The 57,671-nt window shown below is 71.3% G+C and carries 50 protein-coding genes; 16 read left to right on the forward strand and 34 right to left on the reverse strand.

The features are described 5' to 3' along the window. Positions 1-49 precede the first annotated feature (49 nt). Positions 50-1,111: an alpha/beta hydrolase gene (locus B2363_RS12155; RefSeq protein WP_286930560.1), complete on the reverse strand. Its 1,062-nt coding sequence runs from the start codon at positions 1,109-1,111 to the stop codon at positions 50-52. A 72-nt stretch (positions 1,112-1,183) separates the two neighbouring features. Between B2363_RS12155 and B2363_RS12160 the strand changes: the two genes are divergently transcribed. The 4 genes from B2363_RS12160 to B2363_RS12175 all read left to right on the forward strand — a co-directional run bounded on the left by B2363_RS12160 (position 1,184) and on the right by B2363_RS12175 (position 5,206). Further along, the gene (locus B2363_RS12160; protein ID WP_286930561.1) at positions 1,184-2,506 is read left to right on the forward strand and encodes an ATP-dependent 6-phosphofructokinase; all 1,323 of its coding nucleotides are present in this window, start codon (positions 1,184-1,186) and stop codon (positions 2,504-2,506) included. Positions 2,507-2,598: 92 nt separating this feature from the next. Then, positions 2,599-3,888 carry a bifunctional o-acetylhomoserine/o-acetylserine sulfhydrylase gene (locus B2363_RS12165; RefSeq protein ID WP_286930562.1) on the forward strand — a complete coding sequence of 430 codons (1,290 nt, stop codon included), beginning with the start codon at positions 2,599-2,601 and terminating at the stop codon, positions 3,886-3,888. Between the two features lie 3 nt (positions 3,889-3,891). Next, complete coding sequence (gene metX / locus B2363_RS12170) at positions 3,892-4,875, forward strand: homoserine O-acetyltransferase MetX (protein ID WP_286930563.1); 984 nt, start codon at positions 3,892-3,894, stop codon at positions 4,873-4,875. A gap of 58 nt (positions 4,876-4,933) precedes the next feature. Beyond that, positions 4,934-5,206, forward strand: coding sequence for a DUF7218 family protein (locus tag B2363_RS12175; protein ID WP_286930565.1), 273 nt, complete (start codon positions 4,934-4,936; stop codon positions 5,204-5,206). 43 nt (positions 5,207-5,249) lie between these two features. On the opposite strand, the gene B2363_RS12180 is transcribed toward B2363_RS12175, so the two are convergent. Beyond that, a complete protein-coding gene (locus B2363_RS12180; protein ID WP_181753820.1) occupies positions 5,250-6,110 on the reverse strand; it encodes an alpha/beta hydrolase in 861 nt (286 codons plus the stop codon). Between the two features lie 225 nt (positions 6,111-6,335). On the opposite strand from B2363_RS12180, the gene B2363_RS12185 reads away from it, so the two are divergent. After that, entirely contained in the window at positions 6,336-7,142 is an 807-nt protein-coding gene (locus B2363_RS12185; RefSeq protein WP_286930566.1) for an alpha/beta fold hydrolase, read from the forward strand. Between the two features lie 64 nt (positions 7,143-7,206). Here B2363_RS12185 and B2363_RS12190 read toward each other — a convergent pair whose 3' ends face one another. Then, positions 7,207-8,631, reverse strand: coding sequence for a DEAD/DEAH box helicase (locus B2363_RS12190; protein ID WP_286930567.1), 1,425 nt, complete (start codon positions 8,629-8,631; stop codon positions 7,207-7,209). 211 nt (positions 8,632-8,842) lie between these two features. Then, the gene (locus tag B2363_RS12195; protein WP_286930568.1) at positions 8,843-9,802 is read right to left on the reverse strand and encodes a phosphotriesterase family protein; all 960 of its coding nucleotides are present in this window, start codon (positions 9,800-9,802) and stop codon (positions 8,843-8,845) included. Between the two features lie 197 nt (positions 9,803-9,999). On the opposite strand from B2363_RS12195, the gene B2363_RS12200 reads away from it, so the two are divergent. After that, positions 10,000-11,001, forward strand: coding sequence for an NADP-dependent oxidoreductase (locus tag B2363_RS12200; RefSeq protein WP_181753815.1), 1,002 nt, complete (start codon positions 10,000-10,002; stop codon positions 10,999-11,001). A gap of 53 nt (positions 11,002-11,054) precedes the next feature. Here the strand turns inward: B2363_RS12200 and B2363_RS12205 are convergent, their stop codons facing one another. Next, the gene (locus tag B2363_RS12205; protein WP_181753813.1) at positions 11,055-11,864 is read right to left on the reverse strand and encodes an alpha/beta fold hydrolase; all 810 of its coding nucleotides are present in this window, start codon (positions 11,862-11,864) and stop codon (positions 11,055-11,057) included. A gap of 75 nt (positions 11,865-11,939) precedes the next feature. Between B2363_RS12205 and B2363_RS12210 the strand changes: the two genes are divergently transcribed. Next, on the forward strand, positions 11,940-12,692 hold the full coding sequence (locus tag B2363_RS12210; RefSeq protein WP_286930569.1) for a nitroreductase: 753 nt from the start codon (positions 11,940-11,942) through the stop codon (positions 12,690-12,692). Between the two features lie 40 nt (positions 12,693-12,732). On the opposite strand, the gene B2363_RS12215 is transcribed toward B2363_RS12210, so the two are convergent. The 15 genes from B2363_RS12215 to B2363_RS12285 form a co-directional block, all read right to left on the reverse strand. Then, entirely contained in the window at positions 12,733-13,422 is a 690-nt protein-coding gene (locus B2363_RS12215; RefSeq protein ID WP_286930570.1) for a TetR/AcrR family transcriptional regulator, read from the reverse strand. 45 nt (positions 13,423-13,467) lie between these two features. Continuing rightward, the gene (locus B2363_RS12220; RefSeq protein WP_286930571.1) at positions 13,468-14,430 is read right to left on the reverse strand and encodes a cyclase family protein; all 963 of its coding nucleotides are present in this window, start codon (positions 14,428-14,430) and stop codon (positions 13,468-13,470) included. Beyond that, positions 14,427-15,482 carry a phosphotransferase family protein gene (locus tag B2363_RS12225; protein WP_206679964.1) on the reverse strand — a complete coding sequence of 352 codons (1,056 nt, stop codon included), beginning with the start codon at positions 15,480-15,482 and terminating at the stop codon, positions 14,427-14,429. Before B2363_RS12225 ends, B2363_RS12220 begins: the two co-directional genes overlap by 4 nt. Continuing rightward, positions 15,479-16,228, reverse strand: coding sequence for an SDR family oxidoreductase (locus B2363_RS12230; RefSeq protein WP_206679963.1), 750 nt, complete (start codon positions 16,226-16,228; stop codon positions 15,479-15,481). Before B2363_RS12230 ends, B2363_RS12225 begins: the two co-directional genes overlap by 4 nt. After that, positions 16,228-17,457: an acyl-CoA dehydrogenase family protein gene (locus tag B2363_RS12235; RefSeq protein WP_181753806.1), complete on the reverse strand. Its 1,230-nt coding sequence runs from the start codon at positions 17,455-17,457 to the stop codon at positions 16,228-16,230. Before B2363_RS12235 ends, B2363_RS12230 begins: the two co-directional genes overlap by 1 nt. 66 nt (positions 17,458-17,523) lie before the next feature. After that, positions 17,524-18,522 (reverse strand): ABC transporter permease, encoded by a 999-nt coding sequence (locus tag B2363_RS12240; RefSeq protein ID WP_206679962.1) that lies wholly within the window; start codon positions 18,520-18,522, stop codon positions 17,524-17,526. Next, the gene (locus B2363_RS12245) at positions 18,519-20,162 is read right to left on the reverse strand and encodes a sugar ABC transporter ATP-binding protein (protein ID WP_181753804.1); all 1,644 of its coding nucleotides are present in this window, start codon (positions 20,160-20,162) and stop codon (positions 18,519-18,521) included. The genes B2363_RS12240 and B2363_RS12245 overlap by 4 nt, the downstream gene beginning before the upstream one ends. Position 20,163: 1 nt before the next feature. Beyond that, on the reverse strand, positions 20,164-21,129 hold the full coding sequence (locus tag B2363_RS12250; RefSeq protein ID WP_181753802.1) for a sugar ABC transporter substrate-binding protein: 966 nt from the start codon (positions 21,127-21,129) through the stop codon (positions 20,164-20,166). After that, positions 21,126-21,314, reverse strand: a complete 189-nt coding sequence (locus B2363_RS12255; RefSeq protein ID WP_286930572.1) for a hypothetical protein — start codon at positions 21,312-21,314, stop codon at positions 21,126-21,128. The genes B2363_RS12250 and B2363_RS12255 overlap by 4 nt, the downstream gene beginning before the upstream one ends. Next, the gene (locus B2363_RS12260) at positions 21,311-22,120 is read right to left on the reverse strand and encodes an SDR family oxidoreductase (protein WP_286930573.1); all 810 of its coding nucleotides are present in this window, start codon (positions 22,118-22,120) and stop codon (positions 21,311-21,313) included. The genes B2363_RS12255 and B2363_RS12260 overlap by 4 nt, the downstream gene beginning before the upstream one ends. After that, positions 22,117-23,625, reverse strand: coding sequence for an AMP-binding protein (locus B2363_RS12265; protein ID WP_181753798.1), 1,509 nt, complete (start codon positions 23,623-23,625; stop codon positions 22,117-22,119). Before B2363_RS12265 ends, B2363_RS12260 begins: the two co-directional genes overlap by 4 nt. A 203-nt stretch (positions 23,626-23,828) precedes the next feature. After that, entirely contained in the window at positions 23,829-24,809 is a 981-nt protein-coding gene (locus B2363_RS12270) for a sugar ABC transporter substrate-binding protein (RefSeq protein WP_286930574.1), read from the reverse strand. 158 nt (positions 24,810-24,967) lie between these two features. Beyond that, positions 24,968-25,726 (reverse strand): SDR family oxidoreductase, encoded by a 759-nt coding sequence (locus tag B2363_RS12275; protein ID WP_286930575.1) that lies wholly within the window; start codon positions 25,724-25,726, stop codon positions 24,968-24,970. Positions 25,727-25,742: 16 nt separating this feature from the next. Further along, positions 25,743-26,411, reverse strand: a complete 669-nt coding sequence (locus tag B2363_RS12280; RefSeq protein WP_286930576.1) for a histidine phosphatase family protein — start codon at positions 26,409-26,411, stop codon at positions 25,743-25,745. Between the two features lie 4 nt (positions 26,412-26,415). Beyond that, positions 26,416-27,387 (reverse strand): NADPH:quinone oxidoreductase family protein, encoded by a 972-nt coding sequence (locus B2363_RS12285; protein WP_181753790.1) that lies wholly within the window; start codon positions 27,385-27,387, stop codon positions 26,416-26,418. A gap of 71 nt (positions 27,388-27,458) precedes the next feature. Between B2363_RS12285 and B2363_RS12290 the strand changes: the two genes are divergently transcribed. Then, on the forward strand, positions 27,459-28,859 hold the full coding sequence (locus B2363_RS12290) for a hypothetical protein (RefSeq protein ID WP_286930577.1): 1,401 nt from the start codon (positions 27,459-27,461) through the stop codon (positions 28,857-28,859). Positions 28,860-28,914: 55 nt separating this feature from the next. Then, complete coding sequence (locus B2363_RS12295) at positions 28,915-30,729, forward strand: endonuclease/exonuclease/phosphatase family protein (protein ID WP_286930578.1); 1,815 nt, start codon at positions 28,915-28,917, stop codon at positions 30,727-30,729. Here B2363_RS12295 and B2363_RS12300 read toward each other — a convergent pair. The 7 genes from B2363_RS12300 to B2363_RS12330 are packed head-to-tail and all read right to left on the reverse strand — an operon-like array spanning position 30,716 to position 36,790. Next, positions 30,716-31,465 carry an enoyl-CoA hydratase-related protein gene (locus B2363_RS12300; protein WP_286930580.1) on the reverse strand — a complete coding sequence of 250 codons (750 nt, stop codon included), beginning with the start codon at positions 31,463-31,465 and terminating at the stop codon, positions 30,716-30,718. The two genes, B2363_RS12295 and B2363_RS12300, sit on opposite strands and share 14 nt — an antisense overlap. Beyond that, a complete protein-coding gene (locus B2363_RS12305; protein ID WP_286930582.1) occupies positions 31,462-32,328 on the reverse strand; it encodes an alpha/beta fold hydrolase in 867 nt (288 codons plus the stop codon). The genes B2363_RS12300 and B2363_RS12305 overlap by 4 nt, the downstream gene beginning before the upstream one ends. Further along, positions 32,325-33,002 (reverse strand): nitroreductase, encoded by a 678-nt coding sequence (locus tag B2363_RS12310; protein WP_286930584.1) that lies wholly within the window; start codon positions 33,000-33,002, stop codon positions 32,325-32,327. The genes B2363_RS12305 and B2363_RS12310 overlap by 4 nt, the downstream gene beginning before the upstream one ends. 20 nt (positions 33,003-33,022) lie before the next feature. Continuing rightward, positions 33,023-33,466 (reverse strand): OsmC family protein, encoded by a 444-nt coding sequence (locus B2363_RS12315; RefSeq protein ID WP_286930585.1) that lies wholly within the window; start codon positions 33,464-33,466, stop codon positions 33,023-33,025. Positions 33,467-33,507: 41 nt separating this feature from the next. After that, positions 33,508-33,765 (reverse strand): HPr family phosphocarrier protein, encoded by a 258-nt coding sequence (locus B2363_RS12320; RefSeq protein ID WP_181753776.1) that lies wholly within the window; start codon positions 33,763-33,765, stop codon positions 33,508-33,510. An 11-nt stretch (positions 33,766-33,776) separates the two neighbouring features. Then, positions 33,777-35,837 carry a PTS fructose transporter subunit IIABC gene (locus B2363_RS12325; protein WP_286930586.1) on the reverse strand — a complete coding sequence of 687 codons (2,061 nt, stop codon included), beginning with the start codon at positions 35,835-35,837 and terminating at the stop codon, positions 33,777-33,779. Between the two features lie 11 nt (positions 35,838-35,848). Next, positions 35,849-36,790, reverse strand: coding sequence for a 1-phosphofructokinase family hexose kinase (locus tag B2363_RS12330; RefSeq protein WP_286930587.1), 942 nt, complete (start codon positions 36,788-36,790; stop codon positions 35,849-35,851). A 165-nt stretch (positions 36,791-36,955) separates the two neighbouring features. On the opposite strand from B2363_RS12330, the gene B2363_RS12335 reads away from it, so the two are divergent. The 4 genes from B2363_RS12335 (at position 36,956) to B2363_RS12350 (ending at position 43,647) form a co-directional block, all read left to right on the forward strand. Further along, on the forward strand, positions 36,956-38,605 hold the full coding sequence (locus B2363_RS12335; protein WP_286930588.1) for a phosphoenolpyruvate--protein phosphotransferase: 1,650 nt from the start codon (positions 36,956-36,958) through the stop codon (positions 38,603-38,605). 223 nt (positions 38,606-38,828) lie between these two features. Next, positions 38,829-39,785, forward strand: coding sequence for a hypothetical protein (locus B2363_RS12340; RefSeq protein ID WP_286930589.1), 957 nt, complete (start codon positions 38,829-38,831; stop codon positions 39,783-39,785). A 118-nt stretch (positions 39,786-39,903) separates the two neighbouring features. Then, positions 39,904-41,364 carry an SDR family oxidoreductase gene (locus B2363_RS12345; RefSeq protein ID WP_286930590.1) on the forward strand — a complete coding sequence of 487 codons (1,461 nt, stop codon included), beginning with the start codon at positions 39,904-39,906 and terminating at the stop codon, positions 41,362-41,364. Between the two features lie 183 nt (positions 41,365-41,547). Beyond that, entirely contained in the window at positions 41,548-43,647 is a 2,100-nt protein-coding gene (locus B2363_RS12350) for an MMPL family transporter (protein ID WP_286930591.1), read from the forward strand. Between the two features lie 36 nt (positions 43,648-43,683). Here B2363_RS12350 and B2363_RS12355 read toward each other — a convergent pair whose 3' ends face one another. Further along, positions 43,684-46,956: an AfsR/SARP family transcriptional regulator gene (locus tag B2363_RS12355; protein WP_286930592.1), complete on the reverse strand. Its 3,273-nt coding sequence runs from the start codon at positions 46,954-46,956 to the stop codon at positions 43,684-43,686. Between the two features lie 159 nt (positions 46,957-47,115). Here B2363_RS12355 and B2363_RS12360 point away from each other — a divergent pair, with 159 nt between their 5' ends. Both B2363_RS12360 and B2363_RS12365 read left to right on the forward strand, forming a co-directional pair. Continuing rightward, entirely contained in the window at positions 47,116-48,537 is a 1,422-nt protein-coding gene (locus B2363_RS12360; RefSeq protein ID WP_286930593.1) for an FAD-binding oxidoreductase, read from the forward strand. 94 nt (positions 48,538-48,631) lie between these two features. Beyond that, positions 48,632-50,089 carry an amino acid permease gene (locus tag B2363_RS12365; RefSeq protein WP_286930594.1) on the forward strand — a complete coding sequence of 486 codons (1,458 nt, stop codon included), beginning with the start codon at positions 48,632-48,634 and terminating at the stop codon, positions 50,087-50,089. Here the strand turns inward: B2363_RS12365 and B2363_RS12370 are convergent. The 4 genes from B2363_RS12370 to B2363_RS12385 form a co-directional block, all read right to left on the reverse strand. Then, positions 50,068-50,931 (reverse strand): aldose 1-epimerase family protein, encoded by an 864-nt coding sequence (locus B2363_RS12370; RefSeq protein WP_286930595.1) that lies wholly within the window; start codon positions 50,929-50,931, stop codon positions 50,068-50,070. The genes B2363_RS12365 and B2363_RS12370 overlap by 22 nt on opposite strands. 155 nt (positions 50,932-51,086) lie before the next feature. After that, on the reverse strand, positions 51,087-53,279 hold the full coding sequence (locus B2363_RS12375) for a 3-hydroxyacyl-CoA dehydrogenase NAD-binding domain-containing protein (protein ID WP_286930596.1): 2,193 nt from the start codon (positions 53,277-53,279) through the stop codon (positions 51,087-51,089). A 32-nt stretch (positions 53,280-53,311) separates the two neighbouring features. Then, positions 53,312-54,526: an acetyl-CoA C-acetyltransferase gene (locus B2363_RS12380; protein ID WP_286930597.1), complete on the reverse strand. Its 1,215-nt coding sequence runs from the start codon at positions 54,524-54,526 to the stop codon at positions 53,312-53,314. A 118-nt stretch (positions 54,527-54,644) separates the two neighbouring features. Next, a complete protein-coding gene (locus B2363_RS12385; protein ID WP_286930598.1) occupies positions 54,645-55,160 on the reverse strand; it encodes a VanZ family protein in 516 nt (171 codons plus the stop codon). A gap of 49 nt (positions 55,161-55,209) precedes the next feature. Between B2363_RS12385 and B2363_RS12390 the strand changes: the two genes are divergently transcribed. Continuing rightward, positions 55,210-55,923 carry a MerR family transcriptional regulator gene (locus B2363_RS12390; RefSeq protein WP_286930599.1) on the forward strand — a complete coding sequence of 238 codons (714 nt, stop codon included), beginning with the start codon at positions 55,210-55,212 and terminating at the stop codon, positions 55,921-55,923. Positions 55,924-55,951: 28 nt separating this feature from the next. Here the strand turns inward: B2363_RS12390 and B2363_RS12395 are convergent, their stop codons facing one another. Both B2363_RS12395 and B2363_RS12400 read right to left on the reverse strand, forming a co-directional pair. After that, entirely contained in the window at positions 55,952-56,515 is a 564-nt protein-coding gene (locus B2363_RS12395; protein WP_286930600.1) for a hypothetical protein, read from the reverse strand. An 89-nt stretch (positions 56,516-56,604) separates the two neighbouring features. Next, positions 56,605-57,594 (reverse strand): alpha/beta hydrolase, encoded by a 990-nt coding sequence (locus B2363_RS12400; RefSeq protein ID WP_286930601.1) that lies wholly within the window; start codon positions 57,592-57,594, stop codon positions 56,605-56,607. Between the last annotated feature and the right edge of the window lie 77 nt (positions 57,595-57,671).

Here is a 57,671-nt window from a genome sequence, read left to right on the forward strand (position 1 = left end):
TTCGCGAACCTCGCGAAGTGACGGTTTCCCCGGTTAACCGGGGAAACCGTCAGGCCATCTCGCCCTCGAGGGTCTCGGGACGCGCGTCGGCGTCCTCGACCTCGACGGCGGGCGGCTCGCCGATGTGACGCAGAGCGAACTCCGCGGCGAGCTCGATCGCGAGGTCGGCGTCGGGCAGGTGCCCGGCCATGATCGGGAAGGCGTGCACCTGTCCGCGCCACAGGTGCACGTCGACTTCGACGCCCTTGTCGTCGAGCAGGAGCGCGAACGCCTCCACCTCTGGCCGCAGGAACTCGTCCTCGACGGCCACGAGGTGCGTGGGCGAGTGGATGTAGGCGCTGGCGTGGAGCGGGTCGGCGAAGCCCTCGATGATGTCGCCCTCGGGGAGCCAGAGCCGGCGCAGCGCCGCGACGCGCGCGATCGGCAGCACGGCCTCGCGCACCCTGTCGACGCGCATGACGTTCTTGTCCTGGCGGTCGGGCTCGAGGCTCAGCAGCGGCGAGAACGCGATCAGGGCGGCCGGGGCTGGCAGGCCGCGACGCGTGGCCAGCTCGGCCACCTTCATGGTCAGATAGCCGCCGGCGGAGTCGCCCGCGACGACGACCTTGCCCGCGTCGGGCGCCCGGCCCACCACGTCCTCGTAGGCCGCGATGGCGTCCTGGACCGAGTCGGCGATGCCGCCCACCGGCAGCTGGCGGTAGTCGATCGCGTAGACCGTCCCGCCGGTGGCGCGCACGATTTCCTCGAGCATCGAGCGGTACGAGTGCACGCTGCCGGTGAAGAATCCGCCGCCGTGGAGGTAGAGGAGGTGCAGCCCGGTGGTGGGCCCGTCGCCAGGCGTCATCACCTCACCGGGAACGCCGCCGATGTCGCCGATCTCGACCGTGATGTCCTCGGACGCGCCGCGGTTCACCACCGAGGAGAAGCGCTGGAGGCGGCGCATCGTGCGCTCGTCGACCGGCGCTAGGCGCAGCAGCGGCTTGACCGTCATCCGCGCTCCGCGCCCGATCATGCGGGCCAGCGGGGTGGGGGCGTCGTGCAGGACCGCGGCGGTGTGCACCGCCCGCATCGGGCGGCGGCGTCCGCGTCGAGGGTCCGGCGGTGTGTCCACGCCCCGAGTTTATCGACCGGCCGGTTCTCCGCGTCCTGTCAGCGGGGGCACGCGCTCCGATAGCCTGTCACCGTGGTGACGCTCGAGGAACTGCAGGTTCGCACCCTCGGCGAGTGCAGGTACGACTCGCCGCTGTCCGACTATGTCGCGGCTCGCGCCACCAACGCCTACTACGTCGCCGAGACCGACCGAGTCCTCATCGACGACACGATCTCCCTGCTCTCGGCGCGCGGCGACACCCCGTTGACCGAGGTCCCCTCGTTCGAGCCCGGCGGGCCGCGCCGCAAGATCTTCTTCGACCCCAAGAAGACCAAGGTCGGCATCGTCACGTGCGGCGGCCTGTGCCCCGGCCTCAACGACGTGATCCGCGCGATCGTCCTCGAGCTGTTCGAGCACTACGGCGTCACCGACATCACCGGGTTCAAGAACGGCTACGCCGGCCTCGTCCCGGGCAAGGCGCCCGACCCCATCACCCTGACGCCGGCCTTCGTCGAGACCATCACCGACCGTGGCGGCACCGTGCTCGGCTCGTCCCGCGGCAGCCAGAACATCCCGCAGATCGTCGACAACCTCGTGCACCGCGAGATCGACATCCTCTTCGTCATCGGCGGCGACGGCTCCATGCGCGGCGCCCACGCGATCGCCGAAGAGGCCCTGGCGCGCCAGCTGCCGATCGCGGTCGTCGGGGTCCCGAAGACGATCGACAACGACATCCCCCTGATCGGCACCAGCTTCGGCTTCCAGACGGCCTACGCGAAGGCCGCCGAGTCGATCAAGGGCGCCCGCGTCGAGGTCGAGGCGGCCATCGGCGGCGTCGGCGTCGTCAAGGTCATGGGCCGGGCCGCCGGGTTCATCGCCTGCTACGCCGCCCTGGCCAACCACGACGCCGACTTCGTGCTGATCCCCGAGGTGCCGTTCAACCTCCAGGGCGAGAACGGTCTGCTCGCCACATTGCGAAAGCGTGTGAAGGAGCGCGGCAGCGCCGTCATCGTGCTGGCCGAGGGGGCAGGGCAGCACCTCATCCCCGCCAGCCGTCGCACCGACGCCAGCGGCAACACCGTGCTGGGCGACTTCGCGGGCTTCCTGCGCGCCCAGATCGCCCGCGACTTCAAGGACCACGACGAGCCGCTCACGCTGCGGTACTTCGACCCCGGCTACATGATCCGCTCGGTGCCGGCCGACGCCGCCGACTCGGTCTACTGCACCCGGCTGGCCCAGGCCGCCGTCCACGCCGCGATGGCCGGCCGCACCGACATGGTGATCGGCCGCCCCCGGCACCGCTTCGCCCACGTGCCGATCTCGGTGGTCGTCAAGAACACGCAGAACGTCAATCCCGACGGCGACCTGTGGCTCTCGGTGCTCGAATCGACGGCGCAGCCCTTCAACATGTCCTGATCCCGGACGTGACTCTCGCATGGTGAGACGGCCGGAAGGACCCGCCGAACGGTGACAGGCTCGCACTGACACCCGATGCTGAAGGAGCACCCATGAGCGAGCACTGGTCGTTCGAGACCAAGCAGATCCACGCCGGCCAGACGCCCGACCCCGCCACGGGTGCGCGCGCGCTGCCGATCTACCAGACGACCTCGTACCAGTTCCGGGACACCCAGCACGCCGCAGACCTGTTCGCCCTCGCCGAGCCGGGCAACATCTACACGCGCATCATGAACCCGACGCAGGACGTCGTCGAGCAGCGCCTCGCCGCGCTCGAGGGCGGCGTGGGTGCGCTGCTCGTGGCCTCGGGCCAGGCCGCCACCACCGGCGCGCTCACCAACGTGGCCGAGGCCGGCGACCACATCGTCGCGTCGGCCAGCCTCTACGGCGGCACCGATTCGCTGCTGCGCCACACGTTCCCCAAGCTCGGCATCGAGGTCACGTTCGTCGAGGACAGCAACAACCCCGACGCATGGCGTGCCGCGGCTCGCGAGAACACGAAGGTGTTCTTCGGCGAGACCATCGGCAACCCGAAGGGCGACATCCTCGACCTCGAGGCCATCAGCGCGGTCGCGAAGGAGGTCGGCGTCCCGTTCATCGTCGACAACACCGTCGCCACGCCGTACCTGCTGAACCCGCTCAAGCACGGCGCCGACACCGTGGTCCACTCGGCCACGAAGTACATCGGCGGCCACGGCACCGCGATCGCGGGCGTCGTGATCGACGGCGGCACGTTCGACTACGCCGCCCACGGCGACAAGTTCCCGGGCTTCACCACCCCCGACGCGAGCTACCACGGCCTGGTCTTCAGCGAGGCCCTCGGCCCGGCGGCGTACATCGCCAAGCTGCGGGTGCAGTACCTGCGCAACGTCGGCCCGGCCGTCTCCCCCTTCAACGCGTTCCTCATCGCCCAGGGCCTCGAGACCCTGAGCCTGCGCCTCGAGCGCCACATCGAGAACACCCGCAAGGTGGCCGAGTGGCTCCAGGCGCGCGAGGACGTCGCGAAGGTCACCTGGGCGTCGCTCGACGGCAACCCCTACAAGGAGCTGGCCGACAAGTACACGCCCCGCGGCTCGGGCGCGGTGCTCACGTTCGAGCTGCCCGGAGGCGTCGACGCCGGCCGCCGCTTCATCGACGCGCTGGAGCTGTTCAGCCACGTCGCGAACATCGGCGACGTCCGCTCGCTGGCGATCCACCCGGCGAGCACCACCCACTCGCAGGGCACGCCCGAGGAGCACGCCGCCACCGGCGTCACCCCCGGACTCGTCCGTCTCGCGGTCGGCATCGAGGGCATCGACGACATCCTCGCCGACCTCGACGCCGGGTTCCGGGCGGCCAAGTAAGCCGTGACCACCGTTCAACCGCTGGGAGACCTCACCCTCGAAGGGGGTGAGGTCCTCCCGCGTCTGGAGGTCGCGTACGACACGTGGGGGGAGTTCACCGGCGACAACGCCGTGCTCGTGCTGCACGCCCTCACCGGAGACTCGATCGTCGCCGGCCCCGACGGCTGGTGGAACGAGGTCGTCGGCCCCGGCCTGGGCATCGACACCGACCGGTTCTTCGTCGTCGCCGCCAACATCCTGGGCGGCTGCAAGGGCACCACCGGCCCGGCCTCCGCCGGCCCCGACGGGCGCGCCTGGGGCAACCGCTTCCCCGCCATCACCGTGCGCGACCAGGTGGCCGCCGAGGCGATGCTGGCCGACCACCTCGGCATCGACCGCTGGCACGCCGTGATCGGCGGCTCGGCGGGCGGGATGCGCGCGGTCGAGTGGGCCGTCACGCACCCCGAGCGCGTGGAGCGCCTCTTCCTGCTCGCCTCGTCGGCCTACGCGTCGGCCGAGCAGATCGCCTGGACGTCCACGCAGGCCGACATCATCCGCGCCGCGGGCCCGGAGGCGGGCCTCGAGCTGGCGCGGCGGATCGCCCACACGACCTACCGCAGCGAGGCTGAGCTGGCGGAGCGGTTCGGTCGCACGGTGCAGTCCGACGGCCGCTTCGCGGTGCAGTCGTACCTGCAGCACCACGGCGACAAGCTGGTCAAGCGCTTCGACGCGTGGTCGTACATCGCCCTCGGCGACGCCATGAACAGCCACGACGTGGGGCGCGACCGCGGTGGCCTCGAGGCGGCCCTCGGCCGGGTCACGGCACGCACCGTCGTCGCCGCGATCGACTCCGACCGGCTGTACCCGCCATACCAGCAGCAGGAGCTGGCCGACCTCATCCCCACGGCCGAGCCGCTCGCCGTGGTGCGCTCGCCGCACGGGCACGACGGCTTCCTCATCGAGCACGACCAGGTGGGCGCGCTCGCCCGGGACCTGCTCGAGCACTGAGGCCGTCCGGTCGCGAGAGCGCGCGGTTCATGGTGTCGTGGGATCGAGAGGAGATCCCATGGCACCGAAGAAGAAGGCACCGGCGAGCCTGAAGAATCCCGACCTCTACGAGGAGCTCCGCGACGACGGCGCCTCGAAGTCGAAGGCGGCGCGCATCTCGAACGCCGCGGCCCGAGACGGCAAGAAGACCGTCGGCAAGCGCGGCGGGAAGTCGCCGGCCTACGAGGACTGGACCGTCGCCGACCTGCGCAAGCGCGCCAAGGAGATCGGCCTGACCGGCTACTCCAGCCAGAAGAAGTCCGAGCTGATCGACTCCCTCCGCAACTCCTGACGTGCCTCGGGGCCGGCCCGAAGGCCGGCCCCGAGGTTCTCGGTCAGTTGATGCGGTAGTCCGAGATGCCGTTCGTCAGCGACGGACTCGGCCCGGGGCTGATGAACTGCTCGTAGCGCGTGTCGTTGTCGACGTAGCGCTTGAGCCAGGCGATCGAGTACTTCGCGATCGTCGTGTTGCTGGTGTTCGGAGCGAAGTGGCTCGCGCCACGCAGCTCCAGGTACGAGCGCCGCTCGGCGTTCGTCAGCGAGTTGTAGAACGGGATGGCGTGCGATCCGGGGGGCGCCACCGTGTCGTTCTGCGCACCGATCTCGAGCGAGGCGGCCTCGACCTCGGGCCACGACTTGTCGAGGTTCCACGGCGTCAGGCCGATCGTCGCCTCGAGGGAGCGACGCGTCTTGGCGGCCTCGAGCGTTCCACCGCCACCCATCGAGTGACCGATCACGGCCTGCCGCGAGGCGTCGATGCGGCTGCGGACGGTCGTGTCGGCGATCGTCTGGTCGAGCGCCGCGAGCAGCTGCGTGCCGCGCGAGCCCGGCTGGTCGAACCGGCTGTTGGTGTCGATCGTGATGACGACGAAGCCCTGCGAGGCGATCCGCGGGCCCAGCCACGAGATCGTCGACTGCGCCGCCGTGTAGCCCGGCGACACCGCGATCACGCCGAACGTGCCGTCGGCCGTGGAGGTCGGGTAGTAGATCGTGCCACCACCGAAGCCGCGCGCCGAGAACGACGAGATCGTCTTGGAGCTCACCGCGTACGGGCCGCGGGTCGCCTCGATGCTGCTGTTCGTCGGGGCCGGCCCCCGCTCGTACGGGTTGTCGGCGGCGACGACCGGCTGGGTCGCGGCGCCGACGGTGAGGGCCGCGCCGGCGAATGCCATCGCGATCAGTCTGGACAGTTTCATGCTCGTCTCCTTCGACGGTCTGGATCGAACCGTTGGGACGAGCTCGTCCAAACGCAGCGGCTTGCCCCCCGATGACGGGCCGATCCAAGGTATCTGCACACCTTGTGCGGATAGTTGGTGCCCTCACGATGCGTGACACCGACACGTCCTGTCAAGAGGCAAATGTGAGCCACGCCACATTCCGTTAAGGTGAGTTCAATTTCAGGAAATGACGGGAGTCCCCCCATGCCCACGATCGATCTCAACGGCACGACCCTGCACTACGAGGACGAGGGCCCACGCGACGCGCCGGCCCTGCTCATGAGCGCCTCGATGTTCTTCGACGCGCGGATGTTCCAGGCGCAGGCGGACCGCTTCGCCGACCGCTACCGCGTGGTCCGCTACGACCACCGGGGACAGGGACGCAGTGCCCGCGCGCCGCGTGAGCAGCTCGACTACGACACCCACACCGCCGACGTCGTGGCCCTGATCGACGCGCTGGACCTGGCCCCCGTCGTCTTCGTCGGGAACTCGATGGGCGGCTTCATCGGCCTGCGCCTGGCCGCCCGCCACGGCGACCTGCTGAGGTCGGCCGTCGTGATGGGCACCTCGGCGGACGTGGAGGAGCAGGCCGACCAGATGGACCAGCTGATCGAGGTCCTGGCCGAGCACGGGATGGAGCCGGTGCTCGACGGCGTGCTGCAGTTCATGATGGGCACCACCACGCTGACCGACCCGTCCCGGGCCGACGTCCTGGCCGGTGTGCGCGAGCTCCTGCTGAGCAGGGGCCCGGAGTACGCCGACGCCGCCTGGAACATCGCCCACCGCCCCGGCGTGCTCGACGAGCTGGGCGACATCCACGTCCCCCTGGTCGTGGTGGCCGGAACGGAGGACGCGACCTACCCGCCCGAGAAGTCCGAGCAGATCGTCGCCGGCGTGCCGCACGCGCAGCTGATCCGCATGGAGCACACCGGCCACGTGCACGCGCTGGAGAACCCCGAGGCGGTCAACGAGGTCCTCGAGCGTCACCTCGCCGAGGTCGCACCGGTCTGACCAGGACATGACACGAGGGCCCCGGCGCGATGCCGGGGCCCTCGGGGATGTCGTGCGTCGGAGGTCAGTTGCTCCGCGAGCTGGTGGGCGCGCTCGTGGGCGCACCGTCACGGCGACGACCGGGGCTGCGCGAGCCCTGCGGGCGTCCGCCCGGCCCGCCGCGACCCTGGGCGCCACGGCCCTGGCCACCGCGACCCTGACCACCACGGCCCTGGCCACCGGCGCCCTGACCGCGTCCGCGACCGCCGCGACCCTGGCCGGAGCCGGAGCGCGAGCGTCCGTCGGCCGGCAGCTCGGGCGCCTCGGTGCCCGCGGTCGTCAGCGACGCCACGGTCATCGGCGACGGGGCCGAGGACGCGTAGTGGTGACGAGCGGTCACGCCCGCCTTGCGCTGGAGGGTCATGACCTCCTTGAGCGCGTCCGGGGTGGTCATCGTGACGACCGAGCCCGACTCGCCGGCGCGGGCGGTGCGGCCCGAGCGGTGGAGGTACGCCTTGTGCTCGGCGGGCGCGTCGTAGTGCACGACCAGGCCGATGCCGTCGACGTGGATGCCGCGGGCGGCGACGTCGGTGGCGACGATGACGGTGGCCTCGCCACGGGTGAACTGGGCCAGGTTCCGCTCACGGTTGCGCTGCGAGAGGTCGCCGTGCATGTCGACCGCGGAGACGCCCTTCTGCGTGAGCTGCTTCGCCAGGCGCGTGGCGCCGCGGCGGGTGCGCGTGAAGACGATGCTGCGCGGGTTCACGCTGAGCAGGTCGTACGCGGTGCGGGTCTTCTCGGTGGCCTCGGTGACGAGCACGTGGTGCTCCATCGTCTCGACGTTGTCGTCGGTCGAGTCCACCTCGAACAGCGCGTGCTGGGGCAGGTGACGGCGCACCAGCTTGTCGACGTCGCCGTCGAGCGTGGCCGAGAGCAGCAGGCGCTGGCTGTTCGCCGGGGTGCGGGCGAGCAGCGCGTCGATCGGCTTGAAGAAGCCGAGGTCGCACAGGTGGTCGGCCTCGTCGAGGACGGTGATCTCGATGCCGTCGAGCGTCAGGCAGCGACGGTCGAGCAGGTCGGTGAGGCGTCCCGGGGTGGCGATGACGATGTCGATGCCGCCCTTGAGCGCATTGATCTGCTTGTTGATCGGCACGCCGCCGTAGACGGTGGTGTGCTTCAGGCCCATCTTCTGCGCCAGCGGCAGCAGGGCGGTGTGCACCTGGATCGCGAGCTCACGGGTGGGCAGCAGGATCAGCGCGCGCGGCGCCTTGGGGCGGCTCGTGCGGCCGGCGAGGCGAGCCAGCACGGGCAGGCCGAACGCGAGCGTCTTGCCCGAGCCCGTACGGGCGCGGCCGAGGACGTTGCGGCCCTCGAGTGCGGCCGGGAGGACGGCCTGCTGGATGGGGCTGGGGTTGACGATCTCCTGCTGTGCGAGCTTGCGCACGAGGCCGTCGGGGAGGTTGAAGTCGTTGAACGTGGGCAGCGCAGGGCTGCGGTCAATCTGGGTCAAGGGGTCTCAATCACTGAAGGGTGCCCGCTTGCCAGGGACGCGATTTCCGCGCTACATCGTCGGGCCGGAACGGCGCGCGAAGGGCGCGTTCACCTTTCGAGCCTAGCAGCCGGGCGCCCCGGAGGCCCCATCGTGACGACGTGACCCTCGACTCCCCCGCACAGCAGGGCCCCGGCTCGTCGCCGGGGCCCTGCCGATCCGAGTGGGAGGATCACTCGAAGTAGCGGCGCGGGTTCTTCACCAGCATCGTGTCGACGTCGTCCTCGCTGAGGCCCTTCTCCAGCAGCATCGGCACGACGTCGTCGGGGATGTGCCGGAAGTTCCAGTTCGGCTGCATCGCGACCTTGTCCTCGGGCTTGAAGTAGTCGATGTAGCACGACGCGTCGTGGGCGAGCGTGATCTTCTCGACGTAGCCGCGGCGCACCAGCTCGACGATCGTGTCGACGCGCTTCTCGGTGGACAGGTAGACGTCCAGGCCGAAGCGGTCCATGCCCAGCAGCGAGCCGTTCTCGGCCAGCTCGGACAGGTAGTCGACGTCGTCGGAGTCACCGGAGTGGCCGAGCACGATCTTGCTGGGATCGACGCCCTCCTCCCCCAGGACCTTCTGGGCCACGAGGCCCGAGCGGGTGTGCGGGTTGGTGTGCACCGTGACGGGGGCGCCGGTCTGCGAGCTGGTCTGCCCGACGGCACGCATGACGCGCTCGACGCCCGGCGTCAGGCCCGGCTCCTCGATGACGCACTTGAGGAACGCCGCCTTCACGCCCGTGTAGGCGATGCCCTCGTTGATGTCCTTGAGGAACATCTCGACGAGGGGCTCCGGCTGGTCGAACAGCAGGCCGGGGCCGCGGTGCTCGAACTGGTGCGGGAGGTCGTTGTAGGTGTAGAGGCCGGTCGCCACGACGATGTTGAGGTCGGTCTGAGCGGCGACCTTCTGGATGCGCGGGATGTACCGGCCCAGGCCGAGCACGGTGGGATCGAAGATCGTGTCGATCCCCGCCGACTTGAGGTCGTTGAGGTCACGCACGGCATCGGCGACCTTCTGGTCCTCGTCCCAGTCCCCGGCGTAGTTGATGCGGAACTCCTCGCCCAGGACGAAGACGTGTTCGTGGACCAGGGTCCGGCCCAGCTCAGAGCTGTCGATCGGACCCTTGACGGTCTGGACAGTCGCCATGCGCACTCCTTGGATGATCAGTTGATGTGGCTTGTGTCACACCCCTAGGATCACAGCGTACTGAATTTGAGTCCGGTTTCAACTGTCTTTCGAGAGGAATTTCCGATGGCCGCCTCCTCCGCGCTGCGACGCTGCGCAACGCCTGCTATCTCCACTCCCATGGGCCCCGTCCGTGCGACCGAGTACGGTCGTGAAGCATGACCACCACCAAGCGCACCACCCTCGCCCAGCGTCCCTCGGGACTGCCCGACGACAGCACCTGGGCGACCGAGGAGGTCGACCTCCCCGCACCCGCGGACGGCGAGTTCCTGGTGAAGATCGACCACATCTCGCTCGACCCCGCGATGCGCGGCTGGCTGAACGACGTGCGCTCCTACGTGCCTCCCGTCCAGATCGGTGAGGTCATGCGCGCGGCCGGCACCGGCACGGTCGTCGAGTCGAACCACCCCGACTTCGCGGAGGGCGACGCCGTCACCGGCACCTTCGGCGTCACCGAGTACGCCATCAGCAACGGCGACGGCGTCCAGAAGATCGACACCTCGCAGGTGGGTCCCGCCACGTGGCTCGGTGCCCTGGGCATGCCCGGCCTCACCGCCTACCACGGCCTCCACGAGGTCGGCGAGATGAAGGAGGGCGACATCGTCGTCATCTCCGCCGCCGCGGGCGCGGTCGGCAGCGTGGCCGGCCAGCTGGCCAAGGCCAAGGGCTGCACCGTGATCGGCATTGCCGGTGGCGCCGAGAAGTGCGCGTGGCTCAAGGAGATCGGCTTCGACGAGGCGATCGACTACAAGAACGAGAACGTGCTCAAGCGCCTGCGCGAGATCGCCCCCAAGGGCATCGACATCTTCTTCGACAACGTCGGTGGCGACATCCTCGACGCCGCGCTGGCGAACCTGCGCCACGGTGCCCGCGTGATCATCTGCGGCGCCGTCTCGACCTACAACGACGAGAAGTTGGCGCCCGGCCCGAAGCGCTACATGTCGCTCCTGGTCTTCCGCGCGAAGATGCAGGGCTTCCTCGTGTTCGACTACCCGGAGAAGGACGCGGCGGCCATCGCCGACATGTCCGAGCTGATCTCCTCGGGCAAGCTCGTCGCCCGCGAGACGGTCGTGGAGGGTGGCGTCGAGAAGTTCGGCGAGACGCTGCTCGGCCTCTTCGAGGGTCGCAACACCGGCAAGCTGGTCCTCAAGGTCGCCTGACCGACCCCCGCGAACGGCGCCGGAGCGAGAGATCGCTCCGGCGCCGTCGTGCGTCAGGCGTGGGCGGCGAGGAAGTCCAGCACCTTCGGCTCCACCGTGTCGGGCGCCTCGAGCAGTGGGCTGTGCCCGCACCGCGGCACCATGACCAACTCGGAGTCGGGCAGGCCGTCGGCCAGCTCGGCGGCCCAGTCCGGCGGCCGCACGGGGCACTCCTCGCCCGATACCACGAGGGCCGGGACGCCGATCGAGGGCAGCAGCGGTGTGGCGTCCTTGCGCCGCATGACCCCCACCATCGCGGGCAGCAGCTCGGGCGGGAGCTCGCTCATCCGCCCCGACCACAGGTCCACGACGTCCTTCTTCTGCGGGTCCGCCAGCGTCGACCGGCCGAGCATGACCTGCTGGAGGAACTCCAGCCGGTCGTCGGCGAAGCCCTGCTGCGCGGCGTTCGTCGCGAACGCCACGTACTCCTCGACCTTCTCGGCGGGCTCGCCGCGGACGGACGAGCCGACGAAGACGAGCGCCCGCACCAGGTCGGGCCGGTAGGCGGCCAGCCGGGCCGCGACGTCGCCGCCCATGGACGACGCCACCACGAGGGAGTCCTGCAGGCCGAGCGCGTCCATCACGGCGGCCGTGTCGCCCGCGGCCTGTTCCATCGTGACCTCGTCGGACTCCGCCGGCGCGCTCGCGCCCTGGCCGCGGAACTCCGGACGGACGAACCGGAACCGGCCACGGCCGGCCTCCACCAGCCCGTCGAACATGCGGTGGTCGAGGAAGAGCGAGTGGAGGCAGACCACCACGGGAAGGTCGTCCTCCCCGGTGTCCTCGACATGGAAAGTCGTGCCTGCTGCGTTGATCGTCGTCATGTGGGGGGATCCTCTCGTGTGACCTGCGTCACTGTCTCGCGCCACACTAACCTGAAACCGAATATGATTTCACCTATGACTTCCGAAGCGGCCTCGGCCACCCGCGCGCCCTCGTCCCTCCTGGAGGGCAGCACCGGCGCCGGAACGGACGCCTCGCTGGGCGAGCTGCTGCGCAGCCGGCGCAGCATCCGCGGCTACCGTCCCGACCCCGTGCCCCGCGAGGTCATCCGCGAGATCCTCGCGGAGGCCGTCCTCTCGCCGTCGTCGATGAACACCCAGCCGTGGAAGTTCCACGTCCTGACCGGCGATGTCCTCGACCGCATCCGCGAGGAGAACACGCGGCTCATGCTGGCCGGCGCCCCGATCCAGCGCGACGTGACCGTAGCCGAGCGCTACGAGGGCGTGCACCGCGACCGCCAGGTCGACATCGCCAAGCGCCTCTTCGGCGCCATGGGGATCGCCCGCGAGGACCAGGAGGCCCGCCTCGACTGGACGATGCGGGGGTTCCGTCAGTTCGACGCGCCCGTGTCGATCGTCATCGCGCACGATCGCAGCCTCGAGGCCGTGAGCCCCATCGCGCACTTCGACCTCGGCGCCGTCGTCCACGCGCTCGTGCTGTCGGCGTGGTCGCGCGGACTGGGCACCGTCATCAACAGCCAGGGCATCATGCAGGGCGCCGCGGTGCGCCGCGAGGCCGGCATCCCCGACGACCACGTGATCTTCACGGCCGTCGCGCTGGGCTACCCCGACGAGGACTTCGCCGCCAACCACGTGCGCTCGGCGCGCGAGTCGGTGGACGACGTCGCCAGGTTCGTCGGATTCGACTGAGCGTGGGATCCGACTGAGCGTCGGATTCGACTGAGCCGCGTCAGGCTCGCTTGGAGCCGTCGAGCGGGACACCGAGCGCGTCGAGCCAGACCCGCGTCGCGGTCTGGACGATCGCGTCGTCGCTCATGCCCGGCTCCTCGAGGGCGTACACGTGGTACGCCAGGCGTCCGAGGATGGGCGAGAGCGCCCGCGCCGTCATGTAGGGATCGAGCTCGGGGTTGGCGTAGCCCGCGTCCTGGAGCCGCTTGATCCACCGCGCGTTGCGCTCGGCGAACGCCTTGGCACGCTCGAGGCGCAGCTGGCGGAAGTTCGGGTCGATCGTCGCGACCTGCTCGAGCAGCAGGTTCAGCTTGGCGTTGCGCTTGTACGCCTCGACGTACGCCCGGTTGCTGGCGTCGAGGATCGCCGCCACGTTGCTGAGGTCGTCGTCCACCCGCGGCAGCCCGGGGTGGAGCATGTCGTCGGCCGCCGCCTGCATGACAGCGGTGAAGATCTCCTCCTTGCTGTCGAAGTAGGTGTAGAACGTGCCGATCGAGCAGTTCGCCCCGGCGGTGATGTCGGCGAGGCGCGAGTTGATGAACCCGTCCCGCTCGAACACGCTCCGGGCGGTGGCGACCAGGGCGGCGCGCGTGCGCACGCCGCGGGCCGTGGTGGGCATCTCCCGGACGCGGGAGGTGTCGACCAGGTTCGGCAGCTCGCGGACGACGTCCTCTGCTTCCACTTCGCTCATGACGTCACCGATCCTACTGTGCGGTAGTGCTCGAGGTGACCGGGCTCACCGGATCACCACCGGGTTCACGGGGGCGCCGGTGCCGCCGACCACCTTGAGCGGCGCGGCCGTGTAGAGGAACGTCCACCGTCCGTCCGCCGCGCACGCGGCGGCGAGGTCGTCCAGCCAGGCGATCTCGGTGAAGGTGACGCCGAGGTTCCGCATCAGCGCGCTGTGCAGCGGCAGCACCACGCCGTGGTTCGGATCCATCGTGACCTCGTTCGCGATCGTGTCCGTGACGAGGTTGGGGATCTCCATCTGCTGGAACCACTCGACGAGCTCGGGCGAGTAGGTCAGGCCCGGTTCGCAGAAGTCGGCGTAGAAGTCCTCGGGCGTCGTCTCGTACCAGTGCCCGATGAAGCCGGTCCGGATCAGCAGGACGTCACGCGGCTCGATCTCCTGGCCCTGGGCCTTCGCCGCCTCGACGAGGTCCTCGTGCGTGAACGTCTCGCCCTTGTCCAGGTGCGCCTTCCCGCGGTGGCGGGCCATGTCGATGAGGATGCCGCGACCGACGATGCCCTTCTGCGCGATGGGCAGCACCGAGGCCTTGCGCATCTCGCCGACGGTCTCCGTGGCGTCGAAGCCGTTCCAGATCTTGCCGCCGATCCAGACGTGGCCGAGGGCGTCGTACTGCGTGGACGCCTGCAGGAAGATCGTCGCCTTGTCGTCGGCGTAGTGCGCGCCGCCGGGCGTCTCGTCCCCCTCGCCGCGCTGGAAGAAGCCCTCGTCCATGATGTTCTGGCGCTGGATCGGCTCACGTCCCGGCCACACGGGATCGCCACCGGGGTCGCCCATCGGGACCTGCAGCGTGAAGCTCTCGCCCGAGACGATGGCCGCCGCGCCGCGCACGGCCTCCTGCGGGCCGAGGTAGTTCAGCGAGCCCACCTCGTCGTCGGGGCCCCACTTGCCCCAGTTCTTGGGCGAGTCGGCCAGGACGGCCTCGGTGTCGGGGGCGGCGTTCTCGGTCATGGACGTCCTCTCGGGGTGGTGAGGCGGCCGGCGAGTCCGGTCGTCTCGGCGACGTGCCAGGCGTGGTCGATGACGCCCTGGATGCGTTCGGGGGTGGGCGCGCCGCCCTCGGCGGTGTTCGCCGGGTTGTCGAGGGTGCGCCGGTAGACGCCCTCGCTGATGATCGCGACCTTCCAGATGCCCAAGACGTGCCAGAAGGCGAGCGTCCCGCCGTCCCGCCCGGAGGCGTCGAGGTAGGCCTGTGCCAGCTCGTCGCGGGTGGGGAAGCCCGGCAGGGTCGAGGCCGCGAACAGCCCACTGGGGGCCTCGCCGGCCTCGGGCCAGTACGCCAGGGTGCTGCCGATGTCGGCCATCGGGTCGCCCAGGGTCGACAGCTCCCAGTCTAGGACGGTGCGCACCGTGCCGTCCTCGCCGTCGACGATCACGTTGCGGATGTGGAAGTCCCCGTGCACGAGGGACAGGTCGCCCGGCGGCGGGACGTGGTCGTGCAGCAGCGCGGTCAGCGCGTCGAGGTCGGGTCGCTCGACGGTCCTGCTCGCCTCGAACTGGCGCGACCAGCGCTTGAGCTGGCGCTCCGCGTAGGACGACCGCGACGCCAGGTCGCCGAGTCCGACCGCGTCGACGTCGACCGCGTGGATCGCCGCGAGCGTGCGAGCGATCTCGAGTCCCAGCCGGCGACGGGCGTCGAGGGTGAGCGACTCGGCGATCTCCATCTGGTCCAGCACGATGCCGTCGACGTGCTCCATCACGACGACGGGCACGTCGGCGACCCGCTCGTCCTCGCTCACCCCGACGAGCCCGGGGACGGGGACGGGAGTGTCCTGCAGCGCAGCGAGGATGCGGTGCTCGCGCACCACGTCGTGCGCCGACGCGAGCAGCTCGCCGAGCGGGGGCCGGCGCGCGATCCACGTCCGGCCCCCCTCGTCCTCGAGGCGGTACGTCAGGTTGGACTGGCCGCGGCCGACGCGGGTCGCGGAGATCGTCCCGCCCACGTCGACGCCGCGGCCACGCATCCAGCCGCCGAGGGCGGTCAGGTCGAGTGCGACCGTCACTTACCGCTCCCGAAGCGCTGTCCGCCGTCGATCACGAGGGTCTCGCCCGTGATCCAGCTCGCGGTCGAGCCCGCGAGGAACGCGACGGCCGAGCCGATGTCCTCCGGCTCGCCGATCCGGCGCAGCGGCGTGTTCGCCGCGACGGCCTCCTCGTGCTCCTTCCACAGCTCCTCGGCCAGGCGGGTCCGCACGACGCCGGGCGCGACCGCGTTGACCCTGATGCCCGGGCCCAGCTCCTGCGCCTGGTGGCGGGTCAGGTGGACCAGGGCGGCCTTCGAGGCGTGGTAGACCGCGAGGTTCGGGCCCACGGCGAACGCGCCGAGCGACGCGGTGTGCACCACCGAGCCGCCGTGCTCGCCCATCCAGAGCTCGTACGCCAGCTGGGTCCACAGCGTCGGGCCCCACAGGTTCACGTCGAGCGTCTTGGCGAACCGCGAGTGCTGCTGCTCGACGAGGGAGCCGAACGCCGGGTTGGTGCCGGCGTTGTTGACGAGGACGTCGATGCTGCCGAACTGCTCGAGCGTGCGCTCGAGGCAGGCCCGGGACGCGTCCTCGTCGGTGACGTGGGCCCCGATGCCGAGGGCGCGCTCGCCCACCTCACGGGCGGCCGACTCGGCGTCCTCCTGCTTGCGTGCGGTCAGGACGACGTTGGCGCCCTCCTCGTGCAGGGCGTGGGCGATCGCGAGGCCGATGCCTCGCGACGCGCCCGTCACCACGGCGGTACGACCGGCGAGTCCGAGATCCATCAGAGACCACGCTCCGAAGCGCGGCGGCGCAGCTCGACGCGGGCGAGGGTGCGCTTGTGGACCTCGTCGGGTCCGTCGGCGATCCGCAGGGTCCGCTGGTGGGCGTAGAACGACGCGAGCGGGAAGTCGTCGGTGACGCCACCGCCGCCGTGGACCTGGATCGCGCGGTCGATGATCTTCAGCGCGATCTCGGGCGCCTTGACCTTGATCGCGGCGATCTCGACACGAGCCTTCTGGTTGCCCACGGTGTCCATCAGCCACGCCGTCTTGAGCACCAGCAGACGGGTCGCCTCGATCTCGATGCGGGCCTCGGCGATCCAGTCCTGGATGTTCGCGCGGTCCGCGACCGGCTGACCGAACGTGGTGCGCGACTGGGCGCGGTCGATCATCAGGTCCAGCGCACGCTCGGCCATGCCGATCGAGCGCATGCAGTGATGGATGCGGCCCGGCCCCAGGCGCGCCTGGCTGATCATGAAGCCGTCTCCCTCACCGGCCAGCAGCGCGGTCTTGGGGACGCGGACGTCCTCGAACAGGATCTCGGCGTGGCCCTCACGGTCCAGGTAGCCGAACACCGGCAGACCGCGCACGACGGTGACGCCGGGGGTGTCGATCGGGACGACCATCATCGACTGCTGACGGTGGGTCTCGGCCTCGAGGTTGGTCTTGCCCATCACGATCAGGACCTTGCAGTTCGCGTGCAACGCGTTCGACGCGAACCACTTGCGACCGTTCAGCACGTACTCGTCGCCGTCGGGAACCATCCGCAGCTCCACGTTCGTCGCGTCCGAGGAGGCCACCGCCGGCTCGGTCATGCAGAACGCCGACGCCATCTCACCGGCGAGCAGCGGCTTGAGGTACTTCTCCTTGTGCTCCTCGGTGCCGAACAGCTGCAGCACCTCCATGTTCCCGGTGTCAGGAGCGTTGCAGTTGATCGCCTCAGGAGCCAGGTACGGGCTACGGCCCGTGATCTCGGCCAACGGCGCGTACTGCAGGTTCGTCAGCCCCGGCGATCCCCACTCCTCGTTCTTGTGCGGGTGGAACAGGTTCCACAGACCCAGCGAACGCGCCGTCTTCTTCAGCTCCTCCAGCACGGGCGGGTGGAAGTTCGGGTTCCCCGACTCCGCCATCTGCTGGTGATAGACGGCCTCGGCCGGATACACGTGCTCGTCCATGAAGGCATTGAGCTTGTCCTGGTACTCACGCGTCATCGCGTCGAGTTCGAACTTCATCAGTCTCTCCTCGAGTGGTGCGGCCGCCGCCTCTCGGCGCCCGCGGGATGGGGTGGGGGGACGGCGCTATGCGGCGGCTCGTCGTCGGGCGAGCGTTCCCACGCCGACGCCCAGGATCAGCAGCAGGCCCTGGAAGAAGTACTGCCAGTAGGTCTCGAGTCCCACCAGGGCGATGGAGTTGAAGCCGACCGAGACGGTGATGACGCCGACGAGGGTGCCGAGGATGTGGAACTGCCCGTCCCGCAGCACGGCGGAGCCGAAGAAGGACGCGGCGAACGCGCTCAGCAGGTACGTGTCGCCCGCCGAGACCGCGGCGCTGCCCGTGCGGGAGGCCAGCAGGAATCCGGTGACCGCCGCGCACATCGAGCACACGACGAACGCGATGACGCGCACGCGGTCGACCCGGATGCCCGACAGCTCGGCGGCGACCCGGTTGCCGCCGACGGCCTGCATGGACTGCCCGAGGACGGTCCGGTTGAGCAGCCACCACAGCAGCGCAGCGATGACGAGCATGATGTAGACGGGGTACGGGATGCCCAGGAACCGGCCGAACGTGATCTCCAGGAAGGCGTCGGGATCGCCCAGGGCGATGGGGGCGCCGTCGGAGATCATGTAGTTCACGCCGATCACGATCGTTCCGACGCCCAGTGTCGCCACCAGCGCCGAGACGTTCATGAAGGTGACGACGAACCCGTTGATCAGGCCGACGATCGCGCCGACCACCAGGATGGCGACCAGCGCGAGCGGGATCGAGAGGTTCTGGTTCACCATCAGCGCGCACGCGGTCACGCCGGCGAGACTCGCCGTGTTGCCGATGCTCAGGTCGAACTCGCCCGTCACCAGGACGAACGTCAGGCCCATCGCGATGATCGCCGACAGGGCGCTCTGGTTCAGGATGTTGATCGCGTTGTCGACGGTCGGGAAGGTGGTCGGCGCCAGGATCGACGTGCCGATGATGAGGATGGCGAGGACGAGCAGCGCGCCGTACCGGCCGAACCACTCGAAGAAGTGGGCGTGGGACTTCGGGGCTTCCGAGGTCGGTTCGTTCTCCATCAGGCTGGTCATGCGGGCTTCTCCGTTTCGGTGGTGCCGGAGCTCTCGGAGCTGCCGAAGCACAGGGCGGTGAGGTGGTCCTCGTCGAACTCGCTGGCCGGTACCTCGGCGACCAGCTGTCCTGCGCGCATCACGAGGACGCGGTCGCAGATCGCGAGCTCCTCGAAGTCGCTGGAGATGACCAGGACCGAAGTCCCCTCCGAGGCCAGTCCGGTGATGATGCGGTAGATCTCGGCGCGTGCGCCGACGTCCACCCCGACGGTGGGCTCGTCCAGGACGAGCAGTCCGGGGTTGGTCCGGACGTACTTGCCGACGACGACCTTCTGCTGGTTGCCGCCGCTGAGGTGGTGGGCCGTGTCCCGGATGGAGCGGGCCTTGACGGAGAAGCGCTCCATCAGCGCCTCCCCCGTGGACCGCGAGGACTTCGGCCGGAACCGCGCCCGCATGCTCGATGCCGAGCCGTGCTCGGCCATCGCCAGGTTGTTCTCGACCGTGTCGGTCAGGACCAGGCCCTGGCTGCGACGCTCCTCCGGGACCAGCGCGATGCCGGCCCGCAGGGCGTCGTGCGGCGACTTGGGTGCGTACGGCTCGCCGCCCAGCGTCATGGTGCCGCCGGTCGCCCGATCGGCTCCGATCAGCAGCCGCGCCAGCTCGGTGCGGCCCGCGCCGACGAGTCCGGCGATGCCGACGATCTCGCCCTCGTGGACGTCGAACGAGGCACCGAGGACCCGCGGTGCGCGGCTGAGACCGCGCACCCCCAGGCGCACCGGACGGGTCTCCGCGACGCTCTCGTCCGCCTCGGCCTCCAGGCGCGACACCAGCTTCTCGACCTCGCGGCCGACGATCTGGGTGGTCAGCTCCTGACGGTCGGTCTCCGCCGAGTCCAGCGTGGCGACCTTCTGACCGTTGCGGAACACCGTGATGGTGTCCGACACCTGGAGGACCTCGTCGAGCCGGTGCGACACGTAGAGGATGCCCACCCCGTCGGAGGTCAGCTCGTCGATCACCGACATGAGCTTGCTGGCCTCCTCGTCGGTGAACGAGGCGGTCGGCTCGTCCATCGCGATGAACCGAGCGTCGCGCATCAGCGACCGGCCCAGCGACACCATCCAGCGGTCGGAGACCGAGAGCTGCTCGACCTCGATGTCGAGCGGGATCTCGAAGCCGAGTCGCTCCTGCACCGCCTTGGCCTCACGGCGCAGGCGGCGCAGGTCCAGGATCCCGAACCGGCCGGGATGTCCCGATCCCATCGCCATGTTTCGCAGGACCGAGAACTTCGGCACCAGGTTCAGCTCCTGGTGGATGAAGCTCAGGCCCAGGTCCGCGGCGTCACGCGGGTTGGCCACCTCGACGCGCTCGCCGTCGAGGAGGATCTCGCCCTCGTCGGCGCGCTCCAGGCCGGCCAGGATCTTCACGAGGGTCGACTTCCCCGCGCCGTTGGCACCGCACAGCGCGTGCACCGAGCCGGGCCTCACCTCGATCGAGACGCCGTCCAGAGCCCGACTGCCGCCGAACGACTTGGAGATGCCCCGCATCTGGAGCAACCCGGACGTCACGGGGGCCGGGTCGGGCCCGCCACCTGCTGGGGAACCGGTCATGGTCTTCTCCTCGTCGCCCTGCGCGGGCACGTCGAGCTCTGGACGGATCGTCATGTCAGGACGCGTCCGCGCCGGGGTTGTCCGCCAGGTACTGGTCCAGCGTCTCCGGCGTGATGATCGGGAAGGGGATCTCCTCGGTCTTCGGCTCGGCCTCGGGGCCGCCCTCGATGACGTCGGGCGTCGCGTCGAAGAGCATCTGGGCAGCACCGGTGGTGTCCGGGGCGGCGGTCGCGGCGAGCTGGCCGTCCTTGAGCGCCTTCAGCGCGGGCGGCGTGCCGTCGTAGCCGTAGATCTGCACGTCGTCACGACCCGACTGCTTCGCGGCCACGATGGAGCCCATCGCCGGGTCGTCGAAGCACGCCCAGATCGCGAGCGGCTCGGAGCCCTTCGGGTTCTTGGCGAGCCACGTCGTGGCGAACTTCTGGCCCGACTCCAGCTGGCCCGGGATCAGGACCTCCTGGCGGTCGACCGTGATGTCGGTGCCCTCGACGGTCTCGTTGAAGGCCTCCTCACGCAGCTGGCACGGCAGGCCCGGCTTGTAGCCGAGGGCCAGGACGCGGCCCTTGCCGCCCATGTTCTCGACCATCGCCTCGGGAACCTCGACGCCCGGCGAGACGACGAGGTCGAAGGTGACCCCCTCGGCGCCGCCACCGGCGATGGAGGCCACGGGGATGCCGGCGGCCTCCGCCGACTTCAGCCCGGCCGTCAGCGACTTCGACTCGATGACCGAGACGATGATCATGTCGACGTCCTTCTGCACGAAGTCCTGCATCGCGCCGATGGCCTTGTCGACGGCTCCGTCGGGGTTGGCGGTCGTGACCTCCCAGCCCTCCTTCTCGGCCATGTCCGTGTACTTGTTGATCACCGCTTCGGTCGTCACCTCACTGGGTGCGAAGCGGACGATGCCGACGGAGAAGGCGTCGTCGCCACCGTCGGAGCCGGAGGACGAGCCCCCACAGGCGGCGGCTGTCGCGAGTGTGAACGCCAGGGTCGTGCCGAGTGCAACGCGTCGAAAATTCATCGAGCCTCCTCAAGCTCAAGCCCACTCGAGGTTGAGTGGTGCTTCTGGTCCCCCGAGAGTCGCCCGCGGGCGACTGTGGCGGCGGCGGCGTCCGCGTGGACTCCACCGCCCATCACGAGGCGTGGTGCCACGGCGATGTCTTGGGCGAGTTCGTCGATGACGAGCTCGGTCGGCCTGGTGCTCATGCCAGCGACTCCTGGTAGCGGCGCATGCCGCGCAACCAGCGGTCGTAGTCGGACGCCTTGCGCCGGTAGAACTCCAGGACGTCGGGGTGAGGCAGGATCAGGAACTCGTCGGTGGCCAGCGAGGCGACGACGATGTCCGCCACCTCGAGCGCCTCCAGGACGAGTCCGGCCTGCGTGACCGCCTTGGCGCCCTGGCGTGCCGCCTCGCTGTCGGAGTCCGCACCGCTGTTGAGCATCGCGGTGTTGACGCCCATCGGGCACAGGCAGCTGACGCCGATCCCGCGCGACCCGTAGGTCACCGACAGCCACTCCGCGAACGCGACCGCCGCGTGCTTCGTGACCGAGTAGGTGGCCGAGCCGATCTGCGTCAGCAGGCCGGCGGCCGAGGCGGTGGACAGGAAGTGGCCGCTGCCGCGCTCCAGCCAGCCCGGCACGAGCAGCTCGGCGGCTCGCACGTGCGCCATGACGTTGACGTCGATCGAGGTCTGCCAGTCCGACGGCGTCGCGTCGAGGTTCTCCCCGAGGCCGACACCGGCGTTGGCGGCGTAGAGGTCCACCGGGCCGAAGGACGACTCAGCGAGCGCGATCGTCGCGCGGATGTGCTCGACGTCCGAGCAGTCGCCGGCGAGCGCCTCGATCGTGCCGGGGTGGTCCGCGGCGATGGCCTCGACCTCGCTCTTCAGGCGTCTCTCGTCGAGGTCGGTGGCGACGACGCGGGCACCGTGCTCGACGAAGCGGCGGCATAGCGCCGCGCCGATCCCGCCCCCGGCGCCGGTGACGATCGCGACGCTGCCCTCGAGGTTCATGCGCGGCCGCCCTGCGCGGCGACGGAACGCAGCTCGTCCCGGTCGATCGCCCGCTTCAGGATCTTGCCGGTGGCACCCTTCGGCAGGGCGTCCACGAACGCGAACAGGCGCGGGACCTTGTAGGCCGACAGGCGCTCCTTGGCCCAGGCGCGGATGCTCTCGGGCGTCGCGTCCGAGCCCTCGGTCAGGACCGTGACGGCCGCGATCTCCTCGCCGTAGTGGTCGTCCGGGACGCCGACGACGGCGACCTCGACGATGTCGGGGTGCTCGTACAGCACCTCCTCGACCTCGCGCGGGTAGACGTTGTAGCCACCGCGGATGATGAGGTCCTTCACGCGGTCGACGATGCTGAGGTAGCCGTCCGCGTCGATCGTGCCGATGTCGCCGGTCTTGAGCCAGCCGTCGCGCAGGTCCGAGGCCGTGGCGTCGGGCCGGTTCCAGTAGCCCTTCATGATCGTCGGGCCGGTGACGTACACCTCGCCGGGCTGGTCGGGACCCAGGACGTTCCCCTCGGGATCGCGCACCTCGATGCGGGAGCCGGGCAGCGCGGGCCCGACCGTCCCGGTCCGCTGCTCGCGGGTGATGTCGTTGAACGTGGCCGCGCCCGTGGACTCGGTCAGGCCGTAGCCCTCGAGGATCGCGCAGTCGAAGCGGTCCTTGAACGCACGGATCACCTCGACCGGGAGGCTCGCGCCGCCCGACGTGGCCAGCCGCAGTGCCGCGAAGTCCTGGGGCGAGTGGTCGCCCTCGGCGTGCAGCATCGCGTTCCACATCGTCGGGACGCCGGCCATGGTGGTGAGCTCGTCGGCCACCATGACGTCGAGCATGACCTTCGGGTCGAACGGGTGGACCAGGGAGAACGAGGCGCCGGTCGCGAGCGCCGTGTTCATGCAGACGGCCTGGCCGTAGACGTGGAACAGGGGCAGCCCGGTGCCGAAGCGGTCGTCGGGGCTGATGTCGAGGACGGGCTGGAACGACGAGACCGTGTCGACGAGGTTCGCCGCGGTGAGCTCGGCGCCCTTCGGGCGGCCGGTGGTGCCCGAGGTGTAGAGGATCAGCGCGGTGTCCTGCGGCGCGTGGTCGTGCGGCTCGGTGAGGGGCTCGGCGTCGAACGAGAATCCGGGGTCCAGCTGCCAGAAGTCGAGACCACGGTCGGCGGCCGCCGCCCGGGCGTGGGCCGCGCACTCGTGCCAGGCGATGACGAGCGTGGCGCCCGAGTCGTCGAGCACGTAGCCGATCTCTGGCTCGGTCGACATCGTGTTCATCGTGATGACGGTGACGCCGGCGGCGTGCAGGCCGTAGTAGACCTCGGGGAACTCCGGGATGCTCGGCGCGATGAACAGCACGCGGTCCAGCGGAGCGACTCCGGCGGCGCGCACGGCGCCGGCGACCTGCTCGTTGGTGCGGCGCAGCTGCCCGAAGGTGATGGTGCGCGGTGAGCGGATCGCCACCCGGTCGGGCTCGGAGTCGGTGTGGGCCCAGACCTCTGTGGCGATGTTGACCATGCGGGGAGCCTTTCGACGATGCGTGTGACCTATGTCACCGAGCAACGTATGTGAAACCGATCACGGGTTCAATAGAAAACTGAACTCAATTTCAGAATCTCCGGGCCATCTTCGCGTGGTCCCGATGGGCCATGGCGTGCGCCCGAAGATGCGGAAGGCCCGGCACCGCAGGGCGGTGCCGGGCGTTCTGGACGGAGCAGGGCCTACTTCACCTCGTCCGGGTACTTCTCCGCGAACTCGTCGTAGGACTCCTTCGTGACCACGAAGGTCGGGATCGGGATGTCCTCCGGCTCGGCGTCGACGCCGCCCTCGATGACGTCGGGCGTGCGCTCGGCCAGCTCCGCGCCGGCCCCCGCGACGTCGATGAACGCCGTGGCGCGCATCGCGCCCGACTGCACCGCGGTCACCGCGGCGGGCGTGCCGTTGATGCCGTAGACCTTCACGTCGTTCCGGTCCGCCGAGCGCAAGGCGCTGACCGCACCGAGTGCCGGGTCGTCGAAGCACGCCCAGATGGCGAGGTTTCCGCTGCCCTCGGGGTTCTTGGCCAGCCACGCCTGCGTGAACTTCGTGCCGCTCTCCACCTGGCCGGGGATGGCCACCTCCTGGCGGGTGACGGTGATGTCGCTGCCTTCGAGGGCGTCGTTCAGCGCCTCCTCGCGGCCGATGCACGGCAGACCGCTCTTGTAGCCGAGCAGGAGCAGCTCCCCCTCGCCGCCCATGTCGTCCACGAGCTGCTTCGAGATGTCGGTCGAGACCAGTGCACCGGAGTCGGCGTTGAGCGGCACGCCCTCGCCGGAGCCGCCGCTGAACGAGATGATCGGGATGCCGGCCTCGGTGGCCGCGCGCACGCCGCCGGTGATCTGGTCGGTCGGGAAGACGGTGACGATGATCAGGTCGACACCCTTCTGGACGAAGTCGTTGACCGCGCTGATGGCCTTGTCCACCGAGCCCTGGGGATCGACCTTCGTGACGTTCCAGCCCTCCTCGTCGGCGACGTCAATGTAGGAGTTGATCGCCTTCTCGGCGGTCTCGTCCGTCGCCGAGAACTGCACGATGCCGATGTCGTAGGACTCGTCCCCTCCCCCGCCACCACTGTCACCGTCGCCGTCCGAGCTGCCACAGGCGGACGCGGTCGCGAGGACCGCGGCCATCGTCGCCCCGAATGCCATGCGTCGAATGTTCATCGAGCCTCCTCAAGCTCGAGTCCGCCGCGGACGGGCGGACCCACGACCTGCTCCGAGGACGTCGGAGCGACGTCGATGTGAGGTAGGTCACGATGAACCTAGGTGAAGCCAAACTCAACTTCAATAGTGCCGACGGGTGAGATCGCCGGCGCCTCGACTCAGACGAGCTTGCGCACCACCGAGAGCGGGGCGTGCTTCATGACCTGCCCGATGGGGGCCCAGGGCCAGGCGGGCACGGCGGCGTCGACGACTTCCTTCTCGATGTACTTCACCATCGCGGCGGTGCCCGTGGCGGTGTCGACCATGAGCCTCTGCTCCTGCTCGACCTGCGCGTTCATCTCGCTGGCGATGTAGCCCGGGTAGAGCGTCGTGACCTTGATGTCGTGGCCCTTGCGGCCGATCAGGTCCGAGCGGATTCCCTCCGCGAGGTGCGCGACGCCGGCCTTCGTGGCCGCGTACGTCGTCATCGACGAAGGCATGCCACGCATGGCGGACATCGACGAGATCAGCACGAGGTGCCCGGCCCCGCGCTCGTAGAAGTGCTCCATGGCCGCCTCGGCCTGCGCGAGCGCGGCGACGAAGTTCGTCATCGCGGTCTCGCGGTTGGCCTCGAACTTGCCGGTGCCGATGCGGCCGCCCTTGCCGAGGCCGGCGTTGACGATCACGCGATCGAGACCACCGTGGGCGGCGGCCGCCTCGCCGAACACCCGGAACACGGCGTCGTGGTCGTTGACGTCGAGCGCGTGCACGGAGACCTCGATGCCCGGGCGCGCGGCCACGAGCTCGGCCCGCAGCGCCTCGAGCCGCTCGACCCGTCGGGCCGTGATCGCCAGGTGGTGTCCGGACGCGGCCAGGTGGCGGGCCATCCCCTCGCCCAGCCCCGAGCTGGCGCCCGTGATCAGCGTGTTCCGTCGCATGTCGCTCCTCGTGGTGTCAGCGGAAGGTGACGTCCGCGGCACGCAGGTGGCTGTGGTCGTTGAACGTCAGCACCCGCGGCCCCGTGCCGCCCACCATGAGGGTAGTGACACTGCTGTTGACCACGACGTCGTTCAGCTTCTGGAACGCCGAGTCGTCGCCGGTGATCAGGTGCGACGCCACCATCGCGATCGGCCCTCCCGAGGTGAACACCAGCACCCGCCGGCCCTTGCCGGAGGCGAGCTCGACGGCCTCGTCGAAGCCCGCCATGACGCGCTCCCGGAACAGCGCGTACGGCTCGGTGAAGTCGCCCTCGCCACTGCGCCACACGTCGATCGCGGCGTTCAGCGCGGCCTGGAACTCCTTGGAGTTCTTGGTCAGGGCTCCCGGGTCGAACGCGGTGGCGACGGCGAGGTGGTCGTACTCGTTCCAACGGGGGTCGACCTCGTAGCCGGGCAGGCCGGGGTCGGCGTCCTCCTCACCCAGTCCGCTGGCGTCGATCGCGGCGATCGCGGTCTGGGCGTGACGCAGCATCCCGCCGGCGACGGCGTCGGTGAAGACGGCTCCGCCCGCCTCCCAGCCCGCGCCGAGCGCGGCGGACTGGCGGGTGCCCAGCTCGCTGAGGCGGTCGTAGTCGTCGGTCCCGAAGGACGCCTGGCCGTGACGAACCAGGTGCAGGGTTCCCACGTGCTCAGAACTCCAGCACGAGCTTGCCGGTGGCCTGCGCCCGGTCGAGCGTCAGCAGCGCCTCGGAGGCGTCCTCGAACGCGAACGACTGTCCGACGATCGGCTTCAGCGCGCCGGAGGCCAGGTGCTCGACCATCGCGTCCCACTGCTGCTTGATCAGGCCGGGGCGCTTCATCGCGTAGGCGCCCCAGCCGACGCCGACGGCCGAGAGGTTGTTGAGCAGCAGGCGGTTGGCGGCGATCTTGGGGATCTCGCCGGCGGTGAAGCCGATGATGAGGATCCGGCCGTCGTCGACGAGGCAGCGCAGGGAGTCGGTGAAACGGTCGCCGCCGGCCGGGTTGCCCACGGGGTCCACGACGATGTCGACGCCGCCGGACGCCTTGACGGCATCCTTGAAGCCCTCGGAGAGCACGTACTCGTCGGCGCCCGCGGCCACGGCGATCTCGCCCTTGACATCGGTGGACGTCACGGCGATCACGTGGCCGGCACCGAATGCCTTCGCCACCTGGATCGCGGCGGTGCCGATGCCGCCGGAGGCACCATGCACCAGCACGCGCTCGCCCTCGGCGAGGCCGCCGCGGTTGACCAGTGCGAAGTAGACCGTGGCGTAGTTGAACATGAAGGAGGCGCCCTCGGCGAAGGACACCGAGTCGGGGAGCTTGAACGTGAGGAGCTGGTCCGCGACGACCTGCTCGGCGAAGCCGCCGAGCATCGGCAGTGCGGCCACGCGGTCGCCCGGGGCGAAGCCGGAGTCCGCGGGCGCCTCGACCACGACCCCGGCCACCTCGGCGCCCGGAGTGAAGGGCAGCGGAGGCTGTAGCTGGTAGCGGCCGCGGCTCTGCAGCAGCTCGGGGAAGGCCACGCCGGCGGCCTTGACGTCGATGAGGACCTGGTCCTCGCCACGCTTCGGGGCCTCGACGTCGACGAGTTCGACGGCCTCGGGACCGTCGAGGGATGTGATCTGGATCGCTCGCATGCCCTGAGCGTAGCGGATATCTAAGCGCTTGCTTAGTGCCTGTCCACGAACTTGAGGATATCCTCAGGTTCATGTCCACCGGAGTCCGCTTCCCCACCGACAGTTCCACCGCCACCGCGCGCCAGGTCGTGGCCGACGCGCTGCGCAAGGTCGATCCGGTGGGTGCGCAGGCGGCCGAGCGCGAGACGAACTGGCGCCGCGGCTACCTCATCCACTTCTCCCGCCTCCTCGAGGCGGGGCTCGCCACGCCCGAGGACGCCGTGACGATCGCGACCGAGGGCCTGCGCAGCATCCACGAGCAGATGCGCTGCGGCGACGGCTCGCTGGCCGAAGCACTCGACTCCCGCGCCGCCGGTCACGAGTGGACGACCGTGGACATCGCCGGTGAGGCGGCGCCGGAGACCGAGCTGAGCGTGCCCTACCGCGGCGAGCGGCTCACCGGTGCCGCCCTGGACGAGCAGCTCGACGACTGGGTCCGGCGCGGCGTCGTCGAGCCGACCTTCTCCGAGGCGATCCGCGAGGTGGCCGACCACCCGGAGTGGCTGCGGCTCGAGGGCGACACCGTCGTGGTGCTGGGCGCCGGCGCCGAGATGGGTCCCTACCGGTCGCTGCTGCGGTGGGGCGCCGACGTCGTCGCGGTGGACCTGCCGCGCGCCGACATCCAGAAGCGCATCCGCGACCACGCCCGCGAGGGTGCGGGGCGGGTGCGGCTGCCCGTGGGCGGCAAGGAGACCGGGGCCGACCTGCTGCACACGCTGCCCGAGCTCGGCAGGTGGCTGGAGGACCTCGAGGGCCGACTCGTCCTCGGCACGTACTGCTACGCCGACGGGGCCACCCACGTGCGCGTCTCGGCCGCCGCCGACGCCATCGCGGCCCGGCTGGTGGCACAGCGCCCGGACACGGCCCTGGCCTACCTGGCCACGCCGACCGACGTCTTCGCCGTGCCGGCGGGCGCCGTCACCACCTCGAACGACGCCTACGAGAACGGCCGCCGCCTGCTGCGCGCGCCGTTCCGGACCCTCAGCGGAGGACGCCTCCTGCAGCGCAACTACCCGCCGGACGTGGAGATCGGCGTGTGCGACTCGCTCGTGCCGCAGCAGGGTCCGAACTACGCCCTCGCCAAGCGGCTGCAGCGGTGGCGCGCGGCCGCGGCGCGCCACGACGGTGCCACGGTGTCGCTGAACGTCGCGCCGGCGACGCGCACCGCCTCGGTCGTCAAGAACCGCGCGCTCGCCGCGGCCTACGCCGGGGCGCACCGCTTCGGCGTCGAGGTCTTCGAGCCCGCCACGAGCAACGTGCTGATGGCCGCCCTGCTCGTGCACGACCTGCGCAGCGACCGGGCCCCCGAGGAGGAGCCGTGGCGCGAGGAGGCCTACGCCGCCGCGCACGGTGGACTGTGGACCGCCGGCTACCACCCGCGGTCCGCGCTGGGGCTCGCCGCCGTCCTGGGCTTCGCCGGCTCCCGCGCCTGAGCGCTGCGACGGTGAGGCGCTCCCAAACGGGCCGGGGAGCCGGTAGAACGGGGCCATGAATCGCCTCGGTGCCGCGTCCGCCGTCCACCTCGCCGCCGGGACGTGGCTGCTGATCGACCTGTGGCGGGCGTGGACACCGACCCTCATCACGATCTTCGGTCAGGCCGCGACGACGCCGCCCGAGCTGATCGGCGCGTTCGCGTTCGGGTGCGTCCTCGTCCCGGTGCTGCTCGTGGCCGTCGCGCGGCGCCTCGGCCGCGAAGGCACCTTCGCCGCGGCAGCGCTCGTCGTCGCGCTGGTGGGACGGTTCGCGCTCCAGCTCACCGAGGGAGGCCACCTGCACCTGGTCGTCGCCTCCGTCGCGGGGATCGCGGCGATGACCTGGCTCTCCCTCGCGCTGCCCCGGCACCGTGACGCGGCTGTCACCGGCGTGGTCGCCGGCCTCGCCGTGTCGGTGACCACTCACGCCGCGCTCGGCACGTGGGGCGCCGTCTGGCGTGACGACGTCTGGGCGTCGCTGCTCCTGGCCGCCCAGCTCGCCGCGTGCCTTGCAACGCTGCACACCCCCTCGGAGGGCCGAGGAGTCGGCCGCCGGTTCGCCCTGACGGTGATGCCGGGCCTCTTCCTCGCCGGCGTGATCGTCGCGAACGCCGGGCGCGCCTCGGCGACGCTGGGCGACGCTGGTCTCGCCGCGGTCGCGTTCGGCGCCACGCTCGCCGTGGCGGCGACCCTCGTGCCCGTCACGCGAGTCACGGCCGCGGTGGCCGCGGTCGTACTGGTGGGCGCGGTCGCCGCCTCAGCCCTCGTCACGGACGCCGACGGACTGCTGCCCGCCTGGACCGTGGTGGCGTTCGTGGTGGGGATGCCGGCGCTCGCCCACCTGTGGCGCGCCGCCGACCGCGGGGACCGCGGCACCTCGATGACGCTGGCACTCGGCGGCCTTGTCTGGGTGGCGCTGCTCTTCGCGTACTACGCGGGCTACGACCTGGGCTACCGCGCCGACTGGCTGCTGGTGGGCGTCGCGCTGGTCATGGGCGTCGTCGCCGCTACCGCTCCCCCGGCGCCGGTGATGACCGCGACGCCCAGGACGCTGGCCGCCATCGGCGTGACGGCCCTCGCCGCGGGAGTCGTGGCCGCGGCGGCCCCTGCCCTCACCATCCGTCCGTTCGACACCTCCGAACTTCGGGACGACGAGGTTCGCGTGGCGGCCTACAACCTGCGCATGGGCTACGGGATGGACGGCGTGTTCCGCCCGAAGGCCGTCGCCGCGATCCTGGTCTCCGCCGACGTCGGGCTGGTCAGCGAGATCGACCGCGGCTGGTTCCTCAACGGGGGCCAGGACCAGCTCGCGATCCTCGAGCGCCTGACCGGCCGAACGGCCTGGTGGGGCGCCGCGGCGGACCCCGTGTGGGGCGACGCCGTCCTCGTCGATGCGAACCGAGCCCGCGTCGAGCGGCGGGCACTGCCGTCGCACGGTGCGGTCACCGGCGCCCAGGCGATCGCGGTGCAGCCGGACGGACCGTGGGAGTCGACGTGGTTCGTGTCGACCCACCTGCAGCCCGTCGGGAGCGACGAGGGCGTCACCGCACAGTCGGCCGACCTCGCCGCGTGGCTGCGCGAGCTCGGCGGCTCGATGATCCTCGGCGGCGACTTCAACCTGCAGGAGGGCAGCGCCGCCTACGACAACGTCATCGACGTGGGACTCGTCGACGCCGCTCCCGGCGGCGCCGACACGAGCCCGGCGGACGCCCCCGTGAAGCGGATCGACTACCTGTTCTCGACGCCCGACCTGGTCGCCTCGGACGTCGAGGTGCCGGGCCTGTGGGCCTCGGACCACCTGCCGGTGGTCGCCACGTTCACGCGCCGGTGAACTTGGCCTGACGCTTCTCGCTGAACGCGGCGACGCCCTCGGCGAAGTCGTTCGAGGCGCCCAGGACGCCCTGCTCGACCGTCTCGGCCGCGAGGGTCTCGTCGAGGTGCGCCAGCGCCGCGGCGTTGATCGTGGACTTGATCCGCGCGTAGGCCATGGTGGGGCCGGACTTCAGCTGGTCGACCAGGCCGTCCACCGCGGCCTGCCACGCGTCGGCGGTCACGCAGTGCGTGATCAGGCCGGCGGCGTGCGCCTCGGAGTTCGGCAGCTTCTCGCCCAGCATCAGCAGGCGCGTGGCACGGGCCCGGCCGATCGAGGCGGCGATCAGCTCGTGCGCGGCGCCGTCGCCCATCAGGCCCACGTTGACGAACGCCTGGAGGAAGTAGTCGTCCTCCTTGGCCACCTGGAAGTCCGAGGCCAGCGCGAGCGACGAGCCGATGCCGGCGGCCAGGCCGTTGAGCGCCGCGACCACCGGGAACGGGGCCTGCGTCAGCGCGTGGATCAGGCGGTCGGCAGCCTCGAGGATGCCGGTGTTCGTCGCGCCCGGGGCCATGACGGCGCCGGAGCAGAACGCGCGGCCCTCGCCGGTGATGACCGCGACGCGGACGCCCTCGGCGTCCTCGAGCGCGTCGCTCATCTGCTCGAACATCTCGGTGGTCACCGAGTTGAGTCGCTGCGGGGCGTTCAGGGTCAGCGTCAGCACGCCGTCCGTGCGGTCGACCAGTAGGTCGGTCATCGTCTCCTCCATTGTCCGAGCAGGGTCTGCAGCACCGCGATGAGCGCGGTGGGCTGGTCCAGCATGATGTGGTGCCCCGAGTCGGGGATCACGGTGACGGGCACGTTGCCGCCGAGCCGCGACCGGATCTCCTCGGTGATGTCGGTGGTGGCCATGCCGCGCTCGCCGCGCAGCAGCGCCACCTCGCACGCGCTGCGAGCCACGTCCGCCGGCTCCATCATCGAGCGCAGGAAGACACGGGGGTCGAACTTCCAGGTCCAGCCCGAGCCGTCGTCGCGCACGACGTGCTGGATCGAGCCGCGCGCGATGTGGTCGCGGATGTACGGCAGGCACGACGGGTCCTCGGGCAGCGTGCGGAAGCGGGCCACCATGGTGCGCGCGTCGGGGTAGAGCGGCATCGTCAGGTCGGCGCGGTCGGCGCGCCACGAGCGGGCCTCGGGCGACACCGCCTGGACGGGCGAGTCGATCGCGGCCGCTCCGAGCATCCCGGCGCCGTGCTCGCGGGCGGCGGTGAGGGCGACGAACCCACCCATGCTGTGCCCGAAGACCACCGGCTTGTCGGTGGACTCGGAGGTGGCCACGGACATCACCTCGCCGGCCCAGGCCTCGAGCGTGTAGGCCTCGCGTCTGCCGCTGTCGCCGTGCCCGCTGAGGTCGAGCGCGAGGATGCGGTGATCGACCGCGAGGTGCGGGGCGACGTGGTCCCACCAGCCCGCGTGGGCGGCGCCGCCGTGCACGAGCACCACGACGGGATCACCCGGCTGCCCCCACGCCCGGTAGGAGATGGGCACGCCGTCGACGTCGATCTCGAGGTGCTGGGGCTTCTGGTCGAGCGCCCACGTGAACCAGTCGGGAACGGTCACCGGTGGAACCTCGTCACGTCGTCGAGCGGGGCCCGGCCGGCCCGGAACGAGTTGGCCGGGTGGTCGGGGTCCGCGTGGCCGAAGGAGATGCCGCAGACGACCAGCCGGTCCTGCGGCATCTCGAGCCACTTCCGGAGGAAGTCCGACTTCTGCGCCAGCGCCGCCTGGGCGATGGTGGCGACGCCGCGCGCCTGGGCGGCCAGCAGGAACGACTGCACGAACAGGCCGCAGTCGATCGCCGCGTAGACGCCGAGCGACTCGGGCGCGGAGATGATCGCGACGTGCGGGGCGCCGAAGAACTCGAAGTTCCGCAGCATCTCGCGCGCGGACCCCTCACGGTCGCCCTTCGCGACGCCGACGGCCTCGTACAGCTGCCAGCCGACCTCGCGGCGACGCTCGGCGTGGACACCGTCGTAGCCCGGCGGGAACGGGTAGTCCGAGCCCAGCGAGGCGTCGGCCATGAGGTCGTCCCGCAGCCGCCTGAGGGCCTCGCCGGAGACGACGTCCACGTGCCACGGCTGGACGTTGCACCACGACGGCGTGCGCGCGGCGGACGACAGGATCGCGCGGATCTCGTCCTCCGGGACGGGCTCGTCGGTGTAGCCGCGACAGCTGAAGCGGGAAGCCAGCAGCTGGTCCAGGACCTGAGCCGGTGCCGGTGCCTCGTCGATCATGGGGCCACCGTACCGGCGGCTCAGACCTCGGACGACCGGACCTGCACCACGCGCACGGGCGAGGGCAGCTCGACCGTGCGGCTGACGGTGCACAGCTTGTGGTGCGACTTCTCCATCGCGTCGGGCACGCGCTCGGCCATCTTCTGGCCGTCCTCGTCGTTGTCGAACGCGATGTCGAGGGTGACCAGCAGCTTCTCCAGCAGGTGCGCCCCGGCGGAGTCCTTGACCTTGTGACCCTCGACCGCGATATCGAACCGGTTGGGCTCGGCACGCTTGGTGAGCGCCTCCACGGTCAGGCCGGTGCACCCGCCGAGGGCGACCAGCAGCAGCTCCACCGGGGTGAAGTCGGTGTTCTGGCCCTCACCGATCGAGATGACGCCACCGCGCCCGTTCTCGGCGCGGTACTCCATCGCGCCGGTGCGGACCAGGTGGACACTGCGCAGGGTTGAGGATTCGTCGCTCATGCCTCGACAGTAAGCGCCTGCGCACCGGCGCGCTCAGCGGGTCAGGCGTCGAGATCGGCCTCGACGAGGGCGGCGATCTTGACCAGCGCCGCCTCGTCCTCGCTCTCGACGGTGACCTCGGCGCCCTGGCCCGCGCCGAGCGTCATGATCATCAGGGCGGAGCCGGCGTCGACCGGCTCACCGCCGGCGGTGGCGAGGGTGACGGGCACGCCGGTCTCGGCGACGGCCGCGGCGATCGTGGCGGCCGGGCGGGCGTGGAGGCCGACGGCCGATCCGACGGTGACGGTCTTGCTGGGCATGGAGTGTCCTCTCAGACGGTGACGGGTTCGTCGGCGGTCTCGGCCGCCTGCTTGGAGTAGCTGACCTGCTTGAGGGCGGTCACGAGGAATCCTGCCACCAGCGTCCCGACGATGAGGGACACGAAGAACCACAGGACGTTGTCGACGGCGAAGAACACGAAGATCCCTCCGTGCGGAGCCACGCAGGTGACGCCCAGGGCCATCGACATCGCGCCGGTGACGACGCCGCCGGCCATCATCGCCGGGAGCACCCGGAACGGGTCGGCCGCCGCGAACGGGATGGCGCCCTCGGAGATGAACGAGGCACCGAGCAGCCAGGCCGCCTTGCCGTTCTCGCGCTCGGCCGGGGCGTAGAGCTTCGGGCGCAGCGCCGTGGACAGCGCCATCGCCAGCGGGGGCACCATGCCGGCCAGCATCACGGCCGCCATGATCTTGGACTGCGAGGAGCCCGGGTCGAGCGCACCCGTGGTGGACAGGCCCGTGACGGCGAAGACGTAGGCCGCCTTGTTCACCGGGCCGCCGAGGTCGACGCACATCATCAGGCCGAGCAGGCCGCCCAGCACGATCGCCGAGCCGCCGGTCATGCCGTTGAGCCCGTCGACGAGCGCCTCGTTGAGCCACGCGAGCGGCTTGGCGAGCACCAGGATCATCGCCATGCCCACGACGAGCGTGGAGACGAGCGGGATGATCACCACCGGCATCAGGCCGGCCAGCCAGCGAGGCACGGGTCGGCTCGCGAACCACGCGGCCACCAGGCCGGCGAGCAGGCCGCCGATGATGCCGCCGAGGAAGCCCGCGCCGCTCTGGTTGGTCTCGGTGACGCCGATCTGGGTCGCGGCGTAGCCCATGACGAAGCCGGGGGCGATGCCCGGACGGTCGGCGATCGCGTAGGCGATGTAGCCGGCCAGGGCGGGCACCAGGAAGCTGAAGGCCCACGAGCCGAGCAGGTAGACCAGCGCGCCGACGTAGTAGAGGAACGCGCTGTCGAACAGGGCGTGGTCACCGGCCGCCGGCAGGTTCGTCAGCGAGTTGTTCGCCAGGATCTCGTTGGCCGTGTCGGTGATGTCGTAGCCCGCCAGCAGGAAGCCGAGCGCGATCATCAGGCCGCCCGCCGCGACGAACGGGATCATGTAGCTCACGCCCGTCAGCAGCCAGCGTTGCAGCTTCTTCCCGACGTGGTCGTTGTCGCCGCCGCCGGCACCCGCGGTGGCGTCGGCGTCGCCCTCGACCCGGCGGGCGTTCGGGTCGCCCGCGGCCGCGAGGGCCTCGTCGATCATCTTCGCCGGCTCGTTGATGGCGCGCTTCACGCCGCTGCGGACCACGGGCTTGCCGGCGAACCGGGCCTGGTCCTTGACGCCCACGTCGGTGGCGAAGATGACCGCGTCGGCCGAGGCGATCTGCTCGGGCGTCAGCGGGGTCACGCCCGAGGAGCCCTGCGGCTCCACGGCGAAGTCCACCTGGGCGTCGCGCGCTGCCTGGGCCAGCGCGTCGGCGGCCATGTAGGTGTGCGCGATGCCGGTGGTGCACGCGGTCACGGCGATGACGCTGCGCCGCGGTGCGTCCGTCGCGGCCGTGTCGGCGGCCGGCGCCGCGGCGGCGGGAGCGGGCTGCTTGACCTCGACGCCCGAGGTGGCATCCTCGACGAGCGCGATCACGTCGTCGGTCGTCTGCGCGTCGCGCAGGGCCTGGGTGAAGTCGGGCCGCACGAGCGCCCGCGCGAGCGACGAGAGCAGCTTCAGGTGGGCGTTCCCCGCACCCTCGGGTGCGGCGATCATGAAGACGATGTCGGCGGGGCCGTCGGGCGCGCCGAAGTCGGCGCGGTTCGTCAGCCGCGCGAACGCCAGCGTGGGCTCGGTGACCGTGGCGGTGCGGCAGTGCGGGATCGCGATGCCGCCGGGCACGCCCGTGCCGGCCAGCTCCTCGCGGGCCTTGGCGGCGCCGGCGAGCTCGTCCACCGATCCGGCCCGGCCGGCGGCGACGACCTGTGCGGCGAGGGCCTCGATGACGTCCGACGCCCCCGCGCCGAGGTCGACGTCGAGTGACACCAGCTGAGGGGTGATGAGCTGTTCCATGTTGGCCTCCATCAGGCGGGATCCACGGTCTCGACGTGGGGTGCTGCGGGTAGGTCGGAGGGACCGGGCAGGCGCGACCCCGGCAGGGCGGCCGCGGCGGCGCCGTGGACGGCGGCGCTGGCCAGGCACTCGGCGGGCGAGCGGCCCGCGACGTGGGCCACGAGGTAGCCGGCGAGCGAGGAGTCGCCCGCGCCCACGGTGCTGCGGACGGTGACCGGTGCCGGCGGGCAGAACCACGAGCCCTCGGCGGTGGCGAGCACGGCGCCCGCTCCCCCGAGGGTCAGCAGCACCGTGCCGACACCGTGGTCCTCGCGCAGCTGGTGTGCACGGGCGGCGGCGTGGCGATGGTCGCGCTCGATCTCGTCGGGGTCGCAGTCGAGCAGCTCGGCCAGCTCGTCGGAGTTGGGCTTCATCAGGTCGGGCGAGGAGTGCTCCACGGTGAGGCCCAGAGCCGCGCCCGAGGTGTCCACCGCGACGCGCGCACCGGCCTCCTGCAGGCGGCGGGTGGTGGTGGCGTACCAGTCGAACGGGACGCCGGGCGGCAGGGAGCCACTCAGGACCGCCCAGTCGCCGGGACCGACGGCACCGGCGAGCGTGTCGGTGAGCGCGGCGAGCTCGGCATCGTCCAGGCGCGGGCCCGGGGAGTTGACCTTGGTGGTGACGCCCTCGGGCTCGGCGAGGGTGAGGTTCACCCGCAGGCGTCCGCTGACGGGGACGGCGCGATGGTCCAGGCCGAGCGTGGCCAGGGCGGCGAGCAGCGGCTCGTCGGCGGCGGCGGGGAGCACCGCGGTGACCGGGACACCCGCGGCGTGCAGCACGCGGGCGACGTTGATGCCCTTGCCACCGGGATCGTCGTGGGCGCTCTCGCTGCGCACCACGGCGCCGCGCTCGAGCGGCTCGAGGAGGCTCACGAGCCGGTCGATCGCCGGATTCGCGGTGACGGTGACGATCACGGCCCGCTCCTTCCGATCCTGGGTACCAGCGTCACACGTGGGGGGTGCACGTGCGATGTGGGTTTGTGTGGCTTCGAATGTTGTTGTGTATTGATTTACGTCACATCGTGGGACATTGTCAAGACCCCGGTGTCGCGTGGATCACGTGGGCGTTACCGTCGAGGCGTGACCAGCGTGTACTCCGGAACCGCCGTCGTCCCCGGGATCGGGGTCGGCCCGGTGGTCCGCCCGGCCCCCCGTCCCACCGCTCCGGAGCACGAGGAGGCCGGTGACCCGAGCGTCACCACCGTCGCCTTCGGCACGGCCGCCGCCGAGGTGGCGCGTCGCCTGCGCGCCCGGTCGCAGGCGGCCAGCGGCGCGGCCTCGGAGGTCCTCTCCGCCACCGCAGCGCTCGCCGAGGACCGTGGCCTGGCCACCTTCGTGACGAAGCACGCCACCCAGGGCGCCGGCCCTGCCACCGCCACGACCGCGGCCATCGAGGAGCTCGCGGCCATGTTCACCTCGGCCGGTGGCCTGATGGCCGAACGCGTCACCGACCTCTACGACGTCCGCGACCGCATCGTGGCCGAGCTGCTGGAGCTGCCCGAGCCGGGCATCCCGGTGCCCGACGAGCCCTCCGTGCTGCTGGCCGACGACCTCGCCCCCGCCGACACCGCCGGCCTCGATCCCGCGAGGATCGTCGCGATCGCCACCGAGCTGGGCGGGTCCACGAGCCACACCGCGATCATCGCGCGCCAGCTCGGCATCCCCTGCGTCGTCGCCGTGACCGACCTGCACGACGTCGCCGCGGGCGACCGCGTGGCGGTCGACGGCAGCCGCGGCACGGTCACGGTCGATCCCGACGAGGCCCAGGTGGCCTCGCTCGTCGAGGAGGACCGCCGCACCCGCGAGGCGGCCGCCGGCTGGACCGGACCGGGCCGCACGGCCGACGGTCACGAGATCCAGATCCTCGCGAACGTGCAGGACGGCGCGGGCGCCCGCGTCGCCGCCGAGCAGCCGATCGAGGGCGTCGGCCTGTTCCGCACCGAGCTGTCCTTCCTCGACCGCTCCACCGAGCCCACCGTCGACGAGCAGGCCGACATCTACGCCGCGGTCTTCGAGGCGATGGGCGACAAGAAGGTCATCGTGCGCACCCTCGACGCGGGCTCGGACAAGCCCCTCGCGTTCGCGAACCAGCCCGACGAGCCGAACCCGGCGCTCGGCGTGCGCGGTCTTCGGATCGGCCTCGCCGACCCGGCGATGCTCGACCGCCAGCTCGACGGCATCGCCGCCGCCCAGGCCCGGACCGGCGCCGACGTGCGCGTGATGGCGCCGATGGTCACCACGGAGGCGGAGGCGCAGTGGTTCGCCGAGCGCGTGCGCGCCCGCGGCCTGCTCGCCGGGATCATGATCGAGACGCCCTCCACGGTGCTGCTCGCCGACCGGATGTTCCGCCACCTCGACTTCGTCTCGATCGGTACGAACGACCTCTCGCAGTACACGTTCGCCGCCGACCGGATGGCGCCCACGCTGAGCGACCTCACCGACCCGTGGCAGCCCGCGCTGCTCGCGTCCATCAAGCTCGTCGCCGACGCCGGCCGCCGGGCCGGCAAGCCCGTGGGCGTGTGCGGCGAGGCCGCCGCGCACCCGCTGCTCGCGTGCGTGCTGACCGGACTCGGCGTGACCTCGCTGTCGTGCGCCGCCACCGCGGTGCGCCCCGTCGGCGCGAAGCTCGCGCAGGTCACGCTCGCCCAGTGCGAGGCCGCCGCCGAGGCCGCCCTCGCCGCCCCCGACCACTCCCGCGCGGCCCAGGCCGCCGCCGAGCACCTCGCCTGACCTCCTTTTCGGGTGCCGGGAGCGCCGTGTTCCGGCCGCCCCAAGCCAACTTTTGTGACGAGATTCGGCCGCACGATCGCTCCTGTGCCGAACTCCGTCACAAAAGTCGCGTTGGCAGCCCGGAAGAGCGCGTTCGTCCACAGGCGGCAGCGGCGGGTCGTGTCGTCCACAGCCACGGCGCGAGGGGTTCTCATCGGCACCCTCGAAGTCGCACGGTTCAGCGATGGCGTCGATCCCTTCAGACCTGCGCGGCCGCCCCTTCACCACCTCCGAAGCGATGGCCCGCGGCGTCACCAGACATCGGCTCTACGGCCACGCGTTCACTCTGCTGCACCGCGGCCACGGCGTCTGGTGCGTGACCGACGAGCCCCGCACGCTGGCACTCCTCCTCGCTGCTGACCGGTTGGTTCTGCCTGCAGACGCGGCCGTCAGCCACGTCACGGGGTTGTACCTGCACCTGCCCGCGGACTTCCCGGAGTCACCGGGACTTCACGCGCCGCGACACTGGTCGACGAACTCCACCACGCAGGTTCGATCGCCTGCCGTCACGCTGCATCGACGCCTGTCCCGCCTGCAGCCCGGCGCGGTCGGTCGCCTTCCCGTGCTCAGTCCGGAGCGCTGCCTGGTGGACGCGACGATCTCCCTCAGTCAGGCCGAGATCGTCCGCTTCCGCGACGCGCTGGTGAGAGCCGGCCACCTGACACCTGAAGGCTTCGCCGAGTTCGCGTGGACCCAGCACCTCCACGGCGTTCGACGATCACGCATGACGGCATGGCGCATGCGCGAACGGGTCGGCTCCTTCATGGAGACCGACGCGCGACTGATCATGGCGGCGTGTGGCCTTCCCGAGCCGGAAACCAACGGCGCGATCAGCGTCGGTGGCGGCCGCACCTGGCACGGCGATCTCGTCCTGAGGCCGTGGCGCATCGTGGTGGAGTACGACGGCTGGTACCACGAGCGCTCCTCCAGGCAACGGCGGATCGACATCATCCGGCGCGAGTCCCTCGAAGCCGACGGCTGGCTCGTCATCGTCCTGACCGCCGACGACCTCCGCTCGCCACCGACGCTCGTCGCCCGAGTCTGGCGCGCCCTGGTCTCGCGCGGCTACACCTCTTCCGCGCCGACCCATGCAACCGCGGAGCTCCGTGAACTGGTGCGCCTCCCGAAGCCGCGCTCCTGACGGATGTGCTGGCTCCCGAGGCCAACTTTTGTGACGAGAATCGGCCCGCACGCGGTCGGGACGCGGAAACGCGTCACAAAAGTCGCGGGGGTGCGCGGCGCACCGTTGACTGAGGGGCATGCGAACTCTCGTGACGGGGTCCACCGGATACGTCGGCGGCAGGCTCGTGCCGCAGCTGCTGGACGCCGGCCACGAGGTGCGCGTGCTGGTGCGCGATGAGCGAAAGGCGCGGGCGCACCCGTGGGCCGATCGTGTCGAGATCGTCGTGGGCGACGCGACGAAGGCCGAGGACGTGCGCCGCGCGTGCGAGGGCGTCGACGTCTTCTACTACCTGCTGCACTCGATCGGCTCCGGCGGCGACCTCGTGCGCACCGAGCACGAGATGGCCGCGACGATCGCCGAGGCCGCGAAGGACGCGGGCGTCGGGCGGATCGTCTACCTCTCGGGCATGGTGCCCAAGGACGAGGAGATGTCCGAGCACCTGCGCTCGCGCGACGAGGTGGCCCGCGTGCTGCTGGACTCCGGCGTGCCGACCGCGGTGCTGCAGGCCGGGATCATCATCGGCTCGGGCTCGGCGTCGTTCGAGATGCTGCGCTACCTGACCGAGCGGCTGCCCGCGATGGTCACGCCCCGCTGGGTGGACTCGCGCACCCAGCCGATCGCGATCCGCGACGTGCTGCACCTGCTCGTGGGCTGCGTCGACCTGCCGCCGGACGTGAACCGCCGCTTCGACATCGGCGGTCCCGACGTCCTGACCTACCTCGAGATGATGCAGGGGTACGCGAAGGTCGCGGAGCTCCCCCGGCGCCGGATCCTGCGGGTCCCGGTCCTGTCGCCGAGCCTCTCGAGCCACTGGGTCGGCCTCATCACCCCCGTGCCGGCGGACCTCGCGCGGCCCCTCGTCGAGAGCCTGCGCAACACCGTGGTCGCGCAGGAGGACGACATCTGGCGCTACATCCACCTGCCGCCCGGAGGACTCACGGGGTTCCAGCGGGCCGTGGAGCTGGCGCTCACGAAGATCCGCGACCTGGACGTGCCGACGCGGTGGACCTCCGCCGCGACCCGGGGAGCGCCCTCCGAGCCACTGCCCGAGGACCCCGACTGGGCCGGCGGCTCCCTCTACACCGACGAGCGCACCCGGGAGGTCGCCGCGTCACCGGAGGACCTGTGGGCGGTCATCGAGGGCATCGGCGGGGACCACGGCTGGTACTCGTGGCCGCTGGCGTGGCAGGTGCGCGGCCTGATCGACCGCGCCTTCGGTGGGCCGGGCCTGCGCCGCGGTCGCCGCGACCACAGCAGGCTCGTGGTCGGCGATGCCGTGGACTTCTGGCGGGTCGAGGAGGAGGTCGAGGGCGAGTTCCTGCGCCTGCGGGCCGAGATGAAGGTGCCGGGGCTGGCGTGGCTGGAGCTGCGCGTGGGCTCGGACGACTCGGGCACCACCTCGTTCCACCAGCGGGCGCTGTTCCACCCGCGCGGACTGCTGGGGCACCTGTACTGGTGGGCGGTCGCGCCCTTCCACGGGCTGATCTTCGGGGGCATGCAGCGCAACGTGGCCAAGGCCGCGGAGTCGCGCGGCTGATCGTCAGATCCGCTCCCCGCCCCAAAAGTGCAGCGCGGCGGGCGGGCGCGTATCAGCGCGGGGACACGCGGGTCATGGGAGGTCGTGCCCGATCGGGCTCCAAGTCACCCCCAAGTCGGACGCAAGGTCTCGGGCCGACTGTCGGTGGCAGGAACCATCCCCCCACTGAAGGAACCGAGACAGATGTCCTCCCTCTTGTACCGCTTCGGCCGCACGACGGCCCTGCACCCGTGGCGCACGATCGTCGGCTGGCTGATCCTGGCCTCGCTCGTGTTCGCCGCCAGCTCCGCGTTCGGTGGCTCGACCCAGGACGACTGGAACGTGCCCGGCGCCGAGTCCCAGCGCGGGATCGAGCTCCTGCGCGACCACCTGCCCGACGCCGGCAACGCCTCGGCGAACGTCGTGGTCCACGACGACCGGGCGATCCCGGCGGCCGTCCTGGCCTCGCTCGGCGAGCGTCTCCAGGACGTCGCCCACGTCTCCAGCGTGAGTCCGCCCCGCCTGAGCGCCGACGGCCACACGGCCGTCGTGCACCTCGCGTACGACACCGAGGTGACCCATCCCGACCTCATGGGCGACATCGAACCGCTCGAGAAAGCCGTCGAGGCCACCCAGGATGCCGGTTACCAGGTCGAGCTCGGCGGCGACCAGCCGGCGACCGCCAGCGCGCCCATCAAGGGGTACGGCGAGCTCATCGGCGTGGGTGCCGCCCTGCTGATCCTGCTGATCGCCTTCGGATCGGCCGTCGTCGCGGGGCTGCCCGTCCTGGTCGCGGTCGCCGGACTCGCGGTCGGCTCGGCCGGCGTCACGCTCCTGGCCGCCACGATGGACGTCTCGACCTCGGCCCCGATGGTCGCGTCGATGGTGGGCCTGGGGGTCGGCATCGACTACGCCCTGCTGCTCGTCAGCCGGCACGCCGAGTTCCTGGCGCAGGGTCACTCCGTCGAGGAGGCCGCCGGGCGCAGCCTCGCGACCGCCGGCAAGTCCGTCGTGTTCGCGTCGCTGACCGTCCTCATCTCGCTGCTGGGCCTGGGCCTGACCGGCCTGCCGACGTTCGCGACGTTCGGTTGGGCCACCGCGATCGCGGTCGTCTCGGTCATGCTCACGGCGCTGACGCTGGTGCCCGTGCTGTGCCGGTTCGCCGGACGCAAGGTGCTCTCCCGCGGCGTGCGCCGTGGCCGGGTGCCCACCGAGCGCCCGCTCACGGCTCGCTGGGCCGAGCGCGTCACTCGGCGTCCGTTGCTGTGGGCGCTGCTCGGCACGACCGTGATGATCGCCCTGGCCGCCCCCGTGCTCGACATGCGCACGTGGCCCCAGGACGACGGCAACCAGACGACCGAGGCGACCACGCGGCGCGCTTACGACCTGACGGCCGACGCGTTCGGACCGGGAGCCACCGGACCGATCTCGATCGTCGTGGACCACGCGAGACTCGACGCCTCCGAGGTGGCCTCCGTGCGCAGCACCCTCGAGGGCAACGACCAGCTCGTGGCCGTCTCCCCCGCGATGGCCTCGCCGGACGGAGCGATCACGGTGCTCACGGCGGAGCCGGCGTTCGGTCCCGCCGACGCCCGCACCTCAGGGCTGGTGGAGGACCTGCGGGCCGACCTGCCCCCGGGCGTGGAGGTGACCGGCCAGACGCCGTTGTTCGCCGACCTCGCGGAGATGCTGTCGCACCGGCTGTGGGTCGTCATCGGGTTCGTCGTGGCGGTCTCGGTGCTGCTGCTGATGCTGGTGTTCCGCTCGGTGGTGATCCCGCTTAAGGCGGCCGTCATGAACCTGCTGTCGATCGGCGCCGCCTACGGCGTCATGACCGCGGTGTTCCAGTGGGGCTGGGGGGCGAGCCTGCTCGGCATCGACCACGCCGCGCCCGTGTCCAGCTGGGTTCCGATCCTGATCTTCGCGATCCTGTTCGGCCTCTCGATGGACTACGAGGTGTTCCTGCTGAGCCGCATCCGTGAGAAGTGGCTCGACACCGGCGACTCCACGGCGAGCATCGTGCACGGCCTGGCCGCTTCGGGCAAGGTCATCACCGCCGCCGCCGCGATCATGGTCTTCGTGTTCCTCGGCTTCGCGACCGAGGGAGACCTCGTGGTCAAGATGCTGGGCCTGGGCATGGCGACGGCCGTGTTCCTCGACGCGACGGTCGTGCGGATGATCCTCGTGCCGGCCACGATGACCCTGCTCGGGAAGTGGAACTGGTGGCTGCCGGCGTGGCTCGACCGGGCCCTGCCGCAGGTCGACGTGGAGGGCGACGAGCGCGAGCTCGTCACCACCCGCTGACACCTCGATAGCCGCTCTGCTCAGTAACCGCTCTGCTCAATAACCGAACTGGTCCCGCTGGTCGCGCAGTCGCTGCGCGGCCAGCGGGATCTGCCACTGCTCGCACAGCTCCGCGGCCCGGTCGGCGTGGACCCGCGCGGTCGCGAGGTCGCCGAGCGCCGCGTGCGCGGCCGCGATGTAGTGGTCGACGGGGCCCGAGGCGTTGCCCGACCCCGCCGAGCAGCTGGAGCCCGGGAACGGCGCGATCCGCGCCAGCGCGTCGGCGGCCAGCGCCCGGTCCCCGACGTACAGGGCCGCCTCGGCCGCGTTGCACCACGCCAGCATCGAGAACCAGTCGTCGTGATCGAGGTCCACGGCGTACCGCCGCAGGTGGTCGCGCGCGTCGTCCACCCGGCCGGCGCGACACAGCAGCGCCGCGGTGACGGAGGTCAGGGGAAGGGGGTCGCTCTCCTCCATCGCCACCAGGAGGTCCACGACGTCCCCGGCGCGCCCGCTCCAGACGGTGAGCACGAGCTCGGCGCCGAGGATCGCCACGTCGGACTGCGGCAGCGTGACCGTCCGCTCGAGGCGCCGCATCCGCTCGAGCGCCGTGGCGCACTCCTCGAACCGGCCGGCCATCGCGAGCCACGGGATCTCGAGCCCGTCGAGGACGAGCTGCGCGTACGCCAGTCGCAGCCGGTCGGCCTCGACCCGCGTCTGCGCGATGACCTCTCGCATCTGCAGCGGACGGCCCGCCTCGCCGAGCGCGACGGCCTGCAGGGTCGCGGAGATCACCACGTCGCGGTCGCGGCCGAGCTCGCGGGCGAGCCGGGCCGACTCCCCCGCCCACGCGGCGCGCTCCTCGGCGGTGCTCGCCGTCCAGAGCGCGGCCACCCCGACCTGGGCGACGTCGACCATGAGGCCGGGGTCGCCCAGGTCGTCGGCCATGGCCCGAGCCCGGGCGACCAGGTCGGCGCGCTCGGCGAAGGGCGCGGTGTAGTACTGCTCGCTCGCCAGCGCGGCCAGCACACGACAGCGCAGGGCGGACGGCTCGGGGGGCAGGTCGGCGAGCGCCTTCCTCAGCGCCGCGACCACGACCTCGTTCACCTGACCGTGGTGGCTGGCCTGCCACAGCGCCCCCTGGGTGGTGGCGAGCGCGGCCCGGGCGAGCAGCTCGGGGTCGCCGAGCGCGCGGGCCTCGCCGATGGCCTCGGCGACGTCGGCGGCGAGCTCGGTCCAGCGCGCCGACCAGCGGTGGGCGTCGGCCAGCTCCATCAGCGCGTCGAAGCGGTCGCGCGGCGTGGCCTCGGGGTCGGACGACATCGCGCCCAGGGCTGCGGAGAGCAGGTCCGCCCGGTCCTCGTGGGCGTGCAGCACGCGGGCTGCCTCCGCCGCGCGCTCGGCCGCGCGCCACGCCGTGGCCGCGTGGGCCGGGCCCGCGGCCAGCCAGTGCCGGGCCTCCTCCGACGGTCGGCCCGCACCCGTGATCGCCGTCGCCACCACCGCGTGCCGGCGGGCACGCCGCGACGCCGAGAGTCCCGCGTAGAGGCTGTCGCGCACGAGCGCGTGGGCGAACGAGTACCGGTCGATCCCCTCCTCGACGACCAGACCGGCCTCGACGGCCGGCTCGAGCAGGTCCAGCACGCCCTCGTCGTCGGTGCCCAGCACGGCGCCGAGGGTCGGACCGTCGAACTGCCGGCCCATGACCGCCGCGGTGCCCAGCGCACCTCGGGTGTCCTCGGGCAGCCGGGCGAGCCGGCGGGTGAGCACGTCCTGGACCGCCCGGGGCGTGTCGTCCTCGGCGAGCAGGGCCGCCAGGTCGCCGCGCTCACCGGCCAGCCGGGCGTACTCGACGAGGAAGAAGGGGTTGCCGTCGGTGCGCTCGTGCAGCGCCTCCACCTGGTCCCGGGAGGGAGCCGAGTCCGCCACCCCGACGACGATCTCGGCGACCTCGTCCGGCCCGAGGCCCGACAGCTGCAGGCGCACCGCGTGCCGGCGGGCGAGCGCCTCGGCCGCGTCGGCGAACAGGCCCGAGGGCTCGGGGTGGTCGCGCCACGTCGCCACCACCAGCAGCCGGGCGTCGGTGACGGACTCGGCGAGCAGCATCAGGCAGCGCAAGCTCGCGGGGTCGGCCCAGTGCAGGTCCTCGAGGACCACCACGACCGCCTGCCGCCGCGCCTCCTCTCGCACGGCGGCGAGGATCGCCTCGCGCACCCGGAAGCCGTCGGCGACGTCGGTGACGTCGGGGAAGTCGAGCCCGAGGCCCTCGAGGACCGACCGCCACGGCCACAGCGGCGGCGCGCCCTCGTCGCTCGAGCACCGGCCGACGGCGACCACGGCGCCGGCCGCCGAGGCCCGGAGCCCGAGCTCGGCGGCGAGCCGGCTCTTGCCGATGCCGGGCTCGCCGGTGATCGCGGCGAAGGAGGTGGCTCCGGCGAGGGCGGCGTCGAGACTGCGCGCGAGGGCCGCGAGCTGGTGGTCACGGCCCACCATCGGCCACGGCGCGGAGACCGACGAGCCCTCGTCCGCGTCCGGTTCCGGGGGCGGGCTCCAGTCCAGCGCAGAGTCCTGGCGCAGCAGCGCGGTCTGCAGGCGCTGCAGCTCGGCGCCCGGCTCGATGCCGAGCTCGTCGTCGAGCACGGCGCGCACCCGGCGCAGCACCTCGAGCGCCTCCGCCTGGCGTCCGGACCGCGCGAGGGCGAGGGCGCGCAGGCCCCACAGCCGCTCGCGCAGCGGATGGGCCGTCGTCAGTGCCTCGAGCTCGGCAGCGGCCGTCGCGTGGCGGCCCAGGGCGAGCGCCGCGACCGCCCGGTCCTCCAGCGCGACCAGCCGCAGCTCCTCGAGTCGCGCGCGCTCGGCCACCGCGGCCGGCGCGTCGCCGAGCTCCGCGTACGGGGTGCCGCGCCACCGCCCCAGGGCCGTGGCGAGCGTCGCGTCCACCTCCTCGAGCTGGGCGCGTGGGGGCCGGTCCGACTCCAGCAGGCGGTGGGCCGCGGCGACCTCGAGCTCGAAGGCGTGGGCGTCGACGTCCTGCGCCGGCACGTGCAGCGCGTAGCCGGGCGCGACCGTGACGAGCACCTCCGCGGGGGCGCGACGGGCGCGGCCGGGCTCGAGGACCTTGCGCAGCCCCGAGACGTAGGCCTGTAGCGTCGTCGCGACGCCGGGCGGCGGGGCGTCGCCCCACACGAGGTCCACGATCGTGTCGACCCCGACGGGCCGACCGCCGGAGAGCGCGAGCGCGGCGACGAGCGTGCGCTGCCGGGGCGTGCCGAGATCGAGATCGGCACCGTCGGCCGAGACGGCCACGGGCCCCAGCACCCTGAGCTCCACAGTCGAAGCATAGGGACGCGCCCGGGCCAACGACAGGGATCGCAGGAATGAGAAATCGCCCGTCCTCGCGGGCTCCAAGCCAGCTCCCAGTCGGTATCAAGCCCTCCGGCCGATGCTCTCGGGGACAGGAAGCGAATCCCCCCACCAAGGAGCACCACCGTGTCCATCAACGAAACCATCGACCAGCTCGAGCGCCCGGCCGACCGCCTGCGCGGACTGGCCGGCGGCGCCGTCCACCTGCCCGGCGACCCCGGGTACGACGTCGCCCGAGCCGCCTGGAACCTCGCCGTCGACCAGCGACCCGCCGCCGTGGCCGTCCCGCGCGACGCCGACGACGTCAGCCGCATCGTGCGGGCCGCGCACGCCGCGGGCTTGCGGGTCGCGCCGCAGAGCACCGGTCACAACGCCGGGCCGCTCGTGGCCGGAGGCCTCGAGGACGTCGTGATCGTCCGGACGAGCGAGCTGAACGACGTCAGCGTCGACCCCGAGCGCCGCATCGTGCGCGTCGGCGGCGGCACCGTCTGGCTGCCTGCCGTGAAGGCGGCGGCCGCGCACGGCCTGACCGTCCTGCACGGCTCCTCGGTCGACGTCGGCATCGCCGGCTACAGCCTCGGCGGCGGCATGGGCTGGTACGCCCGCAAGCTCGGGCTCGCGGCGAACAGCCTCACGGCCGTGGAGATCGTCCTGGCGAACGGCGACCTCGTGCGCGCCGACGCCGAGCACCACGCCGAGCTGTTCTGGGCCGTCCGCGGAGGCGGGGGCAACTTCGGCATCGTCACGGCACTGGAGTTCCGCGCGTACGACTTCAGCACCGCCTACGCCGGCCTGATGATGTGGGACGTCTCGATGGCCCCGCGCGTGCTGGACATGTGGCGAGCCTGGGCGCCGGTCGCGCCCGACGAGGTGACCACGTCGCTCCGCGTCCTGAGGATCCCCCCGATCCCCGAGATGCCGGACTTCCTCCGTGGCCGCACCATCGTCGTCATCGACGGTGCGGTCCTGGCCGACGACGAGCGGGCCGCCGAGATCCTGGCCCCGCTGCGGGCGCTCGAGCCCGAGCTCGACACGTTCGGGCGGGTCCCGAGCGAGACCCTCGTGCACCTGCACATGGATCCGGAGGAGCCGGCGCCCGGCATCATCCGCTCGACGATGCTGCGCGAGCTCGACGACGAGGGCGCGGACGCGTTCCTGGGGCTGTTCGGCCCCGGGGTCGAGACGCCCCTCATGATCGCTGAGCTGCGCCAGCTGGGCGGCGCTCTCGGCCGCCCTCACGAGGGCGGCGGCGTGCTGACGCACCTCGAGGGCGAGTTCGCCTTCGTGTGCGGGGGCATGGCACCCACGCCGGAGCTCGGGTCGATGATCGCGTCGGCCGGGGAGCACGCCGTCGCGGCGCTCCGGCCGTGGTCGAACGGGCGGTCGTACCTCAACTTCGCCGAGGAGCCGACCGACGCCCGCACGGCCTACGCCGACGATGCGTGGCTGCGGCTGGCCGCGATCCGCTCCGCTGTGGACCCCGACGGCGTGTTCGTCGCGAACCACGCGATCCCGCGGCTGTACGAGAACGGCCGGCCCACCCGCTGACCGCGTCCGAGCCCGCCGGGACCTCACGGTCGCGGCGGGCTCTCGCCGTGGAGCCCGGTTGCAGGCGCCTGCGCGGAGGGCCAGAGTCGTGGCCATGAGCCTGTTCCGCACGAAGACCGTCGAACAGTCGATCGCGGAGACGGACGAGCCCGAGCACCGACTCAAGCGGGAGCTCACCGCCCGCGACCTGATGGTCTTCGGCGTCGGCGTCATCATCGGCACCGGCATCTTCGTGCTCACCGGCCAGGAGGCGCACAACCACGCCGGCCCGGCGATCGTCATCAGCTTCCTCATCGCCGGAGCCGTCTGCGCCCTCGCCGCGCTCTGCTACGCCGAGTTCGCGGCGACAGTGCCGGTGGCCGGCAGCGCCTACACGTTCAGCTACGCCACCCTCGGCGAGTTCATCGCCTGGATCATCGGCTGGGACCTGCTGCTCGAGCTGGCCCTCGGCGCGGCCGTGGTGGCCCGGGGCTGGTCGGGCTACCTCCAGGAGCTGCTCGAGCTGCCCACGCAGGTGGCCGGCGACGAGGCGGTCGTCGACGTCGCCGCCATCGGCATCGTCGTGCTGCTGTCGTTCCTGGTGATCGCCGGCACGAAGCTGTCCAGCTCGGTCACGAGCGTCTTCGTGCTGATCAAGGTCGCGGTCGTGCTCTTCGTCATCGTCGCCGGCCTGTTCCTGGTCAAGGCGGCGAACTACACCCCCTTCATCCCGCCCGCGCAGGAGCAGGAGCTGGCGAAGGGCGCCGACCAGCCCCTCATCCAGGCTGTCTTCGGCATGGCCCCGACCGCGTTCGGCGTCATGGGCATCGTCGCGGCGGCCTCGGTGGTGTTCTTCAGCTACATCGGCTTCGACGTGGTGGCCACCACCGCCGAGGAGACCAGGAACCCCCAGCGCGACGTGCCTCGCGGCATCCTCGGCTCCCTGCTGATCTGCACCGTGCTCTACATGGCCGTGTCGTTCGTCATCACCGGGATGCTGCCCTACACCGACGACCGGATGAACACCGGCGCCCCGCTGGCCGAGGCGTTCTCGGCGAACGGGATCGAGTGGGCGGCCAACCTGATCTCACTGGGCGCAGTGGCGGGCATGACCACGACGATCCTCGTGCTGCTGCTGGGCCAGTCGCGCATCCTGTTCGCCATGTGCCGCGACGGGCTGCTGCCGCGCGGCCTGGCGAAGGTGCACCCGAAGTACGGCACGCCGCACCGCATCACGATCATCACCACCGCCTTCGTGGCGATCCTCGCGGGCTTCGTGCCGCTGGCCGAGCTCAGTCACCTGGTGAGCATCGGCACGCTGTTCGCGTTCGTGCTGGTCTCGGCCGGCGTGCTGATCCTGCGTCGCACGCGGCCCGACCTGGAGCGGGCGTTCAAGGTGCCGTTCGCGCCGCTCGTGGCGGGCGGGTCGATCCTGACCTGCATCTGGCTCATGCTGAACCTGTCGCTGCTCACGTGGGAGCGCTTTGCGATCTGGATGGCGATCGGCATCGTCATCTACTTCGCCTACGGCCGCCGGAACTCGCGGCTGGCTCAGAGCAGCTCGACGCGGTAGGACAGCTCCTCGCGCCCGCCTGGAGGCACCACGGCGTTGCCCGGCTTGCCCGCGAACTGGCCCACGTAGTCGGTCGGGGCGGGCCGGCCGCGCCACGGCTCGATGCACACGAACCGCGCGCCGGGCACCGACCACAGGGTGATCCCGGTGAACCCCTCCCAGGTCAGCCGGACCTGGCGACCGGCTCCGGAGGAGTAGACCAGCCCGCGACTGGCGACCTCGGGCATGATCACGGCGCCGTCGGTGAACCACGCGTCGTTGAGGGTCACCACGTGGTCCCAGGCGGGATTGTCGAAGCGCTCGTCGGTGAGCAGGTTGTCCACCACCCGGCGCACGGGGGCCGTCTCGGGCTCGTCGAACCGCACCTGGTGCATCGAGCGGGGCTGGTCGTCCTCGAGCGGCCACACGAATGCCGGGTGGGACCCGAGGTCGAACGGCATCGGCTCGTCGCCGCGGTTCTCCACGGTGTACTGCACCGAGAGGCTGCGCCCCTCCACGGTGTACGTCACCGCCAGCGCGAAGTCGAAGGGGTAGTGCCGCCGCGTGTCCTCGTCGGCGACCAGCACGAAGGACGCGCGGTCGTGCGTGCTGTCGACCACGGTCCACTCGCGATCACGGGCGAAGCCGTGCTGCGGCATCGGGAAGGTCTGGTCGCCCACCCGGATGCGGTCGTCGGGCACGCGGCAGATCACGGGGAACAGCACGGGGGCGTGACGCCGCCACGGCTCGTCGCCCGACCAGAGGTACTCGTGATCGTCCTGGTCGCGGATCGAGACGGGCTCCGCCCCGTGGGGCGCGACGGCGACGGTGATCTCGCGGTCATGCAGGACGAGGGAGGTCATGTCACCGACGGTAGACACCGAACCCCTCCGGCCGCACGTCAAACGACCTCGACATCATCAACGTCACATCAGTCGGTGGCGACGGCGCGGTCACCACCCCCCACGACGAAGCCCCGGTCCAGGTGGACCGGGGCTTCGTCACGTGCAAAGTGCGATCAGGCGAACTTCTCGCCCTTCTCGGCCTTCTCGAGCAGCAGCGCGGGCGGGGTGAACCGCTCGCCGTACTTCTCGGCGAGCTCCTGCGCGCGCTCGGCGAACGCCTTGACGCCGATCTCGCCCGTGGCGGACTCGTAGCCGTTCACGTACTGCAGCGCGCCGCCGTGGACCGGCGGGAAGCCGATGCCGAAGATGGAGCCGATGTTGGCGTCGGCCACCTGGCGGATGACGCCCTCCTCGAAGCAGCGGACCGTCTCGATCGCCATGATGAACGTCAGGCGCTCCTTGATGTCCTCGAGCGGCACGTCGACGTCTTCCTTGACGAACAGGTTCCACAGCTCGGGCCACAGGAACTTCTTGCCGCCCTCCGGGTACTCGTAGAAGCCGGCACCGGCGGCCTTGCCCGGGCGACCGAGCTCGACCAGCTTGTTGACGACCTCGGACGCGGGCGTGACGGGCAGCTCCTTGCCCTCGGCGGCGGCGGCCTTGCGGGCCTCGCCCTCGATCTTCTGCTGCAGCGTCAGCGAGACCTCGTCGGACATCGCCAGCGGCTGGCCCGGGAAGCCGGCCAGCTGCGCGGCGCGCTCGATCGTGACGGGGTCGACGCCCTCGGCGAGCATCTCGACGCCCTCCATCACGAGCGTGCCGAACACGCGCGAGGTGAAGAAGCCGCGGCTGTCGTTGACGACGATCGGGATCTTGCGGATCTGTTTCGTGAAGTCGATCGCGCGGGCCAGGGCCTCGTCGGAGGTCTTCTCGCCCACGATGATCTCGACGAGCTGCATCTTGTCGACCGGGCTGAAGAAGTGGATGCCGATGAAGTCCTCGGGACGCTGGACGCCCTCGGCCAGCGTGGTGATCGGCAGCGTCGACGTGTTCGAGCCCAGCAGCGCGTCGCCGTTGACGATCGGCTCGAGCTCGGCGAAGACGCTGTGCTTGAGCTCGACCGACTCGAAGACAGCCTCGACCACGAAGTCGCAGCCGGCGAGGTCGGCGTAGTCGGCCGTGGGCTGGATGCGGGCCAGGATCTGGTCCTTCTTCTCAGCCGTGAGGCGACCCCGCTCGACCTGCTTGGACAGCAGGTTGTCGGAGTAGCTCTTGCCCTTCTCGGCGGCCTCGACGCTGACGTCCTTGAGGACGACCTCGATGCCCGCGCGAGCCGCCTCGTAGGCAATGCCCGCGCCCATCATGCCGGCGCCGAGGATGGCCAGCTTCTCGGCCTTGCGCTCGGCGATGCCCACCGGACGCGACCCACCGGCGTTGATCGCGCCGAGGTCGAAGAAGAACGCCTGCGTCATGTTCTTGAACTGCTGACCGATCAGCAGGTTGACCAGGTAGCGCGACTCGATCCGGCTGGCGGTGTCGAAGTCGACCTGGGCACCTTCCACGACGGCGCTCATGATGTGGCGCGGCGCGATGTACGGCGCACCCTTGAGCTGCTTCTTGAGGTTCGCCGGGAAGCTGGGCAGGAAGGCCGCCAGCTTGGGGTTGCTGGGCGTGCCGCCGGGAATCTTGTGACCCGCGCGGTCCCACGGCTGGGTGGCCGCTTCCTCGTTGCCGGCGTTGGCCTCGACCCAGGCACGCGCCGAGGACAGCAGCTCGTCGGCCGGGACGATCTCGTCGATCAGGCCGATCTTGAGCGCCTTCTCGGGCTTGTTGCGCTGGCCCTGCAGCAGGACGTTCATCAGCGCGTCCTGGATGCCGAACATGCGGGTGGTGCGGGTGACGCCGCCGCCACCGGGCAGCAGGCCGAGGGTGACCTCGGGCAGGCCGATCTCGTAGCGACCCTCAGCCGCGATGCGGTGGTGGCACGCCAGCGCGATCTCGAGGCCGCCACCCAGGGCGGCGCCGTTGATCGCCGCGACGACGGGCTTGCCGATCGTCTCGAGCTTGCGCAGCGTGGCCTTGATCGACTCGACGTTGTCGAACAGCGTCTGGGCGTCGGCCGGGGTGGCCTGGGTCATCAGCTTGAGGTCGCCGCCGGCGAAGAAGGTCTTCTTCGCGCTGGCGATGACGACGCCCTTGATGGCGTCGCCGTCGCGGGCGATCTCGTCGGCGAGACGGTTCACCGCCGCCTCCATGGAGGCGCGGTAGGTCTCGTTCATCGTGTTGGCGCTCTGGTTGGGGTCGTCGATCGTCAGGGTGACGATGCCGTTCTCGACCTCGTAGCGCACCGCGTCGGTTGCAGTCATACGTATTCCTTCGAAGTGTGGGGTCGGACGGATCAGATGCGCTCGACGATGGTGGCGATGCCCATGCCGCCGCCGATGCACAGCGTGGCCAGGCCGTAGCGCTTCTCACGACGCTCCAGCTCGTCGACGAGCGTGCCCAGGATCATCGCGCCGGTCGCACCCAGCGGGTGGCCCATCGCGATCGAGCCGCCGTTGACGTTGGTGCGGTCGTGCGGGAAGTCGTCGAGGTCGCGCATGAGCTTGAGCGCGACGGCGGCGAAGGCCTCGTTGATCTCGAGCAGGTCGATGTCCTCGATCGACAGGCCGGCCTTGTCCAGCGCCTTGCGGCACGCGGGGCCGGGGCCCGTCAGCATGATCGTGGGCTCGGAGCCGATGACGGCGGTCGAGACGATGCGGGCGCGCGGCGTGAGGCCGTGGCGGGCGCCGGCGTTCTCGTTGCCGATCAGCACCAGGGAGGCGCCGTCGACGATGCCCGAGCTGTTGCCGGCGTGGTGGACGTGGTTGATCCGGTCGACGTCGACGTAGCGCTGGAGCGCGACGGCGTCGAAGCCACCGAGGTCGCCGATGTCGGCGAACGAGGGCTTGAGGCCCGACAGGGACTCGACCGTGGTGCCCTCGCGCACGAACTCGTCGTGGTCGAGGATCGTCAGGCCGCTGAGGTCCTTGACCGGCACGATCGACTTGTCGAAGTAGCCGTTGGCGATCGCCTTGGCCGCGCGGGCCTGCGACTCGGCGGCGAACGTGTCGACGTCCTCCCGGCTGTAGCCCTCGATCGTCGCGATCAGGTCGGCGCCGATGCCCTGGGGCGCGAAGCCGGTGTCGAGCGAGGTCTTGGGGTCCATCGCCCAGGCGCCGCCGTCCGAGCCCATGGGCACGCGGCTCATGGACTCGACGCCGCCGGCGATGATCAGGTCCTCCCAGCCGGACTTCACGCGCGAGGCGGCCTGGTTGACCGACTCCAGGCCCGAGGCGCAGAAGCGGTTGAGCTGCACGCCGGCGACCTGCTGGCCGAAGCCGGCGGCGAGCACGGAGGTGCGGGCGATGTCGGCGCCCTGGTCGCCCACGGGCGACACGACGCCGAGGACGACGTCGTCGACCTGGTTCGGGTCGAGGTCGGGGTTGCGCACCTTGATCTCGTCGAGCAGGCCGGTGACCAGCGAGATCGGCTTGACCTCGTGGAGCGACCCGTTCTTCTTGCCGCGCCCGCGGGGGGTACGGATGGCGTCGTAGATGAATGCCTCGGTCATGGATGTCCTCACAACGGATGGAAGCGTTGGCGATGATTCTGACACCACTACTGTCAGAGTCGCCACGTACCCCCAGTATTCCACCGGATCGAAGCAGGATCCACGCGTGCGGACCGGCTCAGGAGCCGGGGATCACCAGGCCGGCCAGCAGCACGCCGAGCACGACGAGCACGACCGCGGCGAGCATCGCGAAGGCCGCACGGGCCACCGGCGAGCCGCTGGAGGCGGCCCGCACCGCCCCGAAGCCGAGCACCGCGCCCGCCACGTCGGCGACCACGTCGAGCAGCGATGCCGTGCGGTCGAGGGGACCGAGCCCCTGCGCCAGCTCGATCGCGACGGCGATCACGAGGCCGGCGGCGACGGCGACCAGCACCGAGGCCCTCGGCAGCGCCACCGCCACCACCGCACCGACGGGGACGAAGAACAGCGTGTTGGCCAGGACCTCGGCCCCTTCGACCACACGGGACGCCGGCACGGAGAGGACGTCGGCGATCGCCGTGGTGAGCGGCCAGGTCTCCACGCCGAGTCCGGAGTCCACGTGCCGGGGCCACAGGGCGATCGCGGCCGCCAGCACGACGTAGAGCACGGCCAGCGCGATCACGGCGCGGGGCACCCGGGGCCGTGGCTGCTGCATTGGCCGAGCGTAGGGCAGGGCGAGGGCGGATCGGGCTAGTCTCGACAGCGTGAACGACGCCCCCGAGTCGATCGGCATCGAGCAGCTGGCCGAGCGGGTCGGCATGTCCGTGCGCACCGTGCGGTTCTACGCCGGCCGCGGCCTGATCCCGCCGCCGCGCCGCGCGGGGCGCAACGGCTACTACGGTGCCGACCACATCGTCCGGCTCGAGCTCGTGCGGGAACTGCAGGCCCACGGCTTCACGCTGCAGGCGATCGAGGGATACCTCGAGAAGATCCCGGCCGACGCGGGTCCCGACCAGGTGGCCCTGCACCGCACCCTCCTCGCGCCCTGGATGCCCGAGCTGCCCGAGACGCTGGAGCGCCCCGCGCTGGAGAAGCGCGCCGGGCGCGAGCTCTCCGACGAGGACCTCGAGCTGCTGATCGCCCTGGGAGTCATCGAGCCGACCCCGGACGAGGACGTCTTCCGCCTCGCTCCCGCCCACCTCGCGGTGGGCATGGGCTTCCTCGACGCCGAGCTGCCGATCGACGCGGCCCACGCGGCCCGAAAGCTGATCCTCGCCCACGGCACCGCGCTCGCCGACGAGCTGACCGCCCTCTTCCGCACGCAGGTGTGGCCGTACCTCACGTCCTCGGGCCAGCCGCCGGAGATCATCACGTCGATGATCGAGCGCTTCAAGCCGCTGACGATCCAGGCCTTGGTGACGGCGTACGAGCAGGCGGTCGACGAGCAGAAGCGCGAGACGGTGCGACGCCGTAGCTGAGCCGGGCGCCTCGTCACCGTGCCGTCCCTCAGACGACGGCGGGGACGCGCAGACGGGCGAGCAGCAGCATGCTGATGTCCTCGGTGGCGAGGCTCATCGGCTCGCGGATCGGGCCGGAGCCGGGCGGCAGGTCGCCCAGCACGAGGTCGATGCCGTCGGAGAGCACCACGCTCCCGCGGCGGTCGGCGAGCGTGCAGGCCAGCCAGCGGCCCGTGGTGCCGGGGCTCCCGGTCGCGAACGAGCCGATCAGGGTGGCGGCCGCGCGGGCCGGCGGGACGAACGCGAACCGACGCCAACCGAGCGCGTCGACGGTCTCGACGAGCGTCTCGGACCCGGCCGTGGCGTACCAGTGCATCGACGCGCCGTGCATGAGCGTGATGTCGTCGGCCGACGTCTCGTAGAGGCTCAGCGGATGCACGTCGGCGACGGTGGCCAGCACGTCGGCCAGGCGGGCCCACAGGCGCCGTCCGCCCTCCCCCGGCTGCACCCGCTCGCGGTCGACGAACCGGGACGTGCGCACCGATCGGGGCCCGGGGTCGCCATCGGGCGCCACGAGCACCTCGGGGGTCGCGGTGTGCCACCAGGTCTGCATCCGGATCACCTCTCCGCCCGGCGCGAGGTGCGCCGTCCCCCATGAGACCGCGCAGGAGCGGGTCCATGACGCGACTCGCACCAGGAGTCTCAGGAGTGCCGTGCCGTCACACGGGCGAGGAAGTCGACCGAAGCGGCCAGGACCCGCCGTGCCTCGGGTCTCGTGAGGTCGAACTGGAACTCGTGGTTCAGGCCGGGATGGAAGTGCGTCTCGTGCTCCACCCCGAGCTCGGCGAGGCGTGCCGCGAAGACGCGACCCTGCGCCGTGAGCGGGTCCTCGTCGCCTCCGCTGAGCAGGGTGGGCGGGTACGCGGCGGTGGCGTGGTCGACGACGGACGACTCGCGAACCCGCGGGTCGGTGAAGTCCTTCGTGCCGAGATACGCCCAGCCCACCGTGCGCACGAACCAGCCGCCGAAGCCGGTCGAGTGCATCGCCGTCGGCGGGTCGTACGGACCGCAGTGCAGCATCGTGCCCACCAGATGGTCCGCCTCGAGGGGCGGCTCGATGCCGAGCAGGTCCGCGTAGTCCGGGCTGGTGACGAGAGCCGCGTACTGCGCCGCGATGTGCGCCCCGGCGGAGTCCCCGGCCAGCACGACGCGCTCGGGATCGACGCCCAACTCGTCCGCGTGCTCGCGGATCCAGGTCAGCGCCGCCCCCAGCTGGCGCACCGGCAGCGGGTACGGATGGTCCGGAGCGAGCGAGTAGTCGATGCCGATCCCTACGTAGCCGTGCTGGGCCAGCAGGCGCAGGTACGGCGCGGGCTGGGACCGGCCGCCGCCGATCCAGGCCCCTCCGTGCGCCCACACGACGACCGGCAACGGCCCGGCGGCTCCCTCCGGCGACCAGACGTCGAGGACCTCGTCGGGGCCATCGCCGTAGGCCAGACCGGTGCGTCCGACGACGCCGGTGGCCTCCATGCCCTTGACCTCGCCCGTGTCGGTCAGCGAGAAGAGCCAGTTGATCAGTGCGACCCCGGGCCGCGGGCTGACCCTCGCCCACACCAGGACCGCGCCGAGGAGGGCGGCCAGGCCGAATGCCGCACGACCCATCCACCGACCGAGGACTCGAAGGAAGCGCACGCGCCGAGCCTAGGGCGGATCAGTCCCCAGCGGGGCGCATCTCGCTGGTGCATCACGGGTGATGCACCTATGATGCT

The organism is Aeromicrobium sp. UBA7512 (genome assembly GCF_002476985.1).
In the GTDB taxonomy this organism is placed as follows: Bacteria; Actinomycetota; Actinomycetes; order Propionibacteriales; family Nocardioidaceae; genus Aeromicrobium; species Aeromicrobium phoceense.

Coding starts and splice junctions, on each gene's coding strand:
- B2363_RS12295 (WP_286930578.1), top strand. CDS start 28,915: ATGAATCGCCTCGGTGCCGCGTCCGCCGTCCACCTCGCCGCCGGGACG.
- B2363_RS12340 (WP_286930589.1), top strand. CDS start 38,829: ATGGCGTCGATCCCTTCAGACCTGCGCGGCCGCCCCTTCACCACCTCC.
- B2363_RS12195 (WP_286930568.1), bottom strand. CDS start 9,802: ATGGCGACTGTCCAGACCGTCAAGGGTCCGATCGACAGCTCTGAGCTG.
- B2363_RS12220 (WP_286930571.1), bottom strand. CDS start 14,430: ATGACCGAGAACGCCGCCCCCGACACCGAGGCCGTCCTGGCCGACTCG.
- B2363_RS12310 (WP_286930584.1), bottom strand. CDS start 33,002: ATGATCGACGAGGCACCGGCACCGGCTCAGGTCCTGGACCAGCTGCTG.
- B2363_RS12350 (WP_286930591.1), top strand. CDS start 41,548: ATGTCCTCCCTCTTGTACCGCTTCGGCCGCACGACGGCCCTGCACCCG.
- B2363_RS12185 (WP_286930566.1), top strand. CDS start 6,336: ATGCCCACGATCGATCTCAACGGCACGACCCTGCACTACGAGGACGAG.
- B2363_RS12320 (WP_181753776.1), bottom strand. CDS start 33,765: ATGCCCAGCAAGACCGTCACCGTCGGATCGGCCGTCGGCCTCCACGCC.
- B2363_RS12375 (WP_286930596.1), bottom strand. CDS start 53,279: ATGACTGCAACCGACGCGGTGCGCTACGAGGTCGAGAACGGCATCGTC.
- B2363_RS12315 (WP_286930585.1), bottom strand. CDS start 33,466: ATGAGCGACGAATCCTCAACCCTGCGCAGTGTCCACCTGGTCCGCACC.
- B2363_RS12250 (WP_181753802.1), bottom strand. CDS start 21,129: ATGAATTTTCGACGCGTTGCACTCGGCACGACCCTGGCGTTCACACTC.
- B2363_RS12270 (WP_286930574.1), bottom strand. CDS start 24,809: ATGAACATTCGACGCATGGCATTCGGGGCGACGATGGCCGCGGTCCTC.
- B2363_RS12245 (WP_181753804.1), bottom strand. CDS start 20,162: ATGACGATCCGTCCAGAGCTCGACGTGCCCGCGCAGGGCGACGAGGAG.
- B2363_RS12235 (WP_181753806.1), bottom strand. CDS start 17,457: ATGAAGTTCGAACTCGACGCGATGACGCGTGAGTACCAGGACAAGCTC.
- B2363_RS12395 (WP_286930600.1), bottom strand. CDS start 56,515: ATGCAGACCTGGTGGCACACCGCGACCCCCGAGGTGCTCGTGGCGCCC.
- B2363_RS12260 (WP_286930573.1), bottom strand. CDS start 22,120: ATGAACCTCGAGGGCAGCGTCGCGATCGTCACCGGCGCCGGGGGCGGG.
- B2363_RS12210 (WP_286930569.1), top strand. CDS start 11,940: ATGACTTCCGAAGCGGCCTCGGCCACCCGCGCGCCCTCGTCCCTCCTG.
- B2363_RS12165 (WP_286930562.1), top strand. CDS start 2,599: ATGAGCGAGCACTGGTCGTTCGAGACCAAGCAGATCCACGCCGGCCAG.
- B2363_RS12275 (WP_286930575.1), bottom strand. CDS start 25,726: ATGCGACGGAACACGCTGATCACGGGCGCCAGCTCGGGGCTGGGCGAG.
- B2363_RS12230 (WP_206679963.1), bottom strand. CDS start 16,228: ATGGATCTCGGACTCGCCGGTCGTACCGCCGTGGTGACGGGCGCGTCG.
- B2363_RS12300 (WP_286930580.1), bottom strand. CDS start 31,465: ATGACCGACCTACTGGTCGACCGCACGGACGGCGTGCTGACGCTGACC.
- B2363_RS12205 (WP_181753813.1), bottom strand. CDS start 11,864: ATGACGACGATCAACGCAGCAGGCACGACTTTCCATGTCGAGGACACC.
- B2363_RS12345 (WP_286930590.1), top strand. CDS start 39,904: ATGCGAACTCTCGTGACGGGGTCCACCGGATACGTCGGCGGCAGGCTC.
- B2363_RS12265 (WP_181753798.1), bottom strand. CDS start 23,625: ATGGTCAACATCGCCACAGAGGTCTGGGCCCACACCGACTCCGAGCCC.
- B2363_RS12365 (WP_286930594.1), top strand. CDS start 48,632: ATGAGCCTGTTCCGCACGAAGACCGTCGAACAGTCGATCGCGGAGACG.
- B2363_RS12200 (WP_181753815.1), top strand. CDS start 10,000: ATGACCACCACCAAGCGCACCACCCTCGCCCAGCGTCCCTCGGGACTG.
- B2363_RS12380 (WP_286930597.1), bottom strand. CDS start 54,526: ATGACCGAGGCATTCATCTACGACGCCATCCGTACCCCCCGCGGGCGC.
- B2363_RS12290 (WP_286930577.1), top strand. CDS start 27,459: ATGTCCACCGGAGTCCGCTTCCCCACCGACAGTTCCACCGCCACCGCG.
- B2363_RS12370 (WP_286930595.1), bottom strand. CDS start 50,931: ATGACCTCCCTCGTCCTGCATGACCGCGAGATCACCGTCGCCGTCGCG.
- B2363_RS12175 (WP_286930565.1), top strand. CDS start 4,934: ATGGCACCGAAGAAGAAGGCACCGGCGAGCCTGAAGAATCCCGACCTC.
- B2363_RS12385 (WP_286930598.1), bottom strand. CDS start 55,160: ATGCAGCAGCCACGGCCCCGGGTGCCCCGCGCCGTGATCGCGCTGGCC.
- B2363_RS12180 (WP_181753820.1), bottom strand. CDS start 6,110: ATGAAACTGTCCAGACTGATCGCGATGGCATTCGCCGGCGCGGCCCTC.
- B2363_RS12325 (WP_286930586.1), bottom strand. CDS start 35,837: ATGGAACAGCTCATCACCCCTCAGCTGGTGTCACTCGACGTCGACCTC.
- B2363_RS12285 (WP_181753790.1), bottom strand. CDS start 27,387: ATGCGAGCGATCCAGATCACATCCCTCGACGGTCCCGAGGCCGTCGAA.
- B2363_RS12255 (WP_286930572.1), bottom strand. CDS start 21,314: ATGAGCACCAGGCCGACCGAGCTCGTCATCGACGAACTCGCCCAAGAC.
- B2363_RS12215 (WP_286930570.1), bottom strand. CDS start 13,422: ATGAGCGAAGTGGAAGCAGAGGACGTCGTCCGCGAGCTGCCGAACCTG.
- B2363_RS12240 (WP_206679962.1), bottom strand. CDS start 18,522: ATGACCAGCCTGATGGAGAACGAACCGACCTCGGAAGCCCCGAAGTCC.